Annotated in this window: 56 protein-coding genes (2 of these 56 cut by a window edge); 24 read left to right on the top strand and 32 right to left on the bottom strand. The window is 35.6% G+C overall.

Annotated features, from left to right (window positions below; all coding sequences use genetic code 11):
- The 3 genes from C1631_RS22165 to C1631_RS22150 form a co-directional block, all read left to right on the top strand.
- Window positions 1–329 carry the 3' portion of an immunity 22 family protein gene (locus C1631_RS22165; protein ID WP_103249660.1) on the top strand. The gene continues 70 nt to the left of window position 1, outside the view, so the window shows 329 of its 399 coding nt (coding positions 71–399); its start codon lies beyond the left edge, outside the window; it ends in the stop codon at window positions 327–329.
- An 88-nt stretch (window positions 330–417) separates the two neighbouring features.
- Window positions 418–1155: a protein phosphatase 2C domain-containing protein gene (locus tag C1631_RS22160; protein WP_165828356.1), complete on the top strand. Its 738-nt coding sequence runs from the start codon at window positions 418–420 to the stop codon at window positions 1153–1155.
- Window positions 1156–1725: 570 nt separating this feature from the next.
- Window positions 1726–2313, top strand: coding sequence for a hypothetical protein (locus C1631_RS22150; RefSeq protein ID WP_109714262.1), 588 nt, complete (start codon window positions 1726–1728; stop codon window positions 2311–2313).
- A gap of 54 nt (window positions 2314–2367) precedes the next feature.
- Here the strand turns inward: C1631_RS22150 and polA are convergent, their stop codons facing one another.
- The 19 genes from polA to tssO form a co-directional block, all read right to left on the bottom strand.
- A complete protein-coding gene (polA, locus tag C1631_RS22145) occupies window positions 2368–5202 on the bottom strand; it encodes a DNA polymerase I (protein ID WP_109714261.1) in 2835 nt (944 codons plus the stop codon).
- A gap of 238 nt (window positions 5203–5440) precedes the next feature.
- The gene (gene tssD / locus C1631_RS22140) at window positions 5441–5854 is read right to left on the bottom strand and encodes a type VI secretion system tube protein TssD (RefSeq protein ID WP_084086641.1); all 414 of its coding nucleotides are present in this window, start codon (window positions 5852–5854) and stop codon (window positions 5441–5443) included.
- 322 nt (window positions 5855–6176) lie between these two features.
- Window positions 6177–7514: a hypothetical protein gene (locus C1631_RS22135; RefSeq protein ID WP_109714260.1), complete on the bottom strand. Its 1338-nt coding sequence runs from the start codon at window positions 7512–7514 to the stop codon at window positions 6177–6179.
- 11 nt (window positions 7515–7525) lie between these two features.
- Window positions 7526–8206, bottom strand: coding sequence for a hypothetical protein (locus tag C1631_RS22130; protein WP_103247631.1), 681 nt, complete (start codon window positions 8204–8206; stop codon window positions 7526–7528).
- On the bottom strand, window positions 8193–9278 hold the full coding sequence (locus C1631_RS22125) for a LysM peptidoglycan-binding domain-containing protein (RefSeq protein ID WP_109714258.1): 1086 nt from the start codon (window positions 9276–9278) through the stop codon (window positions 8193–8195). Before C1631_RS22125 ends, C1631_RS22130 begins: the two co-directional genes overlap by 14 nt.
- Window positions 9279–9323: 45 nt before the next feature.
- Window positions 9324–10241 carry an ankyrin repeat domain-containing protein gene (locus tag C1631_RS22120; RefSeq protein WP_228441441.1) on the bottom strand — a complete coding sequence of 306 codons (918 nt, stop codon included), beginning with the start codon at window positions 10239–10241 and terminating at the stop codon, window positions 9324–9326.
- Between the two features lie 55 nt (window positions 10242–10296).
- Entirely contained in the window at window positions 10297–11199 is a 903-nt protein-coding gene (locus tag C1631_RS22115; RefSeq protein WP_228441438.1) for an ankyrin repeat domain-containing protein, read from the bottom strand.
- Window positions 11200–11202: 3 nt separating this feature from the next.
- Entirely contained in the window at window positions 11203–12489 is a 1287-nt protein-coding gene (locus tag C1631_RS22110; RefSeq protein WP_109714256.1) for a Tle-like phospholipase domain-containing protein, read from the bottom strand.
- A 13-nt stretch (window positions 12490–12502) separates the two neighbouring features.
- Window positions 12503–13357, bottom strand: a complete 855-nt coding sequence (locus tag C1631_RS22105; RefSeq protein WP_103249881.1) for a hypothetical protein — start codon at window positions 13355–13357, stop codon at window positions 12503–12505.
- Window positions 13358–13394: 37 nt separating this feature from the next.
- A complete protein-coding gene (locus C1631_RS22100) occupies window positions 13395–15587 on the bottom strand; it encodes a type VI secretion system Vgr family protein (RefSeq protein WP_109714254.1) in 2193 nt (730 codons plus the stop codon).
- 205 nt (window positions 15588–15792) lie between these two features.
- Window positions 15793–16206, bottom strand: a complete 414-nt coding sequence (gene tssD, locus C1631_RS22095) for a type VI secretion system tube protein TssD (RefSeq protein WP_109714252.1) — start codon at window positions 16204–16206, stop codon at window positions 15793–15795.
- A gap of 425 nt (window positions 16207–16631) precedes the next feature.
- The gene (locus C1631_RS22090; protein ID WP_109714250.1) at window positions 16632–17498 is read right to left on the bottom strand and encodes a lytic transglycosylase domain-containing protein; all 867 of its coding nucleotides are present in this window, start codon (window positions 17496–17498) and stop codon (window positions 16632–16634) included.
- 71 nt (window positions 17499–17569) lie between these two features.
- Window positions 17570–20065: an ATP-dependent Clp protease ATP-binding subunit gene (locus C1631_RS22085; RefSeq protein WP_103247636.1), complete on the bottom strand. Its 2496-nt coding sequence runs from the start codon at window positions 20063–20065 to the stop codon at window positions 17570–17572.
- A 277-nt stretch (window positions 20066–20342) separates the two neighbouring features.
- Window positions 20343–21014, bottom strand: a complete 672-nt coding sequence (locus C1631_RS22080; RefSeq protein WP_103247635.1) for a hypothetical protein — start codon at window positions 21012–21014, stop codon at window positions 20343–20345.
- Between the two features lie 219 nt (window positions 21015–21233).
- A complete protein-coding gene (gene tssD / locus C1631_RS22075; protein ID WP_103247634.1) occupies window positions 21234–21641 on the bottom strand; it encodes a type VI secretion system tube protein TssD in 408 nt (135 codons plus the stop codon).
- A 471-nt stretch (window positions 21642–22112) separates the two neighbouring features.
- The gene (tssR, locus tag C1631_RS22070; protein WP_109714248.1) at window positions 22113–24518 is read right to left on the bottom strand and encodes a type VI secretion system protein TssR domain-containing protein; all 2406 of its coding nucleotides are present in this window, start codon (window positions 24516–24518) and stop codon (window positions 22113–22115) included.
- Window positions 24519–24565: 47 nt separating this feature from the next.
- Entirely contained in the window at window positions 24566–25477 is a 912-nt protein-coding gene (locus tag C1631_RS22065; protein WP_109714246.1) for a PKD domain-containing protein, read from the bottom strand.
- 51 nt (window positions 25478–25528) lie between these two features.
- On the bottom strand, window positions 25529–26053 hold the full coding sequence (locus C1631_RS22060) for a type VI secretion system transmembrane protein TssO (protein WP_109714244.1): 525 nt from the start codon (window positions 26051–26053) through the stop codon (window positions 25529–25531).
- 11 nt (window positions 26054–26064) lie between these two features.
- Complete coding sequence (tssO, locus tag C1631_RS22055) at window positions 26065–26598, bottom strand: type VI secretion system TssO (protein ID WP_103249282.1); 534 nt, start codon at window positions 26596–26598, stop codon at window positions 26065–26067.
- 249 nt (window positions 26599–26847) lie between these two features.
- Here tssO and C1631_RS22050 point away from each other — a divergent pair, with 249 nt between their 5' ends.
- From C1631_RS22050 to C1631_RS22020, 7 genes are all read left to right on the top strand, one after another.
- Complete coding sequence (locus C1631_RS22050; RefSeq protein ID WP_228441435.1) at window positions 26848–27450, top strand: response regulator transcription factor; 603 nt, start codon at window positions 26848–26850, stop codon at window positions 27448–27450.
- Between the two features lie 262 nt (window positions 27451–27712).
- Window positions 27713–28003, top strand: a complete 291-nt coding sequence (locus C1631_RS22045) for an HU family DNA-binding protein (protein WP_002984212.1) — start codon at window positions 27713–27715, stop codon at window positions 28001–28003.
- Between the two features lie 367 nt (window positions 28004–28370).
- Complete coding sequence (locus tag C1631_RS22040; protein ID WP_109714240.1) at window positions 28371–29930, top strand: Rne/Rng family ribonuclease; 1560 nt, start codon at window positions 28371–28373, stop codon at window positions 29928–29930.
- Between the two features lie 295 nt (window positions 29931–30225).
- The gene (locus tag C1631_RS22035) at window positions 30226–31650 is read left to right on the top strand and encodes a T9SS type A sorting domain-containing protein (protein WP_109714238.1); all 1425 of its coding nucleotides are present in this window, start codon (window positions 30226–30228) and stop codon (window positions 31648–31650) included.
- Window positions 31651–31728: 78 nt separating this feature from the next.
- A complete protein-coding gene (locus tag C1631_RS22030; RefSeq protein WP_109714236.1) occupies window positions 31729–33111 on the top strand; it encodes a T9SS type A sorting domain-containing protein in 1383 nt (460 codons plus the stop codon).
- 139 nt (window positions 33112–33250) lie between these two features.
- Window positions 33251–33718, top strand: coding sequence for an OsmC family protein (locus C1631_RS22025; protein WP_109714234.1), 468 nt, complete (start codon window positions 33251–33253; stop codon window positions 33716–33718).
- Between the two features lie 226 nt (window positions 33719–33944).
- A complete protein-coding gene (locus C1631_RS22020) occupies window positions 33945–34592 on the top strand; it encodes a response regulator transcription factor (RefSeq protein WP_109714284.1) in 648 nt (215 codons plus the stop codon).
- Window positions 34593–34836: 244 nt separating this feature from the next.
- Here C1631_RS22020 and C1631_RS22015 read toward each other — a convergent pair whose 3' ends face one another.
- The 6 genes from C1631_RS22015 to C1631_RS21990 all read right to left on the bottom strand — a co-directional run bounded on the left by C1631_RS22015 (window position 34837) and on the right by C1631_RS21990 (window position 40271).
- Complete coding sequence (locus C1631_RS22015) at window positions 34837–36348, bottom strand: carboxypeptidase-like regulatory domain-containing protein (RefSeq protein WP_109714232.1); 1512 nt, start codon at window positions 36346–36348, stop codon at window positions 34837–34839.
- Between the two features lie 11 nt (window positions 36349–36359).
- Window positions 36360–37724 (bottom strand): CsgG/HfaB family protein, encoded by a 1365-nt coding sequence (locus tag C1631_RS22010; RefSeq protein ID WP_103248116.1) that lies wholly within the window; start codon window positions 37722–37724, stop codon window positions 36360–36362.
- A gap of 22 nt (window positions 37725–37746) precedes the next feature.
- On the bottom strand, window positions 37747–38157 hold the full coding sequence (locus tag C1631_RS22005; RefSeq protein ID WP_103248117.1) for a curli production assembly/transport component CsgF: 411 nt from the start codon (window positions 38155–38157) through the stop codon (window positions 37747–37749).
- Between the two features lie 11 nt (window positions 38158–38168).
- Complete coding sequence (locus C1631_RS22000) at window positions 38169–38900, bottom strand: CsgE family curli-type amyloid fiber assembly protein (RefSeq protein ID WP_228441432.1); 732 nt, start codon at window positions 38898–38900, stop codon at window positions 38169–38171.
- Window positions 38901–38909: 9 nt separating this feature from the next.
- Window positions 38910–39311, bottom strand: a complete 402-nt coding sequence (locus C1631_RS21995; RefSeq protein ID WP_103248118.1) for a hypothetical protein — start codon at window positions 39309–39311, stop codon at window positions 38910–38912.
- Window positions 39312–39452: 141 nt separating this feature from the next.
- Window positions 39453–40271 carry a hypothetical protein gene (locus C1631_RS21990; RefSeq protein ID WP_103248119.1) on the bottom strand — a complete coding sequence of 273 codons (819 nt, stop codon included), beginning with the start codon at window positions 40269–40271 and terminating at the stop codon, window positions 39453–39455.
- Window positions 40272–40638: 367 nt separating this feature from the next.
- On the opposite strand from C1631_RS21990, the gene C1631_RS21985 reads away from it, so the two are divergent.
- From C1631_RS21985 to C1631_RS21960, 6 genes are all read left to right on the top strand, one after another.
- Window positions 40639–41268, top strand: a complete 630-nt coding sequence (locus tag C1631_RS21985; RefSeq protein ID WP_103248120.1) for an NUDIX hydrolase — start codon at window positions 40639–40641, stop codon at window positions 41266–41268.
- Window positions 41269–41295: 27 nt separating this feature from the next.
- Complete coding sequence (locus C1631_RS21980; RefSeq protein ID WP_027373814.1) at window positions 41296–42102, top strand: lysophospholipid acyltransferase family protein; 807 nt, start codon at window positions 41296–41298, stop codon at window positions 42100–42102.
- An 8-nt stretch (window positions 42103–42110) separates the two neighbouring features.
- Window positions 42111–42548: a hypothetical protein gene (locus C1631_RS21975; RefSeq protein ID WP_103248121.1), complete on the top strand. Its 438-nt coding sequence runs from the start codon at window positions 42111–42113 to the stop codon at window positions 42546–42548.
- A gap of 6 nt (window positions 42549–42554) precedes the next feature.
- Window positions 42555–43892, top strand: coding sequence for a UDP-N-acetylmuramate--L-alanine ligase (locus C1631_RS21970; RefSeq protein ID WP_103248122.1), 1338 nt, complete (start codon window positions 42555–42557; stop codon window positions 43890–43892).
- Between the two features lie 402 nt (window positions 43893–44294).
- Window positions 44295–45086 carry a C-type lectin domain-containing protein gene (locus tag C1631_RS21965; RefSeq protein WP_109714230.1) on the top strand — a complete coding sequence of 264 codons (792 nt, stop codon included), beginning with the start codon at window positions 44295–44297 and terminating at the stop codon, window positions 45084–45086.
- Window positions 45087–45097: 11 nt separating this feature from the next.
- Window positions 45098–45889, top strand: a complete 792-nt coding sequence (locus C1631_RS21960) for a C-type lectin domain-containing protein (protein WP_103249438.1) — start codon at window positions 45098–45100, stop codon at window positions 45887–45889.
- Window positions 45890–46015: 126 nt separating this feature from the next.
- On the opposite strand, the gene C1631_RS21955 is transcribed toward C1631_RS21960, so the two are convergent.
- The 3 genes from C1631_RS21955 to C1631_RS21945 form a co-directional block, all read right to left on the bottom strand.
- Window positions 46016–46459, bottom strand: coding sequence for a lipocalin family protein (locus C1631_RS21955; RefSeq protein WP_109714228.1), 444 nt, complete (start codon window positions 46457–46459; stop codon window positions 46016–46018).
- Window positions 46460–46506: 47 nt separating this feature from the next.
- A complete protein-coding gene (locus tag C1631_RS21950) occupies window positions 46507–47568 on the bottom strand; it encodes an NAD(P)H-dependent flavin oxidoreductase (protein WP_103249440.1) in 1062 nt (353 codons plus the stop codon).
- Between the two features lie 171 nt (window positions 47569–47739).
- Window positions 47740–48615 (bottom strand): aldo/keto reductase, encoded by an 876-nt coding sequence (locus C1631_RS21945; RefSeq protein WP_109714226.1) that lies wholly within the window; start codon window positions 48613–48615, stop codon window positions 47740–47742.
- Between the two features lie 318 nt (window positions 48616–48933).
- Here C1631_RS21945 and C1631_RS21940 point away from each other — a divergent pair, with 318 nt between their 5' ends.
- Complete coding sequence (locus C1631_RS21940; RefSeq protein WP_109714224.1) at window positions 48934–49401, top strand: GNAT family N-acetyltransferase; 468 nt, start codon at window positions 48934–48936, stop codon at window positions 49399–49401.
- On the opposite strand, the gene C1631_RS21935 is transcribed toward C1631_RS21940, so the two are convergent.
- Both C1631_RS21935 and C1631_RS21930 read right to left on the bottom strand, forming a co-directional pair.
- Window positions 49378–50274 (bottom strand): LysR family transcriptional regulator, encoded by an 897-nt coding sequence (locus tag C1631_RS21935; RefSeq protein WP_103249919.1) that lies wholly within the window; start codon window positions 50272–50274, stop codon window positions 49378–49380. The two genes, C1631_RS21940 and C1631_RS21935, sit on opposite strands and share 24 nt — an antisense overlap.
- A gap of 40 nt (window positions 50275–50314) precedes the next feature.
- Window positions 50315–51061 carry a metallophosphoesterase family protein gene (locus C1631_RS21930; RefSeq protein WP_109714222.1) on the bottom strand — a complete coding sequence of 249 codons (747 nt, stop codon included), beginning with the start codon at window positions 51059–51061 and terminating at the stop codon, window positions 50315–50317.
- 378 nt (window positions 51062–51439) lie between these two features.
- On the opposite strand from C1631_RS21930, the gene C1631_RS21925 reads away from it, so the two are divergent.
- The 7 genes from C1631_RS21925 (at window position 51440) to C1631_RS21895 (ending at window position 56823) form a co-directional block, all read left to right on the top strand.
- On the top strand, window positions 51440–52057 hold the full coding sequence (locus C1631_RS21925) for an NAD(P)H-dependent oxidoreductase (RefSeq protein ID WP_109714220.1): 618 nt from the start codon (window positions 51440–51442) through the stop codon (window positions 52055–52057).
- Window positions 52054–52938 carry an NAD-dependent epimerase/dehydratase family protein gene (locus C1631_RS21920; protein WP_109714218.1) on the top strand — a complete coding sequence of 295 codons (885 nt, stop codon included), beginning with the start codon at window positions 52054–52056 and terminating at the stop codon, window positions 52936–52938. Before C1631_RS21925 ends, C1631_RS21920 begins: the two co-directional genes overlap by 4 nt.
- Window position 52939: 1 nt before the next feature.
- Entirely contained in the window at window positions 52940–53227 is a 288-nt protein-coding gene (locus C1631_RS21915) for a putative quinol monooxygenase (RefSeq protein ID WP_103249257.1), read from the top strand.
- Window positions 53228–53229: 2 nt separating this feature from the next.
- Complete coding sequence (locus C1631_RS21910; protein WP_228441430.1) at window positions 53230–53982, top strand: type 1 glutamine amidotransferase domain-containing protein; 753 nt, start codon at window positions 53230–53232, stop codon at window positions 53980–53982.
- A gap of 107 nt (window positions 53983–54089) precedes the next feature.
- Window positions 54090–55073 carry an aldo/keto reductase gene (locus C1631_RS21905; RefSeq protein ID WP_103249254.1) on the top strand — a complete coding sequence of 328 codons (984 nt, stop codon included), beginning with the start codon at window positions 54090–54092 and terminating at the stop codon, window positions 55071–55073.
- Window positions 55074–55278: 205 nt separating this feature from the next.
- Window positions 55279–56247: a cyclase family protein gene (locus tag C1631_RS21900; protein ID WP_103249255.1), complete on the top strand. Its 969-nt coding sequence runs from the start codon at window positions 55279–55281 to the stop codon at window positions 56245–56247.
- A gap of 87 nt (window positions 56248–56334) precedes the next feature.
- On the top strand, window positions 56335–56823 hold the full coding sequence (locus tag C1631_RS21895) for a VOC family protein (RefSeq protein WP_109714216.1): 489 nt from the start codon (window positions 56335–56337) through the stop codon (window positions 56821–56823).
- Window positions 56824–57048: 225 nt separating this feature from the next.
- Here C1631_RS21895 and C1631_RS21890 read toward each other — a convergent pair whose 3' ends face one another.
- Together C1631_RS21890 and C1631_RS21885 are read right to left on the bottom strand one after the other, a co-directional pair.
- On the bottom strand, window positions 57049–57492 hold the full coding sequence (locus tag C1631_RS21890; RefSeq protein WP_103249057.1) for a carboxymuconolactone decarboxylase family protein: 444 nt from the start codon (window positions 57490–57492) through the stop codon (window positions 57049–57051).
- A 7-nt stretch (window positions 57493–57499) separates the two neighbouring features.
- Window positions 57500–57671, bottom strand: partial view of a DoxX family protein gene (locus C1631_RS21885; RefSeq protein ID WP_228441428.1) — the 3' portion only. 260 nt of this gene lie beyond the right edge of the window; only the last 172 of its 432 coding nucleotides appear in the window; the start codon falls outside the window, past its right edge; its stop codon occupies window positions 57500–57502.

The raw sequence follows: 57671 nt of genomic DNA, 5'->3' as shown, positions 1-57671 counted from the left end.
AAGAGGATGAAAGTTATTATATGGAAGAAGAAACGGAAGATCAGTATGTTTCAAAATTTGCCGAATCACAGAATATCAAGTGGTTTGATGACGATTTTATAGAATATGGTTTCGAAGATGAAAGGCTCGGACTTTATGAAAAGTTTTCAGAATATTCCTATGCGGATCAATGGCTTCCTGTTCTTGAAAGGAAGCTCAATGAAATGAGTCTGGATACTCCTGTAAATACTATCATTTTCGCCAGCAGATTTATTATTCCTAATCCAGTTTCTGTAGATGGTGAGGAAAATAAGCTGTATTATGTTGGCGAGATTGAATTTGATGTTTAGAAAAAAATGATCAAAAAAATAAGTAAAAATACCTTGCTGCGTGATTTCAATGACAGCAGGGTATTTTTCTTACCAAGAAAAACAACTTATGAACATTTACACTACTCTTCAAATCGGCGATTATCACACAAACCATTGCGAAGACTATCTTCTTGTTAAAAAGATAAGTTCAAATAAAATAGTTTGTGCCGTAATGGACGGATGTTCTACCGCACTGGACAGCCACTTTGCCTCAACATTGATTGGAAAAATTTTACGTAAAATCATCATTGAAGCAGGATATAAAGAGTTGTATGAGAAGGACATTCAACGTAGCCCGGATGAAGATCTCAAAGAAATTTTAGAAAATCTTTTTAGGGAAATTTCATTGATCAAAAAAAGTCTTATGTTGGATGAAAAGGAACTTCTCAGCACTTTGACAATTATGTTATATGATACGCAAAAAAATGAAGGTGTTATTTTAGTAACAGGAGACGGTGTCATTTGTATCAACGGAAACATCACTGAGTTTGATCATAATAATAAACCTGATTATCTGGCCTACCATCTTCATGAGAATTTTGAGGATTGGTATGAAAAACAAGAGCAAAGATTATTCTTTAAAGATATTGAAGATATTTCAATTTCCACAGACGGAATTTTGACGTTTTCAAAAATCAAAAAAACAGAATCAGATCAAAAAATAGATTTCGTTACATATCTTATGGTAGATCAGTTGTATAGTGAAACTGAAGATATGCTCAATAAGAAACTTAAAAATCTGGAATATCAATTTGGAGTTAAACCAACAGATGATCTGGCTATGATAAGGATAAAAAGATCATAAAAAAATACAAACTAATCCCTTGAACACCACAAAATCAAAATATCATAAGCTCTTTCTTTTTGCAAAGAAATTTTCCATCAATACAATCATTATCTTTAGTATGACCTGTATTGAAACCTATTGGTCTATGAGGCAACTTGCCGATAATATGTCAAGCGGTTGTCTCTCATGCAGTTTTCTTGAGGATGTAGTGATTATATCATTTCTTACAAGTATTTTGTTATCTGTTATTTTCTCTTTGCTTTTCTTTATTAAGAGATTTTTTTTGAAAACTGTTATTCAACTTTTATTGCTGATTATCATGTGGCTTTTCTGGAACTATTCTATTTTTGTTGATAGGGAATCTTCATGGAGTACCTATGATACAAAATCGGAGATCTACTATACTATTTCAATGTCTATTTTCCCGGTCAGTCTTCTGGGATGCTTTTGCATTTTGCTCTTACATTATAAGAAAATAAAAGCTGGATTTATACCTCACCAAAAATAAAGTTATATTACAGAAGTACGGTAAACCGTAAATAATTTTCAAATGTTCAAAATACTTTTGTACATGAAAAAATTATAAGTATGCCATTAACTCAATGTCCTCAATGTCAGAATCAGTTAAATTCTACTGATATTTTTTGTGCTGAGTGTGATTATGTAATCACAGATAATTCAACAAAGCAAGATTCAGAAATACCACCTTCTCATCCCCCTAAAAAACAGAATAACGGATGTGCTGTTGCTTTGTTATTTATGGGTATATTAATTATCGTATTTTTAGTAAAGACTTGTTCTGAAACAAAAGAAAGCTCCAATTTCACAACTGATTCGGTCAGTCAAATTTCTAAAGAAGATCGTATCAGGAATAAAGCGAAAATGGACAGTATAGATAAGCAACAAAAAATTGAAGATGAAAAGTTTTTAAAGACTAAAGCAGGAAAGATTCATAAAAAGCATCCTGAATGGTCTAAGGAAGACTGTATTAATATTTCTGAACATAAGATTTGGATAGGAATGCATTACGATATGTTAGTATACATGAGAGGTAAGCCAGACAATGTAAATACCTCCAATTACGGAGATGGCCCCAATTATCAAGCTTGCTGGCATGATTATGATGCATCTTGTTTTTATTTTGATGAAAGTCAGATTATTACTTCTTACAATTAAAAAAGGCGGGTTAAGAACCCGCCTTTTTTATGTATGTTTATAATATTCTGCCAATTAATGAGCTTCCAGCCAGTTATCACCCGTGCCTATCTCTACCAGTAACGGAACTTGTGTTTTTAAAGCCCCTTCCATTTCTTTTTTAATTAATGCGGAAGCAGCTTCGATTTCATCCACCGGAGATTCAAATACCAATTCATCATGTACCTGAAGTAACATTTTGGTTTTTAATTGCTGTTCGTCCAATTCTCTGTCGATTTTAATCATCGCAATTTTTACAACATCTGCTGCACTTCCCTGAACAGGAGCATTTACTGCATTTCGTTCTGCATGCGCTCTCACCACAAAGTTATTGGAATTGATATCTTTTAAATGACGCTTTCTTCCTAAAATAGTTTCTACATATCCTAACTGACGGGCTTTACTTACCTGCTCAGCCATATATTCCTTCAGTTTCGGATAAGTTTCAAAGTAGGCTTCGATCATTTGTTTAGCTTCTGTACGGGATAATCCGGTTTGTTCTGCCAGGGCAAAAGCGCCTTGTCCATAGATAATTCCAAAGTTTACGGTTTTGGCCTGGCTTCTTTGTGTTTTAGAAACTTCTTCTAATGGAATTTTAAACAATTTTGCCGCTGTAGATGCATGGATATCTTCTCCATCCTGGAAAGCTTTAATCATATTTTCTTCTCCTGAAATTTCAGCGATAAGACGAAGCTCAATCTGCGAATAATCGGCAGAAATAATTTTCTGTCCTTCTCCTGAAACGAACGCTCCACGAATCTGTTGTCCTCTCAATGTTCTGATCGGAATATTCTGCAGGTTAGGATTCACACTCGCCAAACGACCTGTCGCAGCAGTAGTTTGTGAGAAATTGGTATGTACTCTGTTATCTGTTTTATCAATCTGTGAAGGCAAAGCATCCACATAGGTTGATTTTAATTTCTGGTATGTCCTGTATTCCAGAATATGTTTGATGATCTCATGTTTTGAAGACAACTTTTGCAACACATCTTCCGAAGTGGCATACTGCCCGGTTTTGGTCTTTTTAGCTTTCGGATCAAGCTGCATTTTTTCAAACAGGATTTCCCCAAGCTGTTTAGGAGAATTCATATTGAATTCTTCACCGGAAAGCTCAAAAATTTTAGCTTCTAATTGCCTTAAATCGTTTTCAAGATCCACACTTTCTTGTGCCAGCCATTTTTCGTCAAGGGAAATTCCGGCTAGTTCCATTTTGGCAAGAACTTCCATCAGAGGCATTTCGATATTGTAGAAGAGTTCTTCCAGGTTTTCTTTTTTCAGTTGCGGAGCAAACAGTTCGTATAACTGGAAAGTGATATCAGCATCTTCTGCTGCATAATCCGTCTGGGTTCTAAGATCTGCATCTCTGAAAGTCCCTTGATTTTTCCCTTTCTTACCAATAATGGTTTCAATGGATACAGGCTTATAGTTCAGATATACTTCAGATAGATAATCCATTCCGTGTCTTCCATCCGGATTCAGCAGATAATGGGCAATCATGGTATCAAACATGGCTCCTTTAACAGTAATATCGTACTGTTGTAAGACTTTGTAATCGAATTTTAAATTATGAGCAATCTTCAACAGATCTTCTTTTTCAAAAAACGGTCTGAAAATTTCCAGCGTTTGTAAAACCTCATCTCTGTTTTCCGATAAAGGAATGTAATAAGCGAGACCTTTTTTATAGGAGAAACTCATTCCAACCAACTCAGCTTCCAGCTCATTCAACGATGTGGTTTCTGTATCAAAGCAAACTACTTTTTGCTGTAGCAGGTTATCAACCAGTTTTTTCTGTGCTTTCGGGTTGTCAATAAACTGATAAAGATGATCATTATGTTCAATGGTAGACTTGGTAGAAGTAGCCTGATCAAGTTCTTCGAAATTGGCAAAAAGATCAAGCTGCATGACTTGTCCTTTCACTTCTGTTCCGGCGGATGTTTGTTTCACTTCCACTTCACTTACTACAATTGTTTCAGTAGCGGCAGGAGCAAAAGCCCTGTACAGGTTTTCGTACAGTCTTCTGAATTCAATCTCATCAAAGACTTCTTTTACTTTTTCAAAATCCGGAGTTTCAAGATCATATTGCTCCTGGTGGAACTCTACAGGAACATCACAGATAATAGTCGCCAGTTTTTTAGACAAAATACCACGTTCTGCAGAAGCTTCTACTTTTTCTTTTAACTTTCCTTTCAGTTTATCGGTATTGGCTAATAAAGTTTCGATATTTCCGAATTCTTTAAGGAACTTCATTGCCGTTTTCTCGCCTACTCCATCAAGCCCTGGGATATTATCTACTGCATCTCCCATCATGGCAAGGAAATCAATGACCTGTTTGGGATCTTCGATTTCATATTTTGCTTTTACCTCTTCTACACCCAAAATTTCTATATCACCTCCTTTTAATCCGGGTTTATAAATTTTGATTTTATCTGTAACCAGCTGTGCAAAGTCTTTGTCAGGAGTTACCATAAAGGTTGTATAGCCTTCTTTTTCTGCTTTACAGGCAATAGTACCAATGACATCATCTGCCTCATAACCTTCTACTCCCAGAATTGGAATATGCATGGCTTCCAGAATTTTATGAATGTATGGAACAGCAATTTTAATGGCTTCAGGAGTTTCGCTTCTGTTGGCTTTGTACTCTGCAAAATCTTCAGTTCTTACACTTGCCTGCCCGACATCGAAAACAACTGCCAGATGAGTAGGCTTTTCTCTTCTGATCAATTCGATCAAGGAGTTGGTAAACCCAAAAATCGCAGAGGTGTCTAATCCTTTGCTCGTTAGTCTCGGGTTTCTGATCAATGCGTAATATCCTCTGAAAATCATCGCATAAGCATCGATGAGAAACAGCCTTTTATCTTGTGTTGCGTCCATATTTTCTATAATGAACAAAGATAATAAAATAGGAACAAAAGTTGGTAGTCCGTAAGAGAGTTTGAGGTTTCGAGAGTGGAAGGCGTAAAGATTTGAATGTGAACAAAGAATGGTCAATACGATCCCATAATCATTTTTTAATAATAAAAATATTTACCATTCATTTGTGAAGATATTTTGACAAAAAAAACAGTATACTCATGTGAATATACTGTTTTATTTTTTTTTCTGATCTGGCTTATTTACCTGAAGAAGGCCATAATCCAGCGTACTGAGAAGTACCATAGTCAATTGTTTCAGCACTGATTACGAAGCTGATCAACATACTGTTGCTATCTACTGCGTCGAAGTCTACTTCGTGTTGAATTACATATCCATTTTCCCAGTTCAGAGTGATCAATGTTCCTTCTTCGTGAGATTTGTTGAATGTAATTTCACCTTTTGTAGGCTTGTATTTACCGTTTAGTAAGCTTTCAAGGATATCTGATTTTTCAGTAGCTTCTACTGTCACCTTGATTAATGCGTTAGAAGGATCTGATGCTACACGTCCTGAAACGTCAGTAGATCTTGATACACTGTAGTTCATTTTTAACAGTTTTTGTCCTTCTCCTCCGTTGAATTTTAAAATTCCTCTTGAATTTCTTTCTGCCATGATTGTAAATTTTAATCGTTAGTAATAAATTGTTTGTTCGATAATTATATAACAAAGATAGACCCCTTGTTTTTGAAAAAAAAGCTTTTGAACGGAAATCTGAAAAAGTGTAGTAATTCTACGATTTCTTGTCGTAATTCTACGACAACAGAGTTAAGCACTCGTTTAACATACTATTTTAAAGATACTTAGATTTCTTAATACACAAAAAATGTCCTTACTTTATACACCAACAGAAGATATAATCTATAAAACAAATTTGAATTCAACCTGATATTTTTATTCTTTATCAAAATAAAATCAGGAAAAAGATATTGATATATTAAGCATCTGTTGCTTTTACAGTAACTCCTTTGGTAACATCATTTGTGAAGCCTTCTGCTGCTAGTCTTATTGCTCTTTCGGAAAAATAATTGGCTGCAAAAGGAGCAATTAAGGTTAAAATTCCTGCCGCTGATGTGGCTCCGCTTCTTATATTGGCTTTGTTATTTTCACTAATGGAAAGGTTTGCCTTTTCTGAATGGGTTTGAGCAGATTTATTCGCATTTTTTTCATTGACCTTTCCTCTAAAATTGCCGCTTTTGTTGCTTACCTGCTCCTTAAGTTCCTTCCCAAACTCTCCAGCCTTCATTCTTTCAAACATCTCTCTTAAGTCCGGATTATTTTTTAATGAATAGGTTCCTTGCTTTTTGGCCTCAGCAACCCCTTTATCGAATTTTTCAAGATCAGCCTTTGAAGCTTTATTTTCAGCTAGTTTCTTTCTGATATCACGACCATCTTTTATCGGGCTCCAAAGGTCCCAGTTATCTGTAGGAATTATTGGATCATCAGTACTTTGCTGAACACCTTTAACATCTTTATAGCTGTCTCCATTGGCCTGTGCTGAATTTACCCCTGTCCCGAATCCAATTGCCAGCGGGGTAATGATGAATTGCCCTATAGGAATCCATGCACCAAATATTAATCCCTGAGTTACAGCATGTATAGTACCTTGTACCCATGTTAAACTTGCCCCTGCAGGTAATGCCATGCCCATTCCGAAACCAAGTAAGGCTCCGGTTAAAAATCCACCCGCAACGTTGGTCCAGAATTCAGTTTTATTGTTCCCTGCAATATTATCTGCCGCTTTCATGGCATCTGCTTTATTGATGAAAGGAAGTACGACTCCCCCTTCTTTACAGCTTAACATTGAGTTTTTAGTCAGCGCTAAATGAAGATCTTTAACTTCTACTTTACGACTATCAAATCTTACGGTAGTATGATGTAAAGTCCATTGGCTTTCCTCAAATCCAATCATCTCACTGCATGACGGCCTTTGAGCCATTTTAAAAAGTCCCCAGATAACTGCACCAACGGCGATAGCTCCTCCTACGATCCAGCCTGCCACGGGTACGGTTAAACATACAGCTGCAATTCCAAGTCCAACTCCTACACCGGCTCCTAATGCTACCATTCCAGCACCGGTGCTCCAGTTGGATTTACATTTAAAATCCTCAGTCAGTTTTTTATCAATTTTGACAAGAAAAACTTTATCTTCGGCTCCGAACTTCACGGTTCGTGCAAATGATTCTCTTAAATCACTCAATAAAAGCTGCCTTGGATCGGGATTCATTTGATTAGTACATACTGCATATACTTTTTCAGGTAAATAAACTGCCATAACTTATATTTTTACCAATATTTTTCAAGTTGTGTAAATAGTAAAATCAACAGTAAAAATCCACCACACAGGAAAATAATCATGATTTGCCATGGTTTTAGTCTGTTTATAATACTGTATTTAATCTTTTCAGATTTCACTACATATACTCCATAGTTGGGAAATACCTGAGTATTGATTTTATTCTTAAGTTCTTTTTTATTAAAATTTTCATATAAAAAAGGTCTGAGATACTCTACAAAATCGTCAAAGATTTCAAGATCCTTTTGAGTTGAAAACGGCACAAAACCAGTATTTCCAACTCTTATTTTAATTGTTTCATGGTGTGTTATTATTGTAAGATATCTGAAACCTACATTTCCCAGATTTTTAATGGATCTGATATCCGTTAATGGGATCGCTTTTTTTATATTTTTATAGGTAATTTCAAGAACCTTGTCATCAATATTAATGTTCCATTTTTTATCTTTTATAGTTCCGCTTAGTAATTTTAATATCAGAATACTTATTACTATTGTTAATACTGAAGCTAGTAAAACAGGGTATAAAAAATAGGTTTTAGGTAAGTAAAATTCTGACACATACATTACCAGAAAGAATACAGCTAATGCAGGGACTGCCAATATCAATCCTATTTTCCATTCCGTTTTGGCATCAACACCATCAAATTGAAAATTCCTAGTTTCCTTCATCCGGGGTATAGTTTTCAAGTTGTTTTATAGTATAATTGCATTCATTTTCGATATTATCAGCAATTGATTCTTTCATCTTTACAGTAGCTGTTTTCACCAACCTGGTTTGGGTATCTATTTCTATGGTGGAACGGAAAATCAATTTGTATTGAGTGTAACTAAACCCTATGCTTGGTTTATGTAAAACATTATATTGGCTGATAATCTTTTCTTCCAATTCCTTGGTTAATTGATATTCGGCAATCATCCTGATGGTGAGTATATCGTTTTGTTCAGAAACCTTATCATATCTCAAGCTAAGAGGCACTACATTAGGTGGCACCACTGTGGAGAGAAAATCAAAATGACTGGTCTCCAAATGATCATTGAGGGTATACTGATTAAAACAAGTAAAATAAAAAAAGTCTTTTCTATATTCTTCTTCATTAGAAGCTTCGTGAGAAAACTGGACATCTCCTAACTTAATAATCTCCTGAACCGCATCTGCATTCGTCTTGGCGAGTTCTATGATAAATGGGTTATGATGGAGCTTTTGCTTTTTATATTCTATCCAATTTTCATTTAACTCTCTCCTGTTGAGAATGGTATTTATTTGCCCCTTCTCATCCAATGTAAAAAGGGTATTATGTTTTATATGATCAGTTTCTGCAATGAAATCAAGCACATTCAACATCACGGGAGGGGTCATCTTTTTTAAATAATCTTCCCTTTTCACAGATCCCAGTTGATTAACTGTATCCATCTTAAGAAGATATTGAAATTTTTGTTCTACAAACTGGGCTACCTCACCATTAATACTGGTTGTATTAACCTGTACACAACGATATCTTGCTTTTTGATTAAAGGTAACCTTATCGCCTTCTTTTATGCTTTTTACTTTTTGCTTTTTTATATGTTCTTTACTGACAAAAATATGCTCCAGATGAATCGGCAACGCATTTCCTATAATAACGCCCGTCATACCGGAATGTTGATTATGAAAATCCACAAGCTCCTTTACTGAAATTTGTTGTTTTTCTGCGATAGATTGTAAGGTATCTTTTTTTTGTATTTTATATTGTATGAAATTCATTATTGTTGATTAACCTCTATTTGATGGATTTTATTATATCTTACGTCATGTACCTTTCACTCTTTTCAAATCTTCCTGATAAAGATTTTCACCATAGTTTTTATTAAAGTTTACCGATACTTTATCTTTAGGATTTAGCTTTTCATAAAGTTGTATTCTTAGCTTAGCCTCTGCTATTGTATCATTCCGGTAAGGAAAAGTTACGTTATATTTATCAATTAATTGTTTTTTGTTTCCAAACAGCTTTTGATAGTAAGGAGAGTCTGGCAGATTTTCTTCATTTTTTTCTTTTTCTTTATATTCAATATAATTTGCCATCGGGCAAAGATTGGTATTCTTAATTTTAGGCTGTCCTCCTTTGCTGAGAAAATACTCTGCTGTATTCAGATCATCTCTTATTGCATCCTCCATGATATTACTTCCGTTAAAAGAGATGTTATTGATATCTGCTCCGTTTTGAAGCAGGTAATCAATCATTTTCTTTTCAGTAGTGTCAAACCCTCCCAGCAGCATAGCTTTTGATAATGGAGAATGTCCCAATTCAGGATTCGGATTGGCTTTATATTTAAAAAGCAATTGAAGCATTTCATAATTATTAAGTGCTACAGCATGGTTTAGAGGTGACTCCAAACCTTCATTTGAAACTATAATATTGGGATCTGCTCCTAATTCCAAAAGTTTTTCCATTGCATTAAGATTTTCAATAATAGAAGCATACATAAGCAAGGTATACCCTGTCTCTTCCTGTAATGTATTGATATCTAATTTCTTTTCTTTGATAACCTGCTCCATCCCGTTAAGATCTCCATCAAACATTTTTTGTGCAGCCAGTAAACCGTCTCCTTTAAACATCTTTGCAGGAGGATATTCAGTTCTATTCTCTTTTTTACGGGATCTTAGTCCAAAATCTGAACATGAAAAAAGTGTCATCATGGAAAATAATAAGAGAACTCTTGTTATCATACGGATTAATTTCTATAGTTTGCTTAAATCACTATACCCCTAATTTCCAATATCCTTATTTTTGTCCGTCAACGAGTTCTTTATTCTTCTTATATTGTTTTTCACCATAGTTGTCATTAAAGTTCAAGGACTTTTTATCTTTTTCGCTCATATTCTCATATAAACGAATGTACAATTTAGCAACTTCTATAGGATCTTCCTTGTAAGGAAACTGAACGTTATACTTTTCAATTAATTGTCTCTTAAATGCTAATATTTCATTTAAATTTTCCGTTTTATTATGTTTCCTTTGATTTTCTTCTTCAAACTGAATATATCTGGCCATTGGGCATAATTCTGTTCCTTTTATTTTAGGTTGCCCACCTTTCTCTAAAAAATAAATAGCTAATTTCAGATCATCTCTGGCAGCATTTTCCATTATATTACCACCATCATATGATACATGATTAATATCTGCACCATGTTCCAACAAGTAATCAATCATTTTTCTTTCCGTACCTTCTCCTCCTAATAACATTGCATCACTAAGAGGGCTAACCCCAATTGCTGGATTAAGATTTGCCTTATATTTTAGTAGTACATTCAACATTTCATAATTATTAGTACCTACTGCCTGCGAAACCGGAGAATTAAAAAGATCTGGGGTTATAATATTGGGGTCAGCTCCTTTTTGTAACAAAACTTCCATTCCTTTTATATTTTCGAGCATAGTTGCGTAAAGTAACAAGGTATAGCCTTTCTTTTCACTTAGCTGATTAATTATTTGAGGATTTGTATTAATTGTGTTTTCCAATCCCGAATTGTCTTCATCAAATATTTTTTGTGCAGCCTGAAGCTGAATTCCTTCAAATAATTTTTGAGGAGGATATTGTTCTCTATTCTGTTTTTTTCTGGACCGAAAATCCTGACAGTTGGTAAATATCATAGCGGTGAATATTAAAGCAATTATTATTTTCATATTTTATCTTTTATTTGCAACAACGTCTGTATTGATATTGGCTACCATTGCTCGAATCGCATCATCATATGCCCCATGTCCGCTTCCTATAGTTTTAATTCCCAGCCCTTCATTGTCTTCAATATAGCCAAAGATTTCATGCTGTTGGCCTAAAGCTCTTGGAACAGCTCCCGTAAGGCCACCAAATATCGCAAGTTTGCTCAGCCCCGGAATTCTTGATATGGCTAATGTGGAAAGCAGTCCTTCTCTGTTATTTTGTAATCCGTTAAGAATATCATTGCTTGTACTATAGTTAATGATATTTGCAGTTGATCCGACAGCTTTCTTTTTATCAAGATAATCTAATGTATTTCTATGCACTCCTCGCGTGTTGAAAGTATAACCAGTAAGTCCGGTATAATAGGAAGCCATTGCACTGTTTCCTCCGCCTAATGAATGTCCCGTAAATTTTACATTTCCGTGAGTTGCCTCATTCATCTTAGCAGCAAGATTCCTTGTTTTTTCTATTTGCGGAGTATCAGCACCAAAAGCCTGTCCTCCATCCTCAATAAACCAGTCATGATAAAACTGCATTCCTTTCGGTTCAGAACCCCTGAAAGCTACAAAATAATCTTGTGTATCTTTATTATAATATAAAGCAGCGAAAAAGCCATCCTTACTATTTGTGTTGAAATCACTACTAGTAAATTTAACTTCTTTAGAAATTTCGTTAAGCGCGTTTTGGTCGTCTGTATCTATGCGTTCATAACCACCAAATTTTTCTTTTTCTTTATTGTCTTTATCTTTTTCTAAATCCTTCTTATGTTCATCATAATCTTCATAAGAATCCTGTGCCATTTTACTGGCGATAAGAGCCTCTTTCAGCTGGGCAATTGGTAAATGAAAGGTAACCTCACCTCCCAGAAAACAATGTAAACTGGAGTTTTGCAATAAAGGTTTTTTATTTTCGATTTTTACTTTCGGGTGGGTATTTTTCCAATCACTACCCTTGCAAAGAAAGGAACAGATATTGAGGCAATCATCAATAAGTGCACTTCCTGCCCAGGCAGCGGCTGCCAAAACGAAAAGCCCTCCGGAAAAGGCTGCTGCAACAGCAACTCCGGCTAAAGCTCCGGCCATCATCATTTGAGGACATATAAAATTATCCTTAAAACGATCATCTTCTGTAGCCATCAGCTTTGCTCCACTCTTCAGATGTACTGTAGACTGTGAGCTCACCCCAATTCCTATGAGTCTTCTGCCTTTACTGCAGATAAGCGGGGTTCCCTGTGCTATATATAATTCGCTCATAATGATACTGATGTTATTGTTTATTGAGTCTTATATGGTACCTGCAGACATAAAACATGTTTTCATTAAGCTCCTCTTTTACATGAAACATTATCTCAGACAATACGGAGTCTTCATTATAAATATACTCTCCTTCAAGGAAATATTTATACGCTAAGGAGCTGCCAAGTGTCCTCTGATATTTATCCTGATATACGCTTTTAAAATGTGAATGATCACCTTTATTCTTCGCTTCCAGCTTTACAAGATATCCTCCATTCTCTTTTTTAGAAATCCTGTATTGAGAATCATAACTTATTTTTTCTCCCGGAAAAAGTGTAGACAAAGTATTTCTTACGGGCATTTGATCTATAAAACTTCCTCCTCTGAATACAGGTAAGGGATAAAACATAATCTGGTATAATAAATTCAGTTTAATATTTTGATCTATATTATTAAACTCCTTATCATAAAGGTGTATAAAGGCTTCATAGCTTTCTTTCACCAATTCAAAAAAATGTAAATCTCTTTTTATTTCATTCCATTTGTCTGAAATTTCCTCTTTATTAGTGACTTCAAGGATACTTTTATCGGTATCCAATGATAGCTGCAATACACTAGTTGCTTTGTTTATTTCTTCAAGGATTTCATAAAATGCCCGCATCTGCCCGTCAGACTGGATATATCTTTGAGGAGAAGAGCCGATCGTAATATGATTGTATTCTCCGGGTAAAACATTCCAGTCTTGTTCTATTTCCGTTTGATTGGCTTTTCCACTTCCTAAAGTAAGATACGATTTAATATTGATAAGATATTCAGCATTTTTATACCACGCGTACTTAAATCCTGATAAATCGTCTTTTTCTTCATGATCAAGTTCAAAAGCCATATTCTAATCTTCTTTTAAAAATTATACTGATCCTTTATTAATTGATATCTACAGTACTACCGGTAATAGTCATGTCTCCACCTGAATTAATGGATGTCAGGGATTTACTATGAATGCTCAGGTTATCCTGAGTAACCAGCAATGCATTTTGTAATGAATTCATATCCAGCATACCATCTGCCGCAGAAATGGTAATACCTGTCTGGGTTATGGTAATCGTATTTTTTCCGACTTTCAGTTCAATCTTTGTTTTTCCTTCCAAACAGATATTTCCGGAAGCATCCATTTTTAAATAAGAATTTGCCGGTTCTCCTTTTTTTCCACCTACATTGATAGCACTGGTACTTCCTGCATTTACGGTATTATGGTTTCCGACATTTACTATTTTATTGTTATTGGCATTGGTATGAGCATTTCCCGCACCATCAAATTTCATATTGGCACCTCCCTGATCTGTAAGAAATACGGAACCTTCACCATCATTTAATTCTAATTTATTTCCGCTTCTGCTGCTTAAACTTTTTATATTATTATCTGCTCCTCCTCCGGCTCCAATTCCTCCATGGAACATTCCTCCCATGACAAAAGGACGATCCGGATGCTGATGTACAAAATTTACAATAACCTGATCTCCAACCTCAGGAATAGCCATAAAACCTCTATTTTTATTGACTTTATCACTGCTTCCCGCATCAGGAGTCATCACCCTGATAAATTCTGAAGTATCAGGACCGTTTTGCCAGTCAAATTGTATTTTTACTCTTCCCTGATTCAAAGGGTCTGTATTAGAAATTACTTTTGCAAACTGAGCTTCTGCCCTTGGAACCTCAAATCCCGGACGTGGAATAAACCCAGTATCTGCAGCAATTGCTTCAAATTTACCATCATAATATCCTCTTCCGTCTACTTCATGAGTTACTTCAATAATCATCAGCTTTGTAAAATAAGAAGTTTCATTGCTTCCTGTTTTACGCATTTCGATATCTGCGGTACATCCGGGATATAGAAAAGGAACAGTAGTTGTTCCGGAAGTGATAAAAACTTCAGAAGCTTTACTTCCTGCCGTTCCTTTCTGGGAGGCATCAATATCCATAAAAGAAGTAGCTTTTATAGGAGCCACTCTCAAAGAAGGGGTCGTAAATGTTTTTTCGGATATTTCGTAGGCACGCCTTGCAATATCCGATGCGTGACTGATTTTTGAATTTCCGGTAGTCAGTTTTTCATTTTTACTGCTGTTATAGCCATAAAACGTAGGATTGACGTGTTGGGCCTTCATTTTGACCGCAATATCACTCACACTGCTTCCGTAGGTAAGTTTAATTGGTTTTTCCTGTGGTGGAAGTTTACCAAAATGCAATACTTCACCATCATAATAAAACTGTTCACCATACGCTTCAGCCATTCTGGCAAGATAATTATAATGAGTTTCTTCATATTGTGAGCTATAGGAAACATTTCCGTGTTGAGCATCAATTCTGAAATCGAATTTACTCTGCCCCAGTCCTTCACGGATTACCTGATCTGCAATACTATTGAGACTCACCGGTTGGGCACCTCCAAAACTCTGAATATGTGGAGCCGCATCCAGAAGCACCGTTGGGCTATATCCTTTAAGAACAATATTTCCCAGGCTTCCCTTTTCCTGGCTGAAACCTACCTCTGTAACAACACCTACAAAGTTACGTTCAGCCCCTTTTTCAATGTCTTTATATTTAAAAACTACAGTAATTCTTTTCCCGAGAAAACTCTGAGCTTCTTCGAGATTATGGTTTTCGGCATTTCCCAACGTATCATGCGCCAGTGTCAAACTAAATTCATGATGCTTGGCAGCGCTTTGCGTCAGTCTGAAATGCTTAAAATGCTTGATAATTTTTCCTTCAATAATTACATCCAGCTTCACTACACGATTAATACCAGCAATAACGCTTTCAGCAATAGCTTCTACATTGTGTATCTTTGAAGTGGGTTGCTTTGCCCAAACCTTATTGTCGACAATAGAAGGATCGTTGGGAACAAATGTTTGGTTCATAAACATATCTGCTCCCTGTGCAGCACTTAAGCTTTGCTGTCCTACTTTTGCTGCTTTCTTAACTTTTTCGCCCGCTTTAGTCAATTTTTCCTCTGCTTTTTTGGCAACATTTTCCTGTACAGTATCTTTCAACTGGTCAGTGCCTTTTTTTATCTCATTTTTCGGGGTATCTACTTTAGTTGTTTTGTCATCCTGAAACATAGTGTTTTGTATTTAAAGTTAAATAAACTGCTGATTACAGCATAAAAGATATAGGATCATGAATCACTAACTGCCACGGTCATTTTCTCTCTGGAAAAATCACTTGTGAGGTTGATATTCTTTTAAATGGAAAAAACAGAACAGTATACTCTAATGAGTGCACTGTTCTGTACCAATTTTATTTTTACTAAGATGATGAATAGGCTTATTTACCTGAAGAAGGCCACAGTCCAGCGTACTGAGAAGTACCATAGTCAATTGTTTCAGCACTGATTACAAAGCTGATCAACATACTGTTGCTATCCACAGCGTCAAAGTCTACTTCGTGCTGGATCACGTATCCGTTCTCCCAGTTCAAAGTGATCAATGTTCCTTCTTCGTGAGATTTGTTGAATACAATCTCTCCTTTTGTAGGCTTGTATTTTCCGTTTAGTAAGCTTTCAAGAATATCAGATTTTTCAGTAGCTTCTACTGTAACTTTGATCAATGCATTGGAAGGATCTGATGCTACACGTCCTGAAACGTCTGTAGATCTTGAAACACTGTATTTCATTTTTAACAGTTTTTGTCCTTCTCCTCCGTTGAATTTTAAGATTCCTCTTGAGTTTCTTTCTGCCATGATTGTAAATTTTAATCGTTAATAATATTTTGTGATTCGGTGATTGTGCAACAAATATAGAGGCTCTTTTTTTCTAAAAAAAACTTTTACCCCTAAATCTGGAAAATTGTAGTAGTTCTACGATTTCTTGTCGTAATTCTACGACAATTGATTTACAAACAATAGCTAAAACACTATTAATAAAGGATTTCAATACACATTGGAAATTAAACAAAAAGAGTTTTTTTCCACAGCAATGAGAAATATTATGACTTTTTAATACTATTTAAGAAGCCTTAACACCTATTAAAAAAGTAAAAATATTGATATTTTTTATATGGATGGATACTAAAACTTACTATGACTTTTAATTTTCTTTCATAAAAAATAATAGCTGGCAGTAAATAAACTACCAGCTATTATTTTATGTATCAATTTTCAAAAGTTTACTGTTGCGAGCTTACCCCGGCTTTTATAGACTTCGTTAGTATCTTATTTTTTCTTAAAAGAAAATCGGGCATCAGATCAGTTGGAAGATAAAAGGGACTTTCGCCTTTTTTCTGAAGCTCTTCTACAATTCCCGGGTTCCATGCAAGAATCTCATCCACACCTACTTGTAATTCATCAGCAACAACATTCAGATTAAACCCTGCATTAATCTCCGTTTCTGAAAGTGCAGCAGCGGTCGTTTTTCTGTTTCCATCTTCAAAGAACACCTTATTAATCCTTGAGGAATTGTAATTGCTTAAAACACTCTGAAGTTCTCCTGTTGCATAGCAGGCATTCAGGTATTTTTTCACATGATTAATTGTTTCTCCCGGAAGATATTTTGAGAACTCGTGGTACTGCGAGGAACCTGCAGCCTGCATGGCTTTTGCAATATTACCTTCCCCACAATTATAGGCAGCTACCACCGTTACCCAGTTATTATACTTTTTGTAAAGATTAGCGAGAGAAATTACTGCTGTTTTTGTGCTTTTGTATACGTCAGTACGGTTTTGTTCTGTGAGGCCATATTGATTGGCATGGGCAGTCATAAGCTGCCAGACTCCAACAGCTCCGGCTCCTGAAGTAATGTTTCTGTTGAAATGAGATTCAATCAAAGCAAGGTTTCTCAGATGCTTGGGAAGCCCTTTCTGAAGAAGCAATTGCTCAATGAATTCAACAAGGTCTTTATTAGCATTAATAATACCCTGATACTTTCTCACACTGCTTTCCGAGGTATCAGAAGCGGCAAGAAACTGTCCGTTTACAAAGACTACAGTTCCCAGCAGCATTACACCTGTAAAGATATTTCTGATAATGGTTTTCATTTTTACTCTGTTATTTATAAACAAAAAGGCTAAAAAGCAAATGGGCAGTTCAGCCTTTTTAATTCTGTCTCTTATTCTACTGTCCAGGTTAGCTTTTCTTCTTCTTTATTCCAATCTACATGGATGGTTTGCCCGGACTTTACTTCTTCTCTTACTATCATTTTAGAAATAGGTCTTGCCAGCTGTGCACGGATTACGCCCGATATTTGTCTGGCTCCGTATTTACTGCTGAATCCTCCCAATGCAAGGTTTCTTACCGCATCGTCACTGATTTTTAAAGCAATTCCTAATCTTGTGAGTGAAGTATGAAGTGATTTCAACTGGATATTAAATATTCTTTCTGCAATAGATTCGGTAATTGGAGCAAAAGGAATAATCTCTGTAATTCTTGCTAAAAACTCAGGTCTGAATCTTCCGGAATTAGACATAATCTGCATCAGGGAGGATGATTCAGGTATTTTACCTTCTTCAAACTGTTTTACAATTTCTTCACTTCCGATATTGGAGGTAAATAAAATCAAAGCATTGCTGAAATCTCCTTCTTTTCCTAATTTATCATGTACTTTACCTTCGTCCATAATCTGAAGGAATACATCAAAAACAGAATGATGGGCTTTTTCAATTTCATCAAATAATACAACTGTGTAAGGTTGTTGTCTTATTTTATTCACCAGCATACCTCCTTCCTCATAACCTACATACCCGGGAGGCGCACCGTATAACAATGCCGCCGAATGTTCTTCTTTAAATTCTGACATATCAAAACGAACCATCGCTTTTTCATCGTTGAAAAGTAATTCTGCCATTGATTTAGCCAGCTCTGTTTTACCTGTTCCTGTAGGTCCCAAAAGGAAGAAGGACCCGATAGGTTGCCCGGGTTTATTTAACCCACTTCGGTTTTCAACAATAGCATCAGAAAGGATTTTCAAGGCATGATCCTGACCTACGACTCGGTTTAATAACAGGGACTCCATATTCAGGAGCTTTTCTTTTTCCTGAGCCTGAATTTTCCCGATCGGGATATTGGTTTTTGCAGCCATTACAGCCGCCAGTTCCAAACGGTCTACTTTCTCTCTTTTCTTTGCTGCATGTTGTAAGAGCTCAGCATAAGTATCTTCAATGATCTTCTGGATCTGATCTACAGGCATTGAATTGTCGATTGCAGGTTGTTCACTTAGTGATCCCCACAAAATAGGACTTATTTTATCTCTTAACAGGTTATACGTCCAGATTAACTCGTCTGCCTTGTCCTTATTGTCGGTAAATTCTTCTGTTAAAATAGCATCATAACTTTCTTTCCAGCTATCAAGTTCTTTTTCTGAAAGCTCATCCAGCATTTTGATGGCAGCCATGGTTCTGTCCAGTAGATCGATGGCAGCATCCGGTAATTTTTTACCTTTGGCATATCTTTTCGCCAGGCGCACACATTCAGGAAGCGCTGTTTTTTCCACTTCAATACCGTGGTGTTTTTTGTAGCCTTCAAGAAGTACATCGATCATTTTCACGCAAGTTTTTTCATCCGGTTCATTAACGGTCAGCACTTCAAAACGACGGTTGAAAGCTTGCTCCGGCTCAATAATTTTCCTGTACTCTTCCTGGGTTGTAGCTCCGATAACGGTAATTTCTCCTCTTGCCAGCTCTGGCTTTAAAAGATTAGCTACATTACCTATGCTTCCTTTAGAATCAAGAAGTGTATGAATTTCATCAATGAAAAGAATAGCCTTTTCAATTTTCTTGCATTCATTGATTACTTTTTTCAGACGGTCTTCAATTTCTCCCTTATAAGAAGTCCCAGCCAGTAATGCTCCGGTATCCAATTCTAAAAGAGTTCCATTTTTAAGCATATCCGGAACATTCCCTTTGATAATCTCAGTAGCAAACCCTTCTACCAAAGCAGTCTTCCCTACTCCCGGCTCACCGATAATGATTACATTCGGCTTGCTTCGGCGGCAAAGAATTTCCACGAGCATTCTGAGTTCTTTATCTCTACCAATAATATTTTCCAAATCTCCTTTTCTGGCTTGTGCTGTTCGGTCTACACAATAGCTTTTAATTGATGGGAAAGAAGAATCTGTAAAGTCTGATCCATTGGAAAATAATGACGAAAAATCACCATCTTCTGAAACGGTGAATGGATTATCTTTTCTGTATAAATTGAAAATTTCGTGTTCCCTCAACGGAAGTGATTTTAACTGCTGGAGAGAAAATACAACCTGTGGTTTTACGATAGCGGTTAATATGCATATGGGAGTGATTTCATCCAGTCCCAGTTTTAAGCGAATATCGTCTGCTTCTTCAATCAGAGTGTCTATTGCTTCATCCTGTCCCGCTTCATCAGGAAGATGAGCTGTTTTAGGATATTCTTCAATGCGAACATCTGCCCATTCGTAGAAATAGCCGGGATCTTTCTCTATGCTTTTCAAAAATTCATTAAGCCCGATATCTTTGTGCATTAAAGCTTGCAAAATATGCGGACCACCATAAGTAGCATTATAGTTTTCTTTCGCTATCGACTGAGCAATATGAAATAGCTGTTTTACTGTTTCGTTGGTTACTAGTACTCCCATTTATAATTTTTCTTATATTAATAAATTTGTGTGTTCTGTTTTAACTGTTCTTTTCAGATTGTTGATGCTATCTTTACTTTTTATCCTCCGAAGGAATCAAAAGTTCTTATTTCTTTATTGTCTCTAAAATTAATTATTTTATTCTAAACGAGATAAAGATAGTTAATTCTTACATTAGAGAAGTAGGAACCATTATTTTTTATCTTCCTGAATTATTTTTAAGATAACCCAAAAAGACAACTTATGATGATTGCTATATTTTTTGCTGAAATCAATTTTATATATTCAGGAAATATAACAATACAAGACTTAGCCATTGTAGTCCGATAAAAATGTAAAATAACAGGGCTGAAGGTTCAGCCAGTTCATTTAATTTCTCTATCAGCTGAGTTTTTGTGATTTCTGAGAAGTCTGCATTATCTGCCCCTAAATTCAATTCGTCAAATTTTATTTTGCTCAGCGCATACCCAATGATTCGTTTAAGAATTTTATTTTCTGAACTGTTTTTAAACTCATTCAACAATTTAACTTTGGCCATAGCAAAATCTGCACTACTACGAATGACAGTTGGCTGCTTGGCTTTAAATATCCCAATTACCTTATCTATAAAAGGAACAACAATGGTCTTTGAATGATCCTGAAGAAGCTTACTGATCACTACAGACATCCCATATTTTGAGGAAAAAACAATTGTCAAAAAAGGAGCAACCATCATCAACAAATAGAAAATACTTGCGGAAACGGGTTTAGCTTGAATCGTTGTTATTAAAAATGCCACTGCCCCTGTATGTCCCAATGCCGGCCCTAAACGGTCAGACAAGATATAAATTCCAAGTATGAAGGTAATAAGTGTTGAAAAAATCCCTATTCCGTAAATCTTCAGGACATTGAAAACAAAGGTAGCAGATAGTCTGGAGAAATATTTTAAATGAGTAGTAATACTGTTCATTAATAGTTTTTGTTTAATCTGGTTGTTATGGTTTTTGTTTTTTGCAATATAAAAATAAATAAACGAACACTATCTTTTTCATGTAATATTCTTACCACTTTGTACGGTAATGACTTGATTTCCTTAAACTGCTTTAAATTTCTGATATTTTAACAGGACAAAAAAGACTGTCTACCAGGGACAGTCTTTTTTTATGAATGTTGATAATGTGTATCAATTTTAGCTTGAAGGCCAAAGTCCTGCATATTGAGAAGTTCCGTAGTCAATAGTCTCAGCACTTACAACAAAGCTGATGAGCATACTATTGCTGTCAATCGCATCAAAATCAACCTGATGTTGGATAACATATCCGTTTTGCCAGTTTAATGTGATTAATGTTCCTTCTTCGTGAGATTTATTGAATGTAATTTCACCTACAGTAGGTTTGTATTTCCCGTTCAATAAGCTTTCAAGGATGTCTGACTTTTCAGTAGCTTCTACTGTTACTTTGATTAATGCATTAGAAGGATCTGATGCTACACGTCCTGAAACGTCTGTAGATCTTGATACGCTATAGTTTAATTTTAATAGCTTTTGCCCTTCTCCGTTGTTGAATTTTAAGATTCCTCTTGAATTTCTTTCTGCCATGATTTGTAAATTTTGATCGTTGGTAATATTTTGTGATTCAGTGATTGTGTAGCAAATATAGAATGTCTTTTTTTCTAAAAAAAACTTTTATTCCTAAATCTGAAAAATTGTAGTAGTTCTACGATTTCTTGTCGTAATTCTACGATAATAGATTTAACAATTCTTCTTAAAACTCATTAATAAAGGATGTACAATGAATGAAAAACGATAGATAAAACAAAAAATTTTCCACACCAAAGAGAAATAGAAACGCTCAAAAAAAGGAAAATTGAAAATTGAAAGTGGAAAATTATGAATCCAGAGTTCAGAATTATGAGTTCGATTTTTAATGATGGTATTCCTATTCCCTGTTATACAATATCAAACTTCATGTTGTGGATATAAAAAACTCACCTAACCTTATTTCTATCTAAAAAAAAGAAAAAGCAGAAGTCTGACGACTTCTGCTTTCATATTATTAAAACTAATGAATTAATGCTTAGTATATTCCGGTTGTTCCGTTGGAAGCCTTGTCGGTGTAAAGTATTCATTAAGCCAATAGAATGTCTGTCCGTTCTGCTGGATTTTCACCGCAGGATTATTTCTGTTGGCAAGCATTCTGTCTGATAAATCTTTATAATGACGGAAATAGTTTCTTACTGTTTCACTAGAAACAATTTTAGACTTTCTCCATCCTTTCAGCTTATATTTTGACATCAGTTCCTCTTCTGAAAGATCAAACCCTGTACTCATTCCTACTGCATACGCCATCGGCTGCTCATAAAGTTCTCCTTTGTCTAGGAATTTGATCGTAGGATTGTATTTCTTCAAAAGCTTTACATATTCTTTAATCGCTCTTGACTGGTTGAAACCAGGTTTATCAGCTTCAGTATTTCTGTATACTTCTGTGTAGAATGCCTTCAGATTATCATACTCTGTTTCAGAAATAAGAACACCTTTTTCCATAGCCGGGGTGTATTCTCTCATTTCTTTTGGGATATATCCTTTCACCAGGAATGGGTTTCCATAGTTGATTAACTGAGCTGCAATTCCTGCAGAAACCGGATTCGTAAGTCCCGGATACAAATATTTATATTTTAAATCTACATCTGTTCTTCCTGCTCCCACAGAAGAGTGGAAGTATTTATTAAGGGATTTATCAATATTCTGATTATCTAAGGTAACCTGTGCAATAAGACTGTCAACAGATTTTTTCAGGAATCCCGGAGTAGCGACATCTCCTTTTTTAGGAAAGATAACAAAACCCTGAGACATACTCTGCTTAGGATAAGCTAAAGAGAAGAACCCTTCATCTCCTTCTATTAAGCTAAAGTTGTTCTTGGTCAGAACATCATATTGGTTAATAATTTTTTGTTTTTTAAGCTCAGCAATATTTTTTGCTGTATTGGTGACTACATTTTCTGCCATCAATACAAAGTCATTATAGTTATCGGATGATCTTGCATTCGTCTGGAACATGATCAACCTGGCCTGAGCTTGGGTAAGGGAGCTTATTACACTGTACATATTCCCACTCTGGCTTGCAGAAGTACCTACGGTCACAACAATATTGGTTTCATCAGGAACATTTGAAAGAAGGTTTCCAGCAGCAGATAGCGCCTCTCCTACCGGCTGATATCCGTTATTGCTGGCACAATTCATTTCATTGGATTTCTGGTCAATAAATGAAGTAATCTTACTGTAATCTGTACTTAAATTTGAAACGGAAACATTATTTCCGCATGGATTGTTTTTATATAAAACAACCCCATATTTAACATTGCTGAAATAGGATGGTTTTTCAAATCTCAGCTGGAGATCCTGCAATAATGATTTTACAATTGGAGCGTAAGGAGCGTTCTGTGCACTGATATCTAATGCAAAAACAATATTTATATTCTTATCTCTGTCAGTGATCTCTCTGTAACGGTCAAAATAGATTTCTTCACCTAAAACATTAAAGACAAAGTTTTTACTATAATCTAAGATATTGGTAAAATATTTTGTTTTAATATCCGGAGTTGGAGCTTGTTCTAATGAAAGATTAACCGGGTAAATATTCTCCAATGGTGTCCTTTTGTTAACATCTGTAAGAAGAATTGCTGTTTTATTTGTAGCATCAGATGCAGATCCACCGGGATATCCTTCGTGAATTCCTAATTCACTTTCGGTGATTCCTGTTGTATTTTTAAGTTTTATCGCTGAACGCTCTCCCCATGCAGAGATAACATTTGAACTTACCCATCCGTAAAGACTTTTTCCAATACTATCTATATCAACAGAAGGCTTTTTACCTACTAAAAATCTCTTGTTATTTTCCGCCTGTTTATAGACGTATACCATTTGTCCGTTCGGGATCTTTACATTGGCTTCTTCAATAAGACTTGGTGAGTTAAACACCATAATTGAATCATTCTTGTAATATCTTTCGGCACTTCTGATCACTTCACTGTTATTGGGTACTACTGCTACTCTTACAGGGTAACCTGTTTTTTCGCTTTTTAAAGAGTTACTCCAAAGAAGAAGGTCAGATTCAGGGATCCATCCATAGGTCTTAATAGATTTTGAGGAAACCTTTTTCATTAAAGCATCCGGAACATATTCCGCTACTTTTACCATTCCATCTCTGTGTTTCAACACCATTAAGGGTTCCAGGAACTTAACTTCTTTATAAGATTTTTCGTCATTTTTATCTAAAAATGCTGTATTTCTTGATCTGTCTGAAACAACGATCCATGGAACTGATTTCTTAGGAAATCCGTTCACTACCGGTGAATTATCTACCTGTCCGTATTGAGAAGGCTCAGGAGTCTTTTTTGACGGCAGCTTTACCTGACAGCTCGTCAATAATACTGTTAATCCTATATAATATGCTGCTAGAGGAAATTTATTTTTCATCCTATTTTATCTTTTTATGATTGGCACATCCAAATCGATGGACGGTATTATTTGCTTTGGTTGATGTCTACTTTAGTTACACAGTTTTGCGTATCGTCAAAGTTCACCTTTACAGTCTGAATCACTGTATTTTTATCAAACTGAAGACCGGCACAGTACATGTAGAAGTTATTCACTTTACTCTCATTTACTTTTACTACTGTGTTTTCGTTATTACACAGGTAAGTTTTCAACAGGTAATTGTAATGCATGTTAAAACTGTTTCCGTTAGCAATCTGCTGCAAGTGGTATTTAAAATCGTTATCAATTTTTGCATAAGAATCTTCTATAGATACTTCTTCCTCTTCTAAAGAGTTGTAAGCAGGAAGAATTTTGATACGGTGATAGATAGGCTCCTGAGTTTCCTCCGTGTACAATGTTACCAGATAATCCCCCGGCTTTTTGTAAGCATAGATCGCCATTTTATCTTTAGCATCTGTATTTCCGGTTTCTCCGAACTTCCAGTTAAACTGTTTGGCTTCGGAAACTGCCCGGAACTGTACGTTCTCATTTTGCATTGCCTGAGCGGGAGCTTCAATGGTTGTTGTAATCTTTGTAGTGTCAACTTTTTTCTGAAGACTTCTGGCATTTACCATGACAGGGAAAGACTTCGTATATTTGTTGTCAACGATCAAAATTACCTGATAATACCCTGGTTTATTATAAAAGTGGATACCACTGTTTTTATCAGAAGTCGTTCCGTCACCAAAATTCCATCTTTTGGTTTTTGCAAACTGGGTCTTATCTTCAAATAAGAGTGTATCTCCTACTGACAATGAAGAGGGATAAACTACCCCGACAATATCATCAGCTGAGTGAATCACCTTTTTCTGTAGCCACAGTGCAACAAGTGCTGCAATGAGCAAGGTAGCAATAACACCAATAATAATGTTCTTTTTGTTCTTTTGAAAATAATTCATAGTTAATAATTGTGATGTGTTTTATGTATAGTTCCTGTTTTCATTTCTGAATCACTGTGTGCGTGCTTTTAATGCATTTTCACGCTCATACAATTTGTTCTGCTTATCTTTAAAGCCTATTCTACATTCTTCCACCTGCTTTTCAAATTTTTTAATATCCTCTGTAGTAGTTGAGATTACTTTTTTGTCATCAAAATACATTTTATAAAATCTTGCGATCTGCGGATAAGCGTCCTTTCGGATGTCAGCAATTTCATTGTTTTTGAAGTAATTGTTCAGGTCGTTAATATTATTGAAAATATTATTTTCCACAAAAGGCTGTGGAGTTTCATCGGTAAGCTTGGTGATCATGGTGTATGTACTGTCCATAATCGGCAGAATAATTTTTTGATGTTGTTCAAATTCTGCTTTTTGTTCGAGATTTTGAATACCTCTTACATCTTCATCAGAAAACGGGGATTCAAATCCTTTTAGAAAGATAACTCCCAAGAATATCATGGCAGTTATAAGCATTAGTATTAAATATAAAAACTGATAATGCCTCTCTTTTTTAGATAATGTAATTTGTCCTTGCATATCTTTGTGTTTTATCTTCTTCTTCCTCCTGTAAAGTTTCTCGTAGGGTCTTTCCGAAGTTGGTTATTAGCTCTGTCTATTTTGCCCATACACTCATCCAGATCCCTTCGCACCGTTTTCTTTTTATATTCTACACCACTGATTTTTGTTTTTAACGCAATCATAGGTCCAATCTGTTTCATCAGCATGGCATAGTGCTTAAAGTTTCCTGTGCTGTCTTTACCCATAATATTTTTAGCATCACTTACGTTATCCATAATGTTGGTTCTGAGAAAAACCTCATTTTCCACTTTATTGATATCAAGTTGAGTCATACGCTCATAAATATTATCTACATGCTCTCTGAGCACGTCGCTTCTGCCCATCAGCTCCTTATAAGCTTCGGCTTCTCTACTGATCCCTTCCCGTTGTATATCGTAGCTTTTAAAGAAAAGATATAAACAAGCAAAGGATACAACCGACAAAACGACAAAAGACAGAATAAACTTCCAGATGCCCGTTCTGACATCTGATCTGTTCAATTTTTTTTCCCTGTTTGAAGACATAATTTGCGATTTGTTTGGCCTGTGAAAATATAAAAAAAAAATTTTATGCACAATACGTATTTTCCCCATGGCTACTTTCGTGAAAACCCTAATTAAATTAATATTAATTTTCTCTTTGATAAGTTTTTCATAAATTAGGCCTCTGAATTTTAAATATCAATAGCCAAATCGATATTAAAAGTGAGTAAAATATTATCTAATACCGTGCGTTTTTCTATTGCTGACAGCGATTTTTATTTTAAAAAAATAATGATCAAAACGCTTATGGAAAACCCTTTCTATATGCTTCTAAATGACTGTAATAATGGACATGAGCTTGTTAACAGAATCTACAGAAGACAGGAAGACGTATTCATTATAGAATTGTTTATGCCGGTATTGAGCGGAATTGAAGCCATCAAATATATCAGGAAAAACAATTCTGAAACCCCTATTATCACTTACTCCGGTACCTATCAGGAAGATATGGCTGAAATTCTTTCCAGGATTCCTAATATATATTATTGTCAGAAAAAAAGTAATATTATAAAAGATATTATTAAAGGAGGTATTGCATCCGAAGAGTTTGATTACCAAGCTTACACAAAAGAATGGGAACAACAACCACTTGCCGTACAGGAATATATGGACAGACAAAAGAAAGGTCAGGAAGAGCTTTCGCCGGCTGAGATTCAATTGATGAGATTCTGCTATGAAGGTTTCAGTAATAAAGAAATTGCAGAAAAGCTTAATCTGAGTACCAGAACAATTGACACTTATATTAACCGGCTTACAGAAAAACTGGGACTAAAAACAAAACTTCACCTGATTCGTTTTTGTGTTGAAAACGGATACTATAATTCAAGCATGTAAAAAGGGCACCTATTATGAATTCAAAGTACTAAAATGGTGTCACAGCCTTCTATCCGGCTATTTTTTAGAATTTGATGTTTTATAATTTCAGGTCATTTTTTTAAGATATTATTAAATCATTAAGTTCTCTCAGACCTATGTTAATATAGCATTCACATCAAAAACTCTACTATTTGAAAAAAAATATTTTGTCACTAATTTGCTAGTATTCAATTTTTTTAACTAAATTTGCACACCTAAAATTTAAAATTAAAATAAGGAAATGACAAAGGCAGAATTGGTAAACACCATCTCAAATAAGTTGGGAACAGAAAAGAATGAGACACAGAAAGTTGTAGAAGCTTTTATGCAGGAGATCAGAACTTCTATGTATAATGGGGATAACGTTTATCTGAGAGGTTTTGGATCTTTTATCATTAAAACAAGAGCTGCTAAAACAGGAAGAAATATTTCTAAGAACACTGCAATCGAGATTCCTGCTCATAACATTCCTGCTTTCAAACCTTCAAAATCATTTGTTGAGAAAGTAAAAACTAAAGTTGCAGTAAAATAAGAACATTAACTGAATATTAACTAGTTACTAAAAAATTAAAATTATGCCAAGCGGAAAGAAAAGAAAAAGACACAAGGTTGCGACTCACAAAAGAAAGAAAAGAAGAAGAGCAAACAGACATAAGAAAAAATAATCTCCTCTTCTCGAGATTTACAATATAATAATATAGTTGGTGATTTTATTTTTTAAAGTTCACCGACTATATTTTTGTTTGCAACTATAAGATTCTACGGAAAACGAACGGTTTCAAATATTATTTTAATAAAAATATAATGATTTTCATTCTAAATCCTTATATTTAATAGATGAATTAATCGAGAAAAAACGTCAAATTCCTATAATCTTAACAATTTTATCTTATAACAAAATGAAGAAAGAACTAATAGTTTCGCATGAAGATGATCTTACAAAGATTGCGCTACTGGAAGACGGAAGACTATGTGAACTTCATGAGCAAGAAGACAAAAGCGATTTTATAGTTGGAGATCTGTTTATAGGAAAAGTAAAAAAACTGGCACCTAACCTGAATGCGGCATTCGTCAATATTGGATATGACAAAGATGCTTTTTTACATTATCAGGATTTAGGCCCTCAGTATCTTACCTACAGAAAGTTTTTAAAAGATACTATTTCTAAAAAACAAAGCACTTCAAGCTTAAAAAATTTCGAGATACAACCCGAAATAGACAAAAACGGAACAGTAGATAAAGTAATAGCAAAGGATGATCTTGTGTTGTTACAGATTACCAAAGAACCTATTTCTACCAAAGGACCAAGGATTTCTACTCAGGTTTCTTTAACCGGACGTTTTCTGGTTTTAATTCCATTCGACAATAAAGTTTCTATTTCTAAAAAGATTAAAAGCTTTGAAGAAAAAGAAAGGTTGAGAACTCTTATCGACAGTATTAAACCTGAAGGCTTTGGAGTTATTATCAGAACGGTAGCCGAAGGAAAAAAGGTTGCCGACCTTCACAACGACATGAACCAGTTGGTTCAGAAGTGGGAAAGCACTTTTAAGAACATCCAGAAAAATAAAGTTCCGTCTAAAGTTTTAAGCGAAGAAGACAAAGCTTCAGCTATTTTAAGAGACAATTTTAATCAGGATTTCGTGAATATCATTTGTGATGATGAACAAATGGTGAGCGAGATGAAAAATTACATTGAAGTAATTGCCCCCGAGAAGAAAAATATTGTCCAGTTTTACGATTCCCATATTCCACTTCTGGAATATTATAATGTTGAAAAACAACTTAAACAGAGCTTCGGAAAACACGTAAACATTCCAAGTTCTAAAGGAGCTTATCTTGTTATTGAGCACACAGAAGCACTTCACGTTGTCGATGTCAACTCCGGAAATAACATTACAACCGGAACCGCTGTCAATAAAGAGCACGCACTGAAAGTGAACAAAATGGCAGCTACAGAGATCGCAAGACAGCTACGCCTCCGCGATATGGGAGGTATCATCGTGATCGATTTTATCGACATGCCAAACTCTGAACACAGAAGAGATCTCTATGAGCATCTTAAAGAGGAAATGAAACGTGACAAAGCACGTCACAAAATTCTTCCTCCGAGTAAATTTGGTTTGATCCAGATCACCAGACAAAGAAATCGTCCGGAAAAACAGATCGAAACCAAAGAAGAAAACCCGAACAAAGACGGAGAAATTGTGGCTCCAATTGTTATCGTGGAAAAAATGGGTGAAACCTTAAGAAACATTTTGCAGAAGGAAAAAGGAAAAATCTACCTGCATGTGCACCCATTTGTGGAAGCCTACCTTACCAAAGGCATCAAAAGTATCCAGATGAAATGGTTTATCAAATACAAAAAGTGGGTAACCATTGTTCCAAGGGATTCTTTTAAATATTTAGAATACAAGATCTACAATTCCAAAAAAGAAGAATTGATCGAATTCTCTAATTAAGACAAAATTTAAAACCTTCAGTTTTTACTGAAGGTTTTTTTTTATATTTGTAACCACATAAAACTCAAACAAATGAAAAAAAAATTACTCATGCTCATTCCGGGTATCCGGAATCTCCCGCTCCATTTCCTGATTATTCCAAAACAATCACTTACATACAATAACCAGAACTAAGAGAATAGAGATTATTTTCCTAAAAACTTCTGTTTTTCAGGCATTCCTTCAGAATGTATACTTTCTAAAAGCCTGCTCTGAAAAACAGTGAAACCATTAAAAACTTTTAAAATTAAATACGATGATTAAAAAATTATTCCTGTCGTGCATTTTGATGATTCAAAGTGTATCTGCACAGATTGTCTCTTATGATGCCAGTTTTGGTTCAAACGGAAAGCATACCATCATGGGTGCCAATAACAGCTACCGAACCAAAATAGTTAAAAACTCCGATGAGAGCATGTATTTCACCTACGCCAGAGACAATTCCTCTTTGGGTAGCCCTATATCTGTTATTTCAAAACTTAACGCGAACGGAACTGTGGATTCTTCTTTCGGAAATAATGGAGAAACCTTAATCAACGATTATTATACTCCTGTAGACAGCCAGCTTACTAAGCAGGCAGATGGCAAACTTTTGATATTCGGTTTTAATACTGATGGGGCTGCTATTGCCAGACTTACCTCTAATGGGCAGCTGGATACTACATTTGGCATTAACGGTATTTCAAAAATCGCAAATGTCTTTTCCGATGCTAACGGTGTTGGCTATGGTTTGTATCTGCAAAATGACAAAATTATCATTTATGGTTGGACAATTGAAGGCCCTTATAATTATTATGAAAGTATTTATAGATTAAATAATGACGGAAGTATTGATAATACATTTGGAAACAATGGATCTATAAAAACGATGGGGAACTTTATCTTTCTAGACAATCAATCCAATATTGTAAGCCTCATTACTAATTACACCAATACTAACGCTAATGTCACCTATCCTAACGGAGGCATGGAAAAATATAACAGTAATGGCCAACCTCTGACAAGCTTTGGAAACAATGGAGTTTTGGTTTTCACCAATAGCCCCGGAGCGATAGGAACGGCTTCCATGGATAGTAATAACAATATTATCTGCACTAATATAAATAATGAGATTTTCAGACTTACTTCCAATGGAGCTTATGATAGTTCTTTTGCATTTGATCCTATTAACTCATACCCTTTTACCATCACCAGTTTATCTTCTGTTATAGAAAAAAGCGGTTCTTACTTTATCGCCGGCCAGACTGGCTCAATGGGAGAAACATTTTTTATTTCCAAACTTAACCCTACAGGATCTGTAGATTCTTCATTCAATTATTATTCAGAAACAACGACAAATCCGGACGCCATTGCTGATATGATTATAGACAATAGTCACATCATTGCAGGAAAAGGCACTACTATTCTCAAGTTTTTATTAAACAATTCAACATTGGCAGCAGCTGGCGATCCTATAATCAGCAACCCATCTATTTCTTTCGAAAATCCTGTGAGTCAAAGTCTGAACTATAAAACTCAGGATAAAGTCAGTAAAATTGAGATTTTTTCTTTAACCGGTAATCTTCTGAAAACTACAAAAGACTCTAATACTCCTGTTTCGGACTTACCTGGAGGAACTTATATGGCTAAAGTTACTTTTGAAAACGGAAGCAGTATAACCAAAAAACTAATTAAGAATTAATAATACATCCGGAATGATAAACGTATTTTTTGACTAAAGACAAATACGTCCTATTTCCAATTTAAAACTCAAAAGACAATGACAAAAAATTTATTTCTCGTACTGCTTCTCGCAGTACAAACTGCTTTTGCACAGATCACCTCCAAAGACCATAATTTTGCTTCTAATGGGATATACCCCATACCAACAGGTAACAATACCAATTCTTCACCAAGAATAGTTCAAGATTCGGATGGAAACATTTATTTTACTTACAACAGAAACAACAGCAGTACAGGAGGCGTTGAAAAATCCTTTTTATCAAAACTTAATGTCAATGGAATCCTGGACACTTCTTTTGGAACCAATGGAGAGCTTGCACTCCCCTATTTCATTACTGACAGTCAAATGAAAAGGCAATCTGATGGAAAACTTTTGATTTATACAGGATCTGTTATTTTAAGAATTCTTCCAACCGGTCAATTTGATACTACTTTTGGAACCAATGGTGTTTCGTCAGCAATACCTGCTATGAGTTCAGATTCAGCAGGTTATTCCGGTGAATTCATTCTCCAGAACGGAAAAATAATTGTTCATGGTGTAGACACTTCCAGCAGCACCTTTCAACACCTGATTTGCAGACTCAATACCAATGGAAGCCTTGATACCACTTTTGGAAATAATGGCTCCCTATTTACGCAAGGCAGCTGGTCAAATGCCACCTCTACCTTTGTTGACAATCAATCTAATATAGTTTGTACTCATTTGAACGGAATTATGGAGAAATTCAATCCGAACGGCCAGCCATTAACCAGCTTCGGAAACAATGGGGTATTTCAAGGGATGTCTAATAACTATGCAAAGGCAATAATGGATAGTAACAACAATATTGTCTATACAAATTCAACCGGATGGATTAACAGAATCAAACCAGATGGGACATTCGACAGCTCTTTTAACTTCAACCCTAACACCTCAATCCCCTTTCCTATATGGATTTTAAGTATTGTAGAAAAAAATGGTTACTATTACATTGGTGGAGCAAAAGAAGTAAATAATGACATTAGATTTTTTATTTCCCGACTCAATCAAAACGGAATAATGGATTCTGGTTTTAATTATTATGTAGAGACCCAGCCTACCTTAAATTATCTCAGTGATATGATCGTGAATGACAACAATATCATTGCCGACGGAAACGGATATATTGTAAAATATTTGCAAAATAACAGTACATTATCTGCCACAGATATCAGGAAGGGTAATGACAATATTTCTTTTGAAAATCCTGTTCAACAAAATCTGGTTTTCAAATCAGAGGAAAAAATCAATAAGATTGAAATCTATTCTCCTGAGGGAAAAATTTTAAAAACCATCAAGGATTCCGGTTTGCCAGTTTCAGATTTACCGAAAGGTATTTATATTGCCAAAGTTTCTTTTGAAAACGGAAGGAGTACTATAAGAAAGCTTATGAAGAATTAATTCAATACACACCTCTGGTTTTTACCGGAGGTTTTTTATTACCTTAGACTATTAATTTTTTAATTTAAAGGCGGGCTAAAGCCTGTCTCTACTGTTGTTAATATGTATATTGATCATAAAAATATTTTATCTTTTAATTATGAAAAACCACCATTACAAAACTACTACTCAGTGGACAGGCAATAAAGGAACCGGTACAAGCGGTTATCGAGATTATGAAAGAAGCCACACCATTTCAGTGGAAAATAAAGCTATTATTGAAGGTTCATCTGATCCATCTTTCCGTGGAGACAAGACAAAACACAATCCGGAAGAAATGCTTCTTTCATCCCTTTCTACATGTCATATGCTTTGGTATCTTCACTTTTGCTCTGAAGCCGGAGTTATTGTGACAGATTATACAGACGAAGCTACCGGGATTATGACAGAAACAACAAATGGAAGCGGTCATTTTACAGAAATAACCTTACACCCTACCGTTAAAGTAACCGAAGAATCGATGATTGAAAAAGCAAAACAGCTGCACCATAAAGCCAATGAATATTGTTTCATTGCGAATTCCGTTAATTTCCCGGTGAAACATATCCCTATTGTGTTAATTAAATAATTTATTTATGAAAAATAAAATAATACAAACACCATAAATATAATATATTTTAAACAATAACTCTAAAATATTGAGTCAAAAATCAACAAAACGTGATTTAATTAACAAATAATCAATAATAATTGAAATAAATGATAATAATATCATTATAAATCTAAAATAATTGCAAATTTCCATCAAAATATAAAGTTTTTTTCATACATTTATATAAATAAAACAAACCATGATGAAACCAAGACTAACTATTTTTGATGAGCCTATGCTATATACTGAAGGACTCTCAAAACTGCTTATGCAAAGTAAATTATTCAATACGATTGGCATCTGCAATTCTTTAGAAACCCTCAACAAAAATTTAAAAGATCAAACTCCTGAAATTCTTGTCATGAGTTCCAATATGCTTATGCTTACAGAACTCTACCAATCAATTGAAAGCATTACCACGGAATATAAAAACATTAAGATTATTGTTTTAGGGAGTTGTTACGATGTGATTGACATCAGGAAATTATTTAATAAAGGAATCAAAAGCTATCTGGATAAAAACTCCAGATATGATGAATTTCTGAAGTCTGTCAATGCCCTCTTGCTGAATGAGATCTACATCTGTGATTATGCAAAAGAAAGAATGATTCATTTCATCAGTAATGAACAGGAAAAACGCAGCCAACACATTAAAGAACCTCTTACCCGAAGGGAAATGGAAATTCTAAAATTTATCTGCGATGGATTCAGCAGCAAAAACATTTCTGAGAAACTATTTATAAGTATTAATACCGTAGAAACTCACCGAAAAAAAATCTTATTAAAACTCAATGTAAGAAACTCTGTCGGTATTGTAAAATACGCTCTGGAAAATCATATTATTGACTAAATAGTAACTTTTTTCTTATTGACAAAAAATTCCAAATCGTAATGATTTGGAATTTTTTATACCCGGCTTTCATGTTTATATTCACAAAAAACAGGCAACTACTCATTCTTAGCATGAATTACTATCAACAACATGCAACTCAAAAAGATGAAAAACAAGAGATAGCTCAATAACTTTAAACCTACACTATAAGCCTGAAATTCTATCTCCCGATTTTCAATTTGTGCTACTCAATCTCTGATATTTACTCATAATCTGGCATTTCACCATTGGCAAAAAGTGCATTCCGTGAGAGATCTGTCATATCATTATTCAAATCAATAACCACAACATTCTTTTGTGAAATATTATCATTTGAGGTATTCATAAAAATTACCTGTGCATTATTGGGAGAAAACCTCGGATCCAGATCGTTGGTTCCCATAGGTTTCTGACTTCCCGAAGAAATATCATACGTCATATTGCTGGTAAGGTTATAGATAAAAATATGAGAGTCCAGCTGACGATAGTTTCCGCTTGCATCCTGATAACCGGATACATCCTGCGTATATAAAAGAAGCTGTCCGTCAACAGAAAAATTCAATCCCCCACTGGCTCCGGAACTTCCGGAAAGTATTGTTTTAAGAGTATTTCCTGTAGTATCTATGATGTAAATTTTTGTATTATATCCGTTATAATCATTTGTTTTTAAAGCAATTTTGCTTCCATCATAGCTCCAGTCACATTCCGAAATCATACTTCCGTCAGGGACTGTATACATCAGATTGAGACCACTTCCATCCTTATTAATTCTATATAGCTTGTTAAAATTAGAATAAATCAATTCCTGACCATTTGTACTCCACGCAAAATCAACTTCATAATTATTAAAGCCCGCTGCCGGAACTGTTGTTACCTTAAATGGATTAGATCCATCAGGATTTACAGTATACAGGTGGGTACTTCCTCCTTCTGTACGAAGGAAAGCAATAAGACCTGCATTATTATTTTTCCGTGGCCTCCAGCTGTTATAAGATGAGCTGGTTAACTGAAAATTATTTCCCTGTTCATCGCTTGATATAATCACAAAATTGCCGTTTTGTTTCTGTACATAATGATATCTGTTGGCAGGAACCGTATTGGTAGTAAACTTAGCGGTAGAGCTTAAAACTGGCGGGTGAATGCCGTCCGAAACAGACACCTGCCAGAAGTAACTTACACCAAACTTCAGATTTGAAAGCGTATAATGATTCGCTGTCAAATCATTCACCTGAATCACATTAGTGTCAAGATTATTTTTAATGGTTACACTATATTTCAAAACATCAGCCGTATCCGGATCTGTTGCACTCCAGGTAAGCTCTACACTTAAAGGTTGGTTAACCGCATTATCTATCGGACTCAGCAATTGCGGTGTGGTGGGAGGAGAGTTCAATGAAGTATCATCATTCATTTCGAATACCACCGTCACCACCTGGTTCTGATTTTGTATATTGACAGCCTGGAAACTCGTCACATATCCCGAAAGCTCAGCTTTTACAGAATAATTTCCTACCGGCATAGCTTCAATCTCAAATGAGCCGTCTGTACCACTGAAAACAGTTTGAGTACTGGGAGCAGTAAAAATTTTCACATTAGGAATAGGGACATTACTCCCTCTTTTTACGACTTTTCCTTTTAATATTCCCGTTTGAGCCTGTTCTACAAGATCCTCATTGCAGGAAAACAGCCAAAAAGTAAGAATAAATATGCTTATGATGTATGTTAAAGTTTTCATAGTTTGTGATTTTATTTGTTTCCAAAATAGAAGTTGATACCCAATGCAAATCGCAGCGCCTGATCTTTTCTTTTCCCGTTTACCATACCTTCCCAATCATCTTTAAATCCTAAGTCATATTGTGCTGAGGCTCTCAGTGAAATCGAATGGTCAATCATATATTCCAGGCCACCGCCGACCTGCCCTTTATATTGAGGTTTGTATCTGGAATACATAGCTCCCGCTCCTCCATAGATGTAAGGACTGAGTCTATATTTCGGAAACAGGAGAAATTCCAGATTTACCTCGGGGCCGAAATAATTTCTTTTAACAATATTTTCGTTTTCAAGGGTAAAATAACTGCCATTAACTTCTATATTAAAATTAGGCGTAAGGAAATACTTTACTCCAAGTTTTCCACCGATATTCATTTTAGGATTCACATAATCATCTTTCACTTTCTGTGCTTCAACATTTCCAAATACAGAAAATTTCCGTCTGTAATCCTCAGGAAATCTGTTTCCAATCACTCTTCCATTATTCAAATTCTGCTCTTTAGTATATTCATTGATTAAAGCCTGATAATCTCCGGCACCTTCTGCTGCTTTTCCCCAAATCTTATCCCGTATCCCTTCAACAATTAAAGATTTCACCGCTTTCTCAATAGCCTCGGTAACAGCCAGCTGAACAGGTTCATTTTGTGTGAGCCCAACCTCAGCTTCAAGAAGTCGTTCTGTGTCTATATACCTGAAAAAGCTTCCGTTCACGCTCGTTGACAGGATCGTTTTGGAAGTATAGACTGTTTTGAGTATTTCTCCATTCAATGTGGAGACTGCGCGAAGGTAAATCGTAATCCGGTCCTGACGATATTGAGTTGATGCTCCAATTCCGAAGTATCGGGCTCCCAACCCACCTGTTAAAATATTACTATCGTAGGAAATCACTCCTCCTTCCAGAAGAATTCCGGCATACAAGAGCGGAGGAAGTGACTGATTGTTTTTATCGGTATCTTTACTGTATTCTTGTCTGGTGGAACGAATGATCTGTCTCTCATTCAGAAGATTAGCAATATTCTCTCTTTCAATAGGTATAAACCAACGGCTATCTTCGAGGGCTTTGATTAGAATTGTTGTTGTTCCCTGTGGTACGGCCGTACTCCAGTTATTACCATTTTCTGAGGGTTTATATTGCCCGGTCTGGTCTCTGAACTTATAAACTCCTATGACAATTTTCTCTTTGGGAAGAGGTATATTTTTTAACTCTGCTGTAGAAGCAGTGGTCTCTCCCAGTGTCGATTTTTCCGGATCGGAAGGAAGGCCAAAAATAGAACTGCACGCCTGCAAAACACATAGCAGGAGTGTACAGAAAAAAATTCTGGTGTAAGTGTAAGTTCTCATGATACGTTTGTTTTAGTTATTGTTATTTTGGAATCACGATCTCGGACTGATCGCCTGTACTGGTATCCAAAATATTGATCAAAAGTCCCTGATTGGTTGTTGTAATCTGAAGATAAAGGGATCCAAAAAGATAATTTCCGGGCTCTATACCCCCATCTCCGAACTGATCCTGAAACAGTTTTCGTGAAAGCTCACTAAGAATCTGCCTGTTTAGGCTTTGGCTGAAACTGTCCAGTGAATTCATATTATCCAGCAGGCTGCTGTAGTCTTTTTTTTCAGCAAATTGATTTTGTGCATTGGCTGAACTCAAAAGCCATTGATAATTAAAAGTATCTCCTCCGAATGCAGGATTTACAGGTTTATAGACCAACTGCTGGGATTTCCCGTAGAAAATACCTGCAATAAAGATCAACAGAATGACACTTGTTTTCATGATTAGAGTTTTTAGTAGATAAATTCATTCTTAATAAGGTTTTTCTTTGCATTAAACTCTTTGATATATTTTAAGCTGGCAGCTATCTGTTCTTTTGTATATTCTTCGCCAGGATTAGTCATAAAGCTGTAAATAATTTTATCATCGATCTGAACATTGATCTGCCCGCTTGTTCCGCGAAGCGGCAACTCGGTAATGGTAATGACACTGCTGCTTTTATCAGGCAACTGACTGTATTGAATATAGAACAGATCATAAAAATCTTTCCCCACCTTAGTCTTGGTTTCATCAATGGTGAGCCCTTTAAGCTCAGAAACAGCATCTTCTTCCACTTTGGCAACTTTCGTTTTAAAAAGGTCGTTATTCAGTTCGAGACTATCCTTCGATATCATTTTTTGGGTTTCCTCATCCCTGATATAAAGAAAAGCCTTAAGAGCATCTCTGGGTTCAATATTCACATTGATTTCAGACAGGACTTTTATCTCATTGGGATCGATAGAAAATTTACCGCTTTGTTTATTATGAGACAGATTTCCATCATTGCTTTTTTTAATTGATACCAGGAGGTAATTGAGTTCTCTGTAAACAGGAGTATTATTAACAACTATAGCCTTTAGCTTAACCTGATTTTCCAAAAAACTTTTCTCAATCCGTGCATTGACTTTCTTCTCTTCTTGTCCGTACATCATCACGGACAAGAAGATGAAAAAAGTGTACAGGTTTCTGGAATATAAAAGTTTCATCACTTGTATTTAATAGTTTCTCATGAAAATGGTTTTATTATCTCCTTTCACATTCACCTGCATTCCCTCTGAGATCCTGTTGCTTCCGGTAATGTCGATGATATTGTTATTACCTTCTGTAACAATACTTGATTTTGTTTCTTTATCTGTAAATGAATTGATAAAAAACAAGGTATTGTAATCTCCAAACTGTTGTACAGTAATGCTCGTTTTAGCATTAATAAGAAGATCACTTTTATTATAATCACCAATCTGAACGACATCCGAATGATACCTGTTCTGATCTGCATTGGAGGGCATTACTATATTGAGGATTGTACGGCTATTGATTTTATCCCAATCAATATCCTGCGCCCACAGTGTTTTTGTTACTGAAAAAAGAATAAATATTCCCCACTTCAAATTATACATGGCCCTAATTTTTATTTTTTGTATTAATCATCATAAGGAAGAAACCTATATGTTACCATCATTGTAATTCCTGTTGAAGAACAAAAAGGAGAAACCTGCAGTTTCTCCTTCAGTTTTAAGGTTTACAGTATGTTGACTAAGTTAGTTGGATTGAGTCACTATCATTGAGTTTCCGTTTCCGACTTGAGTTCCTAAGTGAAAATGAGAATCCCCTGTCTGAGATACCCAGCTGTAGTTATTATTTCCTATCTGAATATCCATCGCAGTATTGGAATCCCCCACTTGAAGCTGATACAATTGATTGCTATTTCCGGCTTGTATTCCTATAGAGGTATTATCATTTCCAAGTTGAACAGATGCTGCAATATTATTATTACCTGCCTGGGTATTATTTGCACTATTATCATTACCTACCTGATATTGAACCAACAGGTTATCATTACCCACCTGAAGGCCAACAGCATCATTTCTTCTTCCCAACTGCACCTGGGCGCTTGCATTTCTGTACCCCAATTGAGTAGCAGAAGCATCATTTCTTCTTCCATCCTGATATTGGACTACTTCATTTGCGACACCAATCTGTACTGAAGATGCTTCATTTCGTCTTCCGATCTGAGTTTGTTCAGTAGCATTAAAAGCTCCAAGCTGCCAGGTTGTTGCAGCGTTTCTGTTTCCTAGCTGACTTACATCATTAGAGTTTGCCAACCCCATCTGATCTACATCAATTGAATTTCTGTTTCCAATACTTTCAGCTGTATTAACATTTAAAACTCCCACCTGATCAATGTCTGCCATATTACGGTTTCCATTTTGAGTCAGAGTATTAATGTTTAAAAGACCGGTTTGATCCACAGTTGCAGCATTTAAGTTTCCAGTCTGAGAAGTTACGTCAATATTAAATTGAGCAAAACCAAAACTCATTGCCAATAGTGTAAAAACACCTGTAAGTAAATTTTTCATTGTAGTAAAAATTAATTGGTTAATAGTAGAGCAAAGGTATATTCCAGGACAAAATGAAAAACCACCGCCAAAGTGTAAATTTTTAAAATCATGGTTTACAGTATGTAGACTCACTGTTTATGGTATTTGATAAATCACGGCTTTCAGTTACGGGAAAATACGGTATTTGCAGATTGACAAATCCTTAATTTGTTATGCTTATCAATTTCTATATCCATATCAATCCACCAGTCTTTTTGTAAATCAAAAATTGACGATTTACCTACTTTTAATCTTTCAGTCGTTCTTACCACCAGCAAAAGTCTACATATAGGTTAATTAATGTTAAGCTCCCCGTTTCTTCAAGATATATTATTAAATTTGAATCATGGAAAATTTTGGAAAAGATTTATTGAGACAAATAAAAAGTGTAGAACTGCCGGGAGAATATGCTCACGGAGTATTCTCACCTCCCTACCGTCCTGTTTTTACATATGATGAAGTGCTGACAAAAAATCCCAAGTTTGCAGCTGTTAATATTGTATTATACCTGAAAGATAACGAATGGTATTTCCCATTGATCCAAAGAACGATTAATGAACATGACAGACACAGTGGTCAGATTTCTTTACCCGGTGGAAAACGCGAGGAAATGGATAAGGATTTTGCAGAAACGGCAATTCGTGAAACTTCAGAAGAAATAGGCATAGATAAACATTATGTAAGAATTATCAGGGAAATGTCTCCCATATATATCCCACCAAGCAATTTCTATGTATATCCGTACATTTCATATACTAAAAAGAATCCGGCTTTTATTCTTCAGCAAAGTGAAGCCGTAGAGGTTATTGAATTTCCCATTACTTCTTTTTTAAATCTGTCGGATACTCCAGAAATTATGGCACTACCAAGCGCAGGAGATAAAGAAGTTCCTGTCATTAATTTCAATGGATACATTATCTGGGGCGCCACAGCAATGATATTAAGTGAATTCAGTCAGTTGCTGAAAAAAATGTAACTTTGCACTACCGTGTTTAATTGAGAGATGGCGAAGAAAAATATTTTCACCGATGCATTCGGAACACCTTATTTTTTAAAAAGGTTAATTATTTTCATTTTAGGGCTTGTGTCCTACAGACGATTCAATGGCTTTAATAAATTGAAAATAACCGGTACAGAACACCTTGTAGATCTTCCGGATTCTAATGTGCTTTTTGTATCCAACCATCAAACCTACTTTGCGGATGTAGCAGCAATGTACCATGCTTTCTGTGCAGTAAACAATGGATATTTAAATACCATTAAAAATCCGATTTACCTACTGAACCCAAAGATTGATTTTTACTATGTAGCAGCTGAAGAAACAATGAATAAAGGTATTTTGCCAAAAATATTCAAAATCGCAGGCGCCGTAACAGTGAAAAGAACATGGAGAGCTGAGGGTAAAAATGTCAACAGAATGGTTGATATGAGTGAAGTAGACAATATCATGAAGGCTCTGGACAATGGATGGGTAGCCACTTTCCCACAAGGCACAACATCTGCGTTTGCTCAGGGACGAAGAGGAACGGCAAAATTAGTGAAAAATCAACGCCCGATTGTAATCCCGATCAAAATCAATGGATTCAGAAGGGCTTTCGATAAAAAAGGACTTCGTGTGAAGGTAACCGGTGTGAAACCTACCATGGAATTCAAAGCTCCCCTGGATATCGATTATGATAATGAAAAAGCACCGGAGATTCTATTGAAAATCATGACTGCCATTGAGCAGACTGAAGATTTCAATGTATTACACAGTTATGATGAAGAACTTAAAGCTAAAAAATTAGAACAAAAGGACTCAAATAATTAAGTAAAATTATGAAAAGAATAATAGGAATCTTATTCGCTATCATAGTATTAGTTTCGTGCAACAGCCAGAAAGTGTATTCGGATTTCGACATCAGCTATTCGAAAAGTGGAGGCTATGCCCCTGTATATGAAAACCTGCTGATAAAAGACAACAATGTACATTACTCTTTTGAAGGTCAGGGAAAGAAATATAAACAGGATTTTAAGATTTCAAATGAAGATTTAAAGAAACTGGATCAGGTTCTTTCACAAAATAACTTCAGAAGAATACAGGAAGACCGTAAAAAACTTTACGACAACGTTTCAACTTCTATCAACATCAAAAAAGGAATCAACGAGGGCAGTAAATCAGATGCAAGTCTGATTACTCCAAATTATCAGACCAACTGGAATAATATTCTTGAGGCTTTCCAACAGATTATTAATACTAATGTTAAAAAACAGTAAATACAATTGAAAACCCACTTCATTGCCATTGGCGGAAGCGCCATGCATAACCTTGCCATTGCATTAAAAGATAAAGGATATCAGGTAACCGGTTCAGATGATGCTATTTTTGAGCCCTCAAAATCAAGACTGGAAAAAAAAGGAATACTGCCTCAGGAGATGGGTTGGTTTCCCGAAAAAATCAGTCCGGATATTGATGCAGTCATTCTGGGGATGCATGCTCACCAGGACAATCCTGAGTTGGCAAAAGCAAAAGAATTAGGGTTAAAAATATATTCCTACCCGGAATTTTTATACGAGCAGTCCAAAAACAAAACCAGAGTAGTCATTGCAGGATCTCATGGCAAGACAACCATCACTTCTATGATTCTGCATGTGTTAAACTTTCATCAGAAAGATGTTGATTTCATGGTAGGGGCACAACTGGAAGGTTTTGATTGTATGGTTAAACTGACTCAGGATAATGATTTTATGGTATTGGAAGGGGATGAATACCTTTCCTCTCCTATCGATTTGCGTTCAAAATTTTTATTATATCAACCCAATATCGCTTTAATGAGCGGGATCGCCTGGGATCATATCAATGTTTTCAAAACGTTTGATGATTATATTGAACAATTCAGAAGATTTGTAGCAAGCATTACCGCAGGAGGAGTTCTGGTTTACAATGAAGAAGATCCTGAAGTAGTAAAAGTAGTAGAAAATGCTGAAAACTATTTCAGAAAAATTCCTTACAAAACTCCTGAATATGAGATAAACAATGGAAAAGTATATTTAAAAACTGAAATGGGAGATGTTCCTCTTTCTGTTTTTGGAGCACACAACCTACTGAATCTTGAAGGAGCAAGGCATATCTGCCGACAGTTGGGAATCATGGATGAGGACTTCTATGAAGCGATCATGAGCTTTAAAGGGGCTTCAAAACGGCTTGAAAAGGTAGAGAGAGAGGATAAAGGAATCCTTTACAAAGACTTTGCTCATGCTCCAAGTAAAGTAAAAGCTGCCGTGAAAGCGTTTGTAGAGCAATTTAAGAGCGAAAAGAAATACGGGTTTCTGGAACTCCATACCTATTCCAGCTTGAATCCAGCTTTCTTAGAGCAGTACGATCATGCTATGAACGGATTGGATGAAGCAATAGTTTTCTATTCTGAAGATGCATTAAAAATCAAAAGAATGGAACCGATCTCTCCGGAATTTATTAAAGAAAAGTTTAAAAATGAAAATTTAAAAGTTTTCACCAATGCCGAAGACCTTCATGCATTCTGGAACACCTTAGATAAAACAAATGGCGTATACCTGATGATGAGCTCCGGTAATTTTGGAGGACTGGATCTCACAAAATAATTTTACCATCGTTAATAAATAATAGATGATAAAATCTGTTTTATCATTTGTTCCAAATAAAAAATTAAAACCCTTTCAGCCTGAACTGAAAGGGTTTTTAGTTTTTATCTGTTTCTTATAAGATCATTTTTCACACGAATGAGTATTACAACTTAATCAATAATAGATGCCCAATATAAAATATTTTCGGCAAATCATAAAGAAATACATCCTAATCATAAAGTTTTTATATTGAATTTATTTCACAAAAAACAAAATATACACTAATTATTTTTAAAATTTATAGTTTATTGATGAAAAAACACTTAAATGAAAATACTCAACACAATGAAAATCAATTACTTAAATAAGCATAATTCAAAAATAATTTTATAGATTTGGTAAAACAAAAAAACATAATAAATGAAAAAAGCACTCTATTTTTTAATTGGCTTGCCTTACGTGATACATGCACAAGTTGGTATTAATACCCCAACACCTACAAAATCACTTGACATCAATGGAGAACTAAGAATCCGGACTTTAAATCCCGGAGCTTCCACTGATGATATTCTTTCTGCTGATGTCAACGGAAACGTGAGAAAAGTGTCCAGAAGTGATCTCAATGGTGGATCTTCATCAGGATTTAATAACTCTATCCTTGGATATGATCCTAAGCCGGTCGCTACAAGACCACAACCGCCAGGATCAGTACCGGGAGGAGGTACCGCAACAGAATTGGGCTGCAAAAAATGGTCAGGTAATAATCACACGTATTGTGCCTATCAACTTTCACAAGCAATCAACTGGTTCAATGCATTCAGTTTTGGAAAACAAATGGGAGGATATCTGGTTACCATGCCTAATGATGCCGAGAGAATCTGGGTTAATTCCAATATCGTAGCTTCAGGAACAGGTTATAACTTAGCCAACAATGTATGGATTGGCTTTAATAAAATTCAGAGACCGGGAAATCCGGATCAGCTTCAATGGATTACAGGTGAAGAGTTTAGAATCAACTGGTCTACCAATCCTGCCACCACAGAAAACTGGTTTAATCCCGGAGAGCCTAACAACTCAGGAGGCGTTGAAGGAGCGACACACATATTTGCAGGCAGCGTAAATGCGGAAAGAAAATGGAATGATTTAAACGGTACATTGACTGCGAACTCCAGTATTTCCATGAATCAGCTTATTATTGAATTTAATGAATAATAAAACCTCTTATGAAAAAATCAATTTTAATATTCATTATCTTACCTTATTTTGCAAATGCTCAAGTTGGAATTAATACAACCGTTCCTACAAAAACGCTTGATATCAATGGGGAATTAAGGACCCGTACTTTACCTCAAGGGGTAGCAGCTGATGATATACTTTCTACTGATGCCAATGGAAATGTGAGAAAAGTTTCCAGAAGTGATCTTAGTGGCGGAACATCATCAGGATTCAATAATTCTATATTGGGATATGATCCAAAACCAGTAGCTACAAGACCACAGCCACCAGGTTCTGTACCGGGAGGCGGAACTGCTACAGAAGTCGGTTGCAAGAAGTGGACAGGAAATAATCACACCTATTGTGCTTATCAGCTGTCACAAGGGGTCAATTGGTTCAATGCATACAGCTTTGGAAAGCAAATGGGAGGTTATTTGGTTACCATGCCTAATGATGCGGAAAGAATCTGGGTGGCAACCAATATCGTAGCTTCAGGAACAGGATATAATTTAACCAACAATATATGGATTGGTTTTAATAAAATTCAAAGGCCTGGTAACCCGGACAGACTTCAATGGATTACCGGAGAAGAGTTCAGAATGAATTGGTCTACCAACCCTGCAACCACAGAAAATTGGTTTGCAACAGGGGAACCTAATAATTCGGGAGGAACTGAAGGGTCTACTCATATATACAACGCTGCCGGAAATACAGAAAGAAGGTGGAATGATTTAAACGGAACAACAACAACTTTCACCGGCTCAGCAATGAATCAACTTATTCTGGAATTCAATGAATAATATTGGGCGATAACATTAGTCTCATCTTCATCAAAATTTTGTTAATATCTTCAAACTTGTATAATGATATACAAGTTACAATAAAAAAAAAACCACCATTCACACATTGAAAGGTGGTTTTTTTAACTATTTAATTTTCTTATAATACCTTTTGAAAATTTTTGTATTTCCGTTGTCATCAACTCCATACTTATCATTTTCAATAACCATATCAGTTTTTGTTAATAAGGTAATTTTGTAACTATACTGACCATTTTCCGTATTGTAATAAATAACTCTGGAAGATTTATCATAATTATACTGTATGGAATTGGCTTTCGGAGAACAAACATTATTTTTAAGCTCATAATTGACAGCTACCTGATTGATTCCATCAAACTCCAACGTGTTTTCTGCTTCGCATCCCTGGGGCAGAAAAATGGTGGTCTTATTAGTTCCTTGTACAAAGATTTCTGCTTTCTGAACTTTCCAGTTTCCTTCAATAGATTCTCTTTGTTCATTATGATCATTATCATTGCTACATGATGCTATTGCTGAGAATACAGCAAAAGAAAGAAATAATTTTTTCATGGTTAATTTAAATTTACATTTGAATCCCAAAGGTAGGGGATTTTCGGCTAGTTTTCCTCTACCTGGATAATGAGATTTCTCAGGATTTCTTCTGTAGACTTCATGCTGTAGTCATGAATAGATTGCCCGGCCCATAAACCTACAAAGTCAATATTATGCTGCTCTTTAGCAGCTTTTCGTAATCCATTTGTCAATTTATTCTGATAAGGGTATGGAAGAATATATTCAGAATCTTCCACTAATTCTATATATTTATTCTTTACTCCTCTTGCATAACGTCCTGAAAAACTCTTTGTTAAAATAACTTCTTCTTCTTTTACCCTTTTAAGTCTTTCTTTTTCAAAAGGCTCTAAAGCGCTTTCCTCAGAAGCCAGTAAAAGATTACCCACCTGAAAAGCTTGTGCTCCCAGCTCCTTTACAGCCAGCAATGTTTTTGCATTGTAAATTCCTCCTGCATATATCAAAGGAACTCTTACATGATCATAAACTTGTGATAGTAAAGATAACCCTCCAATTTGCGGGACATGATCAGGATCAAAAGTTCCTCTGTGTCCTCCCGCTTCCGTTCCCTGAACACAAATCATGTCAATTCCTGATTTTTCAAGAAGTACAGCCTCTTTCACTGAGGTACAAGTGCCAATTAACAAGATTCCATTTTCCTTCAGCTTTTGAATACCTTTCTCATCCAGATTGCCAAACGTAAAACTTACAATTTTACAATTTTCCTCGATGATAACATCTATTTGGTCATGATAACTATTCGTCTTTATATTTTCAAGATCAGGAAGCTTGACATCAATATTATTTTCTCTCGCCAGTTGTTCTAAAAATTTTCTGGTTTCAACAAATTTTTCTTTTAAAGCATTTGTCACTTCAGGAATGTGATGTGCAAAAATATTTGCGGCAAAAGGTTTATTTGTAAGTTTCTTCGTTTCTCTGATAAGCTCTCCAGATTGGTCTGCTGAAAGATCAGCTAATGCCAAAGATCCCAAACAATCTGCTTGGGCTGCAGCAGCAACCATCCGTACTGTACTCACTCCGAACATTGGAGCTTGTATAATAGGATATTTCACTCCTAATTTTTTACTGATTATATCTGGCCAAAACATAAAAAAGTATTTTAATAAAAAGGTACAAAAAATAAGAGTGTTTCAATTTCAATACAATATGATATTGCTCACTCATAAACAGAAAATAAAATTCCCACAGATTTCACAGATAAATCAAATTTGTAATCCGTGAAATTTGTGGGGTTTATAGGAAATATTTTAATCTTTTTTTTAAATATCTGCTACAGACTTCAACATTTTCTGTTCCCAGTCCGGATCTTTAGGATCAAAAAATAGTCTTTTTCCCGTATCCAAAGAACGGACGATATTCATTTCATCCTCCGTTAATTCAAAATCAAATACATTGAAATTTTCTTCAATTCTCGAAGGGGTTACTGATTTCGGAATGACCACAAATCCTTCTTGTAAATGCCATCTTAAAATTACCTGAGCCACTGTTTTACCATATTTCTCAGCAATAGCTTTCAGATCAGCATTGTTTAAAAGATTCGCATTCCCATTCCCAAGCGGGCTCCAGGGTTGTGTGATAATATTATTTTGCCTGTCATAAACCTGTAATTCTTTTTGCTGGAAAACAGGATGTAGCTCAATCTGATTGATTACAGGTAAAACCATAGAGTTGGCTTGTAATTCATCCAGCTTTTCGATGGTAAAGTTACATACTCCTATTGCTTTGATCTTTCCTTCCTGATGTAATTCTTCCAATGCTTTCCATGTTCCCAGGAAATCCCCATAGGGCCAGTGGATAAGATACATATCAAGATAGTCCATTTGTAATCGATCCAATGTTCTCTGAAAAGCACTTTTCGCCTTTTCATACCCATGATCCTGAACCCAAACTTTTGAAGTAATAAACAGATCATCTCTGTTTACGCCACTATTTTTTACTGCAGCACCTACAGCTGTTTCGTTTTGATAAATAGCTGCAGTATCTATCATTCTGTATCCGGTCTGGATAGCCTTGATTACTGCATTCTCACATTCTTTCAAATCCTCCATCTGCCATACTCCAAATCCCAGAGCCGGAATATCTACTCCATTATTTAAAGTCACTACAGGCTGCCCTGTATAAGTTTTCTTTTGCATAAATCTTTATTTTAGTTATTAATATAAAGTGTTTAAACAAATTTGCGACAAAAAATTGAAACTACTGCTTACCAATTTTACTGTTGCCGTTAAAAAATTATTATTTAATGAGTGTTTCCAAATAGGCTGCTTTCAGGGCACAAGAAAATCAAAGATTTTCGACAATTTGATACTGCTGATGAGTTCCGGAAAGCGCTTCATCCTAATGTAGCTGGCAATCAATGTATTTTCATTATTTTTGTAAAAACTTAAAATCAGTCAAAACCAATCAGTATTATCAATACTTCTGATTACCCCATAATTCATACGACTTTGTAGATGGAACAATATACTTTTAATAAAATCACCAAAGATTCTAAGATACCTTATGAATTGCTGTTATTAGCCGATGAGACAACCGAAGCCATTAATCAATACATTTTCAAATGTGACATTTATCTGCTATATAACGGAACAGAGAATATAGCCGTTATGGCTCTATACAAAAACTCATCTACCGAACTGGAAATTAAAAATGTGGCAGTAATTGAAAAATACAGAAGTAAAGGGATTGGAAGTATACTCATCAATAAAGCAAAGGGAATTGCAAAAGAAAATCATTATACAATACTGACTGTCGGAACCTCAGATACAGGATTCCAACAGATCAGATTTTATGAGAAAAACGGTTTCATCAAAAGTGGAGTTTTGAAAGATTTTTTTCTTAAAAACTATCCAACTCCTATCTATGAAAACGGTTTACAGATGAAAGATATGGTTGTATTAAGCCATCACCTTACGGAATAATCCTTTGATATGTTCAATTTCGGTTTGATAATTGGTTTTCTTACGGCATCCGAAATACAGCGTATTTTCAAATTTCTTTTTCCCTTCCCAGATCAGCTGAATATCACCGTTTTCAATATCATTTCTGCATAGAAAATCAGGAACAACAGCCAATCCTGTTCCTCCCTTCAGACAACGGATGATGGAATTCATGTTGGGAACGATGTAATTGGGACGGAAGTTGGGTTTATGACCAAAATTCAATATCCAGTACTGGAAAAGATGTTCCATATCTCCTGTGGTCCCGTACCATTTTTCATTCTTCAGCCAATCTTCAATCTGTTCTGCATCTTTTGTTTTCAATACTTTATTGAAAGCTGCTTTATCCACATCCTTCCCTCCTACCAGAATGATCTGTTCGGAAGAAAATGCTTCATGTTCGATATTGGGTGAAGATCCTTTCTTCGGAGTGATGATAAGATCCAGAATCCCTTTGTCCAATTGATCCAGCATTTCAGGGTATTCTCCAAAACTGATAATCAGATTAAAAGGCAATGAAGAAACATATTGCTCCAAAGTAGTCTGAAACGTCTCAAAACACATTCCTACACTGATCGTTGGGGTATGTTTCTCAGTAGATTTTTGAAAGTTCTTTTCTACATCTTCCAGTTTCATAATAGGCTCGGCAACTGCATTAAACAATACTTTTCCTCTTTCTGTAGGGATCATTTTTCTTCCCGTCCTATCAAACAGCTTATATCCAACATACGCTTCCAGAGAGCTTAAATGTAAACTCACTCCGGGTTGTGATATGAATAGAGCATCAGCAGCACCTGTCAAGGTCCCGGTTTTATAGATCGCTTTAAAAGTACGATACCATTCTAAATTAACCATGACTTAATTATTAATATTATAATGCAAAATTACAAAATAATTATAATATTGATACTTTTTCATTCTTTAAAAAGGAAACATAATAATCCGGAATTCCGCTTTCTCTTATCTGTTGGATCGTTTCATCAATCGGATAAGGTAATTGTACAATTTCAGGAGTAATTTTTTCTTCGTCTAATGTCAGTACCAAATAGGAAGCCAGTCTATTTTCTTCTTTGGAGCGGCCTACGGAGCCACAATTAATTGCCCATGTCTTATTTTCAAACTGCTTTTTAAATGATAAATGAGTATGCCCCATCACCATGATATCAGATCGAGATTCTTTCAACATAGTCTTAAAAACCTCATCATTTTCCGATTCATACAAATAGGTATCATTGCTTGATAGACTGGAATGAACCAATTGAATATCCCAGTGCTTCTTCTCTACTTTATAGTTTAATTTTAAATGAAAAGGCAGCTCTGATAAAAACTTTTTGTTCTCTTCTGTAATATGTTTTTTAGAATGATCAATTGCTATAAATCTTGCATGAGTCTCTTCTTCAGAATGCTTGGATAAAGGGACAACAGGAATATCAAAAGCAATTCTCTCATCGTGATTTCCCATTAAACAAGGAATGTTCAGACTTCTGATCTTCTCAATCACCTCGTTTCCCCAGGGGGCAAAATCCACAAGATCTCCTAAACAAAATCTCTGCCTGATTCCTCTTTCCTCAATATCCTTCAACACTACTTCCAGGGCAGGAAGATTTCCATGCACATCACTAAAAACAGCTATCTGTATCATTGTCCTTCAATTTGTTAAACAAATTTACACGACAGAAGGGAATTTCCGGTCAGATATGATATGACATTTTACCATGAAAAGGGAAATGGTCAATGGTGAATTTTGCTACGCAAAGTCAATCGCGAATAATTAACTTCTGGTTAGAAAACACCAGCATATATAAATAATTTGTCATAACCTCGAATCACGCAACCCGAATCACGAAAAAATTCACAAGCGAAGCGAACTGACCATTCACTCCCAACTTTAAACTTTAAACCCAAAACCTTGAACCCCTAAACTATAATTAAAATAATACTTCCTTATAATTTATATTATTTTTATTATACAAATATCAACCATAACTTTGCAGAGTAAAATTTAAACAATCATAAAAAAATGAAAAAAGTACTAATCATCAACGGAGGACAGAATTTCGGACATTCCGGAGGAAAATATAATCAAACTATTGCAGAAAACACATTAGAGGTTCTTAAAGAATTTGAGAATGTAGAAGTTAAGATCACCAATGTAAGTGAAAATTATGATAAACATGAAGAAGTGCAAAAGTTTGTCTGGGCAGATTACATTATTTATCATACTCCGATCTGGTGGTTCCAGCTTCCGAACGGATTGAAAAAATATATTGATGAAGTTTTCACCGCAGGTCATGCCAAAGGAATTTATATGAGTGACGGAAGAAAGGCTGAGAATCCTGAAATCAATTACGGTACGGGAGGAATGCTTGGAGGAAGAAAATATATGCTGACAACAAGCTGGAATGCTCCTGCGACAGCTTTCACACTTCCCGGAGAATTCTTCAGTGAAAGAAGCGTAGATGACGGACCATTATTTGGATTTCATAGAATGAATGCCTTTGTTTCTTTAAAAAAGATGGAAAGCTTCCACTTCCACGATGTGGAGAAAAATGCCAATATAGAACGTGATATGAAGCTTTATAGAGATCATGTAAGAAATGTATTCGAAAAAGAACTGAAACCACAATTGGTATCATGAAAAAAGTATTAATCACCGGTATTACCGGCTATATAGGAGGTAGTATCGCTAAAAAACTGCTTGACAGAAATTATGAAGTAACCGGATTAGTTCGTAATGAAGCTCACGTACAGGAATTAGAATCATTGGGAATCAAAACCATTATTGGAAATATTCACAATGAAGATTTAATAAAAACAGCTGTTGATGGTGTTGATGCAGTCATTCATAATGCTGATTCTGCAGATGATGCTTATGCTGTGGATAATTTTATCAAAGCAATGGAAGGAAGCCATAAGACATTCATATTCACTTCCGGATCTGCTATTCTCGGAGGTAAAGAAAATGGTAAAAGAAGTGATTTTGTATATACTGAAGATTTCCCTCTTACTCCAAGACTGGAAATGGCATCAAGAGTCCTTATCAACAATTATGTTCTTCAATCAGTTCAAAAGGGTATAAAAAGTATCGTTATTGTTCCTACCATGGTTTACGGAGAAGGTCTGGGAATAAAAAAAGACAGTATCCAGATTCCGGCATTGGTTAATTTTTCTCAGAAAAAAGGGCACGGTGTTTATTTTGGAGAAGGTGAAAATATGTGGTCTAACCTACATATTGAAGATTTGGCAGATCTGTATGTACTGGCCTTGGAAAAAGCAAAAGAAGGTTCTATCTATTATGCAGAAAACGGTGCTTCATCTTTAAGAAACATTGCAGAAATCATCAGTAAAAAATATAATCTGGAACCGGCACAGTCTTTAAGGATACAGGATGCCGTTGATAATTTTGGCCCTGCTGGAGGCTATTTCGGTTTTGCATCCAACAGTATATGCAGCGCAGACAAAGCCAGAGCAGAACTGGAATGGAAACCAATTTATAACTCAATTGAAAATTTTATTTAATATGAAAATTCATCTTACAGCCATTATAAAAGCCAAAGAAGAACACCAGACAGAAGTATTGGAAGTTCTTCAAAATATGGTAAAAGAAACAAGAAAAGAAGAAGCTTGTGAGCTTTACAGCCTTCATCAGGGAATTGAAGACAAAAATGAATTTGTTTTCTACGAAATCTGGAAAAGTAAAGAAGGATTGGATCAGCACAACCAACAGCCTTACATTCAGGCCTTCGGGGCTTTGGTGGATGAAAAGCTTCAGGAAAAACCACAGATTTATATCACCAATATCATTTAATCATGAAAAAATTAGCGTTTCTAATGCTGGCCATCTTCACGATAGGATTCGTTCAGGCACAAACCAAAAAATCAAAGAATATGAAAAAGAAAATTTTATTCGTCGTAACCAGCCATGATAAAAAAGGCAGTACTGGTGAAGATACCGGATATTATCTGGGTGAGGTTTCTCATCCATGGGAAGTTCTTCACAAGGCAGGATATGAAATTGACTTTGTAAGCCCAAAGGGCGGGACTCCTCCGGTAGATGGTTTTGACTTGAAAGATCCTGTCAACAAAGAGTTCTGGGAAAACAAAGAATATAAGAACAAGATTGATCATTCTATGACACCGTCACAGGTGAATCCAAAAGAATATTCAACCATTTTTTATGCAGGAGGACACGGAGCGATGTGGGATTTTGCAGACAATACAGAACTGGCAGATATCGCTTCAAAAATTTATGAAAACGGAGGTATTGTTGCAGGGGTGTGTCATGGCCCGGCAGGGTTGGTCAATATCAGGCTGAATAACGGAAAATATCTTGTAGACGGAAAAAAAATCAATGCTTTTACCAATGAAGAGGAAGCTGAAGTAAAATTAACAGATGTTGTTCCTTTCCTTCTGGAAGATAGACTGAAAGAAAGAGGCGCAAAATTTGAAAAATCAGGGCTTTGGCAGAATCATGTGGTAACTGATCAAAGGGTGATCACAGGACAAAATCCACAATCTGCAAAAAGCGTTGGAGAAGCTATTTTAAAAGAATTAAATAAATAACAAATCATCTTTAATCACGGAAGGTACAAGGGTTCATGAAATTAAATGCCGGCGGATAAAATGCTTACACTTTTGTGTCTTTTGTGGTTATATTTTAAACAAACAAAATGGAATACAGAAAATTAGGAAATACAGATTTAGAATTATCAACAATCACACACGGAGCTTTTGCTATCGGAGGTAATATGTGGGGAGGTAATGAAAAGCAAGACTCTATCAACTCTATTCATGCATCATTAGATCACGGAGTAACTTCTATCGACACGGCACCTTTTTATGGTTTTGGATTGAGTGAAGAAATGATTGGTGAAGCTATCAAAGGAAAAGACCGTTCAAAAATCCAGCTTTTAACAAAATTCGGATTGGTATGGGACGGAAGCAATAACGGAAAAGGAGAATTTTTCTTTGATGCAGAAGACGAAGGAAAGACTCTTCCCGTTTATAAATTGGCTTCCAAAGATAACATCATCAAAGAAGTTGAAGAAAGCTTACAAAGATTAGGGACAGACTATATTGATCTTTTACAAATTCACTGGCCAGACAGCACAACTCCGATCAGTGAAACAATGGAAGCTATGGAATTATTAATCCAGCAAGGAAAAATCCGTGCTGCAGGGGTAAGTAATTACAGTGTTGCACAAATGGAAGAAGCTAACAGGACTTTAAAGCTCGCCAGCAATCAGGTTGCTTATAGTATGCTAAACCGCGCCATTGAAAAAGACCTTATTCCGTATTCTTTAGAAAACAATTCAGGAATTATCGTGTACAGTCCGATGGAAAGAGGTCTTTTGACCGGTAAATATTTCAAGGAAACCCAATTAAAAGATAACGACCACAGAAACGGATATTTCTCACAGTTTGATTTGAATAAAGTGAAAACATTCCTGGAAAAAATAGAACCTGTCGCTCAGGAAAAAGGAGCCACCCTTTCTCAGTTGGTACTAAGATGGACTACTCTACAGCCCGCAATTACAGTAGTACTGGCAGGAGCAAGAAATGCACAACAAGCCATGGAAAATGCAAAAGCGATGTCTATTGAGCTTTCACCGGAGGAATTGAACTTCATCAATTCTGCTTTGAGCGAGATATAATAAAGCTGGAAGCTGGAATTTATTGATGTCGGATAATCAATGGATCGGTTTACAATTTAACTTCAATTGCCATTCCGACGAAGGAGGAATCTCTTTATTACATGCAGAATAGTACAATAGAAACCTGCTAATTATCAACACACTCATACAACTTCCCACTTCTCTCTCCCAGCTTCCTTCCCTTAACCTTCAAACCTCATAAAAAATGAAAAATAATCTGATCAAAACGTTCGGGTTAGCCACCCTATTGACTATTAACAGCATTGCATTAAATGCTCAGACACTTGTCAATCCGGAAGATCAATCATGGTATCCTTCTTCTTATGGAGCGCAGGACGAAATCGGAGCAGCCAATCTATTGACACCGGAAGTTGTAAAACAGGCACTAGGACTCGTAAGACAAGGTAGAACGTTAGCGCTTGCCGTTCCTATTGATAAAAATCTTCCGGCTTTCAGGCACAGAAGTTTTAATTTATATAATATTCAGCCCGGAGAACAAGGTGGAAAAAGTATAGGCCCTAATAAGTTTACCTTCAATGATGAGCTCGTCAACGGATGGACAGGTGTAGGAACACAGCTTAACGGTATTGGACATATTGGTATTGACAACATTTACTACAACGGAAACAAAGCCACAGATTTTGTGACCGTAGAAGGGGTGAAAAAGCTGGGTGTTGAAAAAGTACCGCCATTCGTTACCCGTGGTGTAGTCCTTGACATGACCGCTCATTATGGAAAATCTATTGTACCCGGCGGAACAGAATTTACCATAGAAGATATCAAATCTGTTTTAAAGAAACAGGGACTTACCTTAAGAAAAGGAGATGTCATTCTTTTCAATACAGGATGGCTTGAACTCATCGGTAAAAACAACAAACAATTTCTGGAAACAGAACCGGGAATCGGAATGGATGCCGCAAAATGGCTTGCCGATCAGGGAATCGTGGCTTTTGGCGGTGATACGTGGGCTTCTGAAGTATATCCTAACCCAAAAAGCAAAGAAGAATTTCCGATCAACCAATTTATGCTGGCTAAAAAAGGAATCTATAACCTGGAACTGATTGACAGCCGCCCGTTGGTTAAACAAAAAGTGTGGGAATTCTTATTCGTTCTGGGACAGCCTTTATATGTAGGAAGTACTCAGGTGAACGTGAATCCTGTCGCTATTTACTAATTTCCTTCTCAGTGTTTCGCGAATTATATGTAATTTAATAATCCGAATCTGAGATACTTTTACATACCAATTACAAAATTTAAAACAATGGAAAACACTACGAAAGGTTTCACACGTGCCAATCATGTTGGAATCACAGTAAAGAATTTAGAGAAATCAATTGCCTTTTATGAGGCATTGACAGGAACAAAGGTTTCCAATATAGACGTAATCGGAGGAGAAAGAATGGCAAAAACCCAGGGATTGAATGACACCCAAATCAAATTTGCCAATCTTCATCTGGATAATCTGAATCTTGATATCTTAGAATATGTAATTCCGGAATCTGAGCAGGCATCATATTCCAATAACCAGATCAGTGCAATGCACCTGTGTTTTGAAGTAGATAATATTGATGATGCTATGCAAAGATTAAAAGAAATTGGTGTGGAACCTGATGGAGAACCCATCATTTTTGAAGAAGCTGATGGCTTAAAATCCGGATACGGAACAGCTGTTGCCTATTTCCGTGATCCTGACGGAACAAATCTTGAGATTATTGCTCCACAAGGGCCATTCAAGAGAAAGAATCCATAAATCCCTGCAAAAAAACAAAGCGACAAGGAATCCCGAAAAACGAAACTTAATAATTATCCATTAAGATTTATTTTAGAATTAATACCAACGGGAACTTTTCACTTTGTATTTTATAATAAAACGGCCTTTCAAAAACTGAAAGGCCGTTTTTATAAAAAGTAAACATCTGTAAATTATGCAGGGTTCATCAACTTCCATCTTCCAACACCCCGCTTCCTTACTTCACTATTTTGCAATCGGAAGATGAGTACTTATTGCAATTCTGTTCCATGCATTGATCGTAATAATCGCCATAATGATCTGAGCGATCTGATTATCATCAAAAAATGATTTTGCCTTTTGGAAGGTTTCTTCAGTTAATCCGTTTTGACTGATCAGTGTAATTTCTTCTGTCATTGCCAAAAGTACCTGTTCTTCTTCCGTAAAAAATTCTTTTGCTTCTGTCCATCCGTTCAGGATGAAGATTCTTTGAGGTGTTTCACCATACTTAATGGCATCTTTGGTGTGCATATCAAGGCAAAAAGCACATTTATTGATCTGTGAAGCTCTGATTTTAATTAATTCTTTCTGAATGTGAGTTAAAGAAGTTGTCTGTAAATATCCTTCTAATCCCATCATTGCTTTGTAAGCTGCTGAATCTACTGTTGCAATATTTAATCTTGCGCTCATAATATTATTATTTTTTAATTAATTGATCTATACTAAAAGAATATTTTTGCTGAGAAGCCAATAAAAATGCACCTGCACATCCTACCCAGACAGAATAATCAAGCGGGGCTTTACATCCCAGTGCAGCAGTCATTGACAAAGCAAAAATCAATAGAAGAAGGCCGCTTCCATAGGCCGCA

The sequence above is a fragment of the Chryseobacterium phosphatilyticum genome, from assembly GCF_002899825.2.
Taxonomy (GTDB): Bacteria; Bacteroidota; Bacteroidia; order Flavobacteriales; family Weeksellaceae; genus Chryseobacterium; species Chryseobacterium phosphatilyticum.
The sequence above is the reverse complement of the archived record's forward strand: the minus strand, read 5'-3'. Positions and strand labels throughout refer to the sequence as shown.

Bases quoted from the DNA above. Each gene is read 5' to 3' on its own strand.
- C1631_RS22035 (WP_109714238.1), top strand. From the start codon at position 30,226: ATGATTAAAAAATTATTCCTGTCGTGCATTTTGATGATTCAAAGTGTA.
- C1631_RS21985 (WP_103248120.1), top strand. From the start codon at position 40,639: ATGGAAAATTTTGGAAAAGATTTATTGAGACAAATAAAAAGTGTAGAA.
- C1631_RS21930 (WP_109714222.1), bottom strand. From the start codon at position 51,061: ATGATACAGATAGCTGTTTTTAGTGATGTGCATGGAAATCTTCCTGCC.
- C1631_RS21945 (WP_109714226.1), bottom strand. From the start codon at position 48,615: ATGCAAAAGAAAACTTATACAGGGCAGCCTGTAGTGACTTTAAATAAT.
- C1631_RS21955 (WP_109714228.1), bottom strand. From the start codon at position 46,459: ATGAAAAAATTATTTCTTTCTTTTGCTGTATTCTCAGCAATAGCATCA.
- C1631_RS22105 (WP_103249881.1), bottom strand. From the start codon at position 13,357: ATGGCTTTTGAACTTGATCATGAAGAAAAAGACGATTTATCAGGATTT.
- C1631_RS22130 (WP_103247631.1), bottom strand. From the start codon at position 8,206: ATGAAGGAAACTAGGAATTTTCAATTTGATGGTGTTGATGCCAAAACG.
- tssD (WP_103247634.1), bottom strand. From the start codon at position 21,641: ATGGCAGAAAGAAATTCAAGAGGAATCTTAAAATTCAACAACGGAGAA.
- C1631_RS22135 (WP_109714260.1), bottom strand. From the start codon at position 7,514: ATGGCAGTTTATTTACCTGAAAAAGTATATGCAGTATGTACTAATCAA.
- C1631_RS22025 (WP_109714234.1), top strand. From the start codon at position 33,251: ATGAAAAACCACCATTACAAAACTACTACTCAGTGGACAGGCAATAAA.
- tssR (WP_109714248.1), bottom strand. From the start codon at position 24,518: ATGAAAAATAAATTTCCTCTAGCAGCATATTATATAGGATTAACAGTA.
- C1631_RS21940 (WP_109714224.1), top strand. From the start codon at position 48,934: ATGGAACAATATACTTTTAATAAAATCACCAAAGATTCTAAGATACCT.
- C1631_RS21935 (WP_103249919.1), bottom strand. From the start codon at position 50,274: ATGGTTAATTTAGAATGGTATCGTACTTTTAAAGCGATCTATAAAACC.
- C1631_RS22065 (WP_109714246.1), bottom strand. From the start codon at position 25,477: ATGAATTATTTTCAAAAGAACAAAAAGAACATTATTATTGGTGTTATT.
- C1631_RS21995 (WP_103248118.1), bottom strand. From the start codon at position 39,311: ATGTATAATTTGAAGTGGGGAATATTTATTCTTTTTTCAGTAACAAAA.
- C1631_RS21960 (WP_103249438.1), top strand. From the start codon at position 45,098: ATGAAAAAATCAATTTTAATATTCATTATCTTACCTTATTTTGCAAAT.
- C1631_RS21900 (WP_103249255.1), top strand. From the start codon at position 55,279: ATGAAAAATAATCTGATCAAAACGTTCGGGTTAGCCACCCTATTGACT.
- C1631_RS22045 (WP_002984212.1), top strand. From the start codon at position 27,713: ATGACAAAGGCAGAATTGGTAAACACCATCTCAAATAAGTTGGGAACA.
- C1631_RS22085 (WP_103247636.1), bottom strand. From the start codon at position 20,065: ATGGGAGTACTAGTAACCAACGAAACAGTAAAACAGCTATTTCATATT.
- C1631_RS22020 (WP_109714284.1), top strand. From the start codon at position 33,945: ATGAAACCAAGACTAACTATTTTTGATGAGCCTATGCTATATACTGAA.
- C1631_RS21950 (WP_103249440.1), bottom strand. From the start codon at position 47,568: ATGTTTTGGCCAGATATAATCAGTAAAAAATTAGGAGTGAAATATCCT.
- C1631_RS22000 (WP_228441432.1), bottom strand. From the start codon at position 38,900: ATGAAACTTTTATATTCCAGAAACCTGTACACTTTTTTCATCTTCTTG.
- C1631_RS21915 (WP_103249257.1), top strand. From the start codon at position 52,940: ATGAAAATTCATCTTACAGCCATTATAAAAGCCAAAGAAGAACACCAG.
- C1631_RS22080 (WP_103247635.1), bottom strand. From the start codon at position 21,014: ATGAACAGTATTACTACTCATTTAAAATATTTCTCCAGACTATCTGCT.
- C1631_RS22030 (WP_109714236.1), top strand. From the start codon at position 31,729: ATGACAAAAAATTTATTTCTCGTACTGCTTCTCGCAGTACAAACTGCT.
- C1631_RS22005 (WP_103248117.1), bottom strand. From the start codon at position 38,157: ATGAAAACAAGTGTCATTCTGTTGATCTTTATTGCAGGTATTTTCTAC.
- C1631_RS22110 (WP_109714256.1), bottom strand. From the start codon at position 12,489: ATGAGCGAATTATATATAGCACAGGGAACCCCGCTTATCTGCAGTAAA.
- tssD (WP_109714252.1), bottom strand. From the start codon at position 16,206: ATGGCAGAAAGAAACTCAAGAGGAATCTTAAAATTCAACGGAGGAGAA.
- tssD (WP_084086641.1), bottom strand. From the start codon at position 5,854: ATGGCAGAAAGAAATTCAAGAGGAATTTTAAAATTCAACGGAGGAGAA.
- C1631_RS21975 (WP_103248121.1), top strand. From the start codon at position 42,111: ATGAAAAGAATAATAGGAATCTTATTCGCTATCATAGTATTAGTTTCG.
- C1631_RS21965 (WP_109714230.1), top strand. From the start codon at position 44,295: ATGAAAAAAGCACTCTATTTTTTAATTGGCTTGCCTTACGTGATACAT.
- C1631_RS21905 (WP_103249254.1), top strand. From the start codon at position 54,090: ATGGAATACAGAAAATTAGGAAATACAGATTTAGAATTATCAACAATC.
- C1631_RS22050 (WP_228441435.1), top strand. From the start codon at position 26,848: ATGATCAAAACGCTTATGGAAAACCCTTTCTATATGCTTCTAAATGAC.
- C1631_RS22150 (WP_109714262.1), top strand. From the start codon at position 1,726: ATGCCATTAACTCAATGTCCTCAATGTCAGAATCAGTTAAATTCTACT.
- C1631_RS22060 (WP_109714244.1), bottom strand. From the start codon at position 26,053: ATGCAAGGACAAATTACATTATCTAAAAAAGAGAGGCATTATCAGTTT.
- C1631_RS22040 (WP_109714240.1), top strand. From the start codon at position 28,371: ATGAAGAAAGAACTAATAGTTTCGCATGAAGATGATCTTACAAAGATT.
- C1631_RS22115 (WP_228441438.1), bottom strand. From the start codon at position 11,199: ATGAAAATAATAATTGCTTTAATATTCACCGCTATGATATTTACCAAC.
- polA (WP_109714261.1), bottom strand. From the start codon at position 5,202: ATGGACGCAACACAAGATAAAAGGCTGTTTCTCATCGATGCTTATGCG.
- tssO (WP_103249282.1), bottom strand. From the start codon at position 26,598: ATGTCTTCAAACAGGGAAAAAAAATTGAACAGATCAGATGTCAGAACG.
- C1631_RS21890 (WP_103249057.1), bottom strand. From the start codon at position 57,492: ATGAGCGCAAGATTAAATATTGCAACAGTAGATTCAGCAGCTTACAAA.
- C1631_RS22015 (WP_109714232.1), bottom strand. From the start codon at position 36,348: ATGAAAACTTTAACATACATCATAAGCATATTTATTCTTACTTTTTGG.
- C1631_RS22100 (WP_109714254.1), bottom strand. From the start codon at position 15,587: ATGTTTCAGGATGACAAAACAACTAAAGTAGATACCCCGAAAAATGAG.
- C1631_RS21910 (WP_228441430.1), top strand. From the start codon at position 53,230: ATGAAAAAATTAGCGTTTCTAATGCTGGCCATCTTCACGATAGGATTC.
- C1631_RS21925 (WP_109714220.1), top strand. From the start codon at position 51,440: ATGAAAAAAGTACTAATCATCAACGGAGGACAGAATTTCGGACATTCC.
- C1631_RS22120 (WP_228441441.1), bottom strand. From the start codon at position 10,241: ATGATAACAAGAGTTCTCTTATTATTTTCCATGATGACACTTTTTTCA.
- C1631_RS22160 (WP_165828356.1), top strand. From the start codon at position 418: ATGAACATTTACACTACTCTTCAAATCGGCGATTATCACACAAACCAT.
- C1631_RS21920 (WP_109714218.1), top strand. From the start codon at position 52,054: ATGAAAAAAGTATTAATCACCGGTATTACCGGCTATATAGGAGGTAGT.
- C1631_RS21895 (WP_109714216.1), top strand. From the start codon at position 56,335: ATGGAAAACACTACGAAAGGTTTCACACGTGCCAATCATGTTGGAATC.
- C1631_RS21980 (WP_027373814.1), top strand. From the start codon at position 41,296: ATGGCGAAGAAAAATATTTTCACCGATGCATTCGGAACACCTTATTTT.
- C1631_RS22090 (WP_109714250.1), bottom strand. From the start codon at position 17,498: ATGAAAACCATTATCAGAAATATCTTTACAGGTGTAATGCTGCTGGGA.
- C1631_RS22125 (WP_109714258.1), bottom strand. From the start codon at position 9,278: ATGAATTTCATACAATATAAAATACAAAAAAAAGATACCTTACAATCT.
- C1631_RS21990 (WP_103248119.1), bottom strand. From the start codon at position 40,271: ATGAAAAATTTACTTACAGGTGTTTTTACACTATTGGCAATGAGTTTT.
- C1631_RS22010 (WP_103248116.1), bottom strand. From the start codon at position 37,724: ATGAGAACTTACACTTACACCAGAATTTTTTTCTGTACACTCCTGCTA.